At 71.1% G+C, this 54,981-nt stretch carries 59 protein-coding genes and 4 tRNA genes (3 of these 63 running past the window's edge); 43 read left to right on the top strand and 20 right to left on the bottom strand.

All coding sequences use genetic code 11. The annotated features are described in order from the left end of the window. Position 1, bottom strand: a 1-nt sliver of a protein-coding gene (locus DEJ14_RS13140) for a carbohydrate ABC transporter permease (protein ID WP_111084305.1). Its footprint begins 1,034 nt before the window's first position; just 1 of its 1,035 coding nucleotides falls inside the window; the start codon is cut by the window's left edge — 1 of its three bases falls inside, at position 1; its stop codon lies off the left edge, out of view. Next, on the bottom strand, positions 1-1,308 hold the 5' portion of the coding sequence (locus DEJ14_RS13135) for an ABC transporter substrate-binding protein (RefSeq protein ID WP_258373186.1). 3 nt of this gene lie to the left of the window's left edge; the window shows 1,308 of its 1,311 coding nt (coding positions 1-1,308); its start codon is at positions 1,306-1,308; the stop codon falls past the left edge of the window. The genes DEJ14_RS13140 and DEJ14_RS13135 overlap by 4 nt, the downstream gene beginning before the upstream one ends. Positions 1,309-1,510: 202 nt before the next feature. On the opposite strand from DEJ14_RS13135, the gene DEJ14_RS13130 reads away from it, so the two are divergent. From DEJ14_RS13130 to DEJ14_RS13110, 5 genes are all read left to right on the top strand, one after another. Next, positions 1,511-3,547, top strand: coding sequence for an aldo/keto reductase (locus tag DEJ14_RS13130; RefSeq protein WP_111084304.1), 2,037 nt, complete (start codon positions 1,511-1,513; stop codon positions 3,545-3,547). Next, positions 3,526-4,557, top strand: coding sequence for a LacI family DNA-binding transcriptional regulator (locus tag DEJ14_RS13125; RefSeq protein ID WP_111084303.1), 1,032 nt, complete (start codon positions 3,526-3,528; stop codon positions 4,555-4,557). The genes DEJ14_RS13130 and DEJ14_RS13125 overlap by 22 nt, the downstream gene beginning before the upstream one ends. A gap of 226 nt (positions 4,558-4,783) precedes the next feature. Beyond that, the gene (locus DEJ14_RS13120) at positions 4,784-6,307 is read left to right on the top strand and encodes an MFS transporter (protein ID WP_111084302.1); all 1,524 of its coding nucleotides are present in this window, start codon (positions 4,784-4,786) and stop codon (positions 6,305-6,307) included. 144 nt (positions 6,308-6,451) lie between these two features. Then, the gene (locus DEJ14_RS13115; protein WP_111084301.1) at positions 6,452-6,961 is read left to right on the top strand and encodes a flavin reductase family protein; all 510 of its coding nucleotides are present in this window, start codon (positions 6,452-6,454) and stop codon (positions 6,959-6,961) included. Positions 6,962-7,005: 44 nt separating this feature from the next. Then, entirely contained in the window at positions 7,006-7,620 is a 615-nt protein-coding gene (locus DEJ14_RS13110) for a superoxide dismutase (protein WP_111084300.1), read from the top strand. A gap of 84 nt (positions 7,621-7,704) precedes the next feature. Here the strand turns inward: DEJ14_RS13110 and DEJ14_RS13105 are convergent, their stop codons facing one another. Next, positions 7,705-8,280, bottom strand: coding sequence for a hypothetical protein (locus DEJ14_RS13105; protein ID WP_111084299.1), 576 nt, complete (start codon positions 8,278-8,280; stop codon positions 7,705-7,707). 154 nt (positions 8,281-8,434) lie between these two features. On the opposite strand from DEJ14_RS13105, the gene DEJ14_RS13100 reads away from it, so the two are divergent. Then, positions 8,435-9,406: a carbohydrate kinase family protein gene (locus DEJ14_RS13100; RefSeq protein WP_181437422.1), complete on the top strand. Its 972-nt coding sequence runs from the start codon at positions 8,435-8,437 to the stop codon at positions 9,404-9,406. Between the two features lie 49 nt (positions 9,407-9,455). Here the strand turns inward: DEJ14_RS13100 and DEJ14_RS13095 are convergent, their stop codons facing one another. The 5 genes from DEJ14_RS13095 to upp form a co-directional block, all read right to left on the bottom strand. Then, complete coding sequence (locus DEJ14_RS13095) at positions 9,456-10,913, bottom strand: serine hydrolase domain-containing protein (RefSeq protein WP_111084297.1); 1,458 nt, start codon at positions 10,911-10,913, stop codon at positions 9,456-9,458. Further along, positions 10,910-12,259 carry a cryptochrome/photolyase family protein gene (locus DEJ14_RS13090; protein WP_111084296.1) on the bottom strand — a complete coding sequence of 450 codons (1,350 nt, stop codon included), beginning with the start codon at positions 12,257-12,259 and terminating at the stop codon, positions 10,910-10,912. Before DEJ14_RS13090 ends, DEJ14_RS13095 begins: the two co-directional genes overlap by 4 nt. Next, positions 12,256-12,768, bottom strand: coding sequence for a MarR family winged helix-turn-helix transcriptional regulator (locus DEJ14_RS13085; RefSeq protein WP_111084295.1), 513 nt, complete (start codon positions 12,766-12,768; stop codon positions 12,256-12,258). Before DEJ14_RS13085 ends, DEJ14_RS13090 begins: the two co-directional genes overlap by 4 nt. Before the next feature lie 278 nt (positions 12,769-13,046). Next, positions 13,047-13,817: a winged helix-turn-helix domain-containing protein gene (locus tag DEJ14_RS13080; protein WP_111084294.1), complete on the bottom strand. Its 771-nt coding sequence runs from the start codon at positions 13,815-13,817 to the stop codon at positions 13,047-13,049. A 497-nt stretch (positions 13,818-14,314) separates the two neighbouring features. Then, the gene (upp, locus tag DEJ14_RS13075) at positions 14,315-14,950 is read right to left on the bottom strand and encodes a uracil phosphoribosyltransferase (RefSeq protein WP_111084293.1); all 636 of its coding nucleotides are present in this window, start codon (positions 14,948-14,950) and stop codon (positions 14,315-14,317) included. 76 nt (positions 14,951-15,026) lie between these two features. Between upp and DEJ14_RS13070 the strand changes: the two genes are divergently transcribed. After that, positions 15,027-15,458 (top strand): nucleoside deaminase, encoded by a 432-nt coding sequence (locus DEJ14_RS13070; RefSeq protein WP_111084477.1) that lies wholly within the window; start codon positions 15,027-15,029, stop codon positions 15,456-15,458. A 12-nt stretch (positions 15,459-15,470) separates the two neighbouring features. On the opposite strand, the gene DEJ14_RS13065 is transcribed toward DEJ14_RS13070, so the two are convergent. Then, complete coding sequence (locus DEJ14_RS13065) at positions 15,471-16,427, bottom strand: cation diffusion facilitator family transporter (protein WP_111084292.1); 957 nt, start codon at positions 16,425-16,427, stop codon at positions 15,471-15,473. A 64-nt stretch (positions 16,428-16,491) separates the two neighbouring features. On the opposite strand from DEJ14_RS13065, the gene proC reads away from it, so the two are divergent. Further along, the gene (gene proC / locus DEJ14_RS13060; protein ID WP_111084291.1) at positions 16,492-17,322 is read left to right on the top strand and encodes a pyrroline-5-carboxylate reductase; all 831 of its coding nucleotides are present in this window, start codon (positions 16,492-16,494) and stop codon (positions 17,320-17,322) included. A gap of 12 nt (positions 17,323-17,334) precedes the next feature. Here the strand turns inward: proC and DEJ14_RS13055 are convergent, their stop codons facing one another. Further along, positions 17,335-18,000 carry a potassium channel family protein gene (locus DEJ14_RS13055; RefSeq protein WP_111084290.1) on the bottom strand — a complete coding sequence of 222 codons (666 nt, stop codon included), beginning with the start codon at positions 17,998-18,000 and terminating at the stop codon, positions 17,335-17,337. A gap of 22 nt (positions 18,001-18,022) precedes the next feature. Beyond that, positions 18,023-19,456, bottom strand: a complete 1,434-nt coding sequence (locus tag DEJ14_RS13050) for a TrkH family potassium uptake protein (protein WP_111084289.1) — start codon at positions 19,454-19,456, stop codon at positions 18,023-18,025. A gap of 74 nt (positions 19,457-19,530) precedes the next feature. Here DEJ14_RS13050 and DEJ14_RS13045 point away from each other — a divergent pair, with 74 nt between their 5' ends. From DEJ14_RS13045 to DEJ14_RS13025, 5 genes are all read left to right on the top strand, one after another. Then, positions 19,531-20,046, top strand: a complete 516-nt coding sequence (locus DEJ14_RS13045) for an ArsR/SmtB family transcription factor (RefSeq protein ID WP_111084288.1) — start codon at positions 19,531-19,533, stop codon at positions 20,044-20,046. Between the two features lie 100 nt (positions 20,047-20,146). Further along, positions 20,147-20,341: a helix-turn-helix domain-containing protein gene (locus DEJ14_RS13040; protein ID WP_022902482.1), complete on the top strand. Its 195-nt coding sequence runs from the start codon at positions 20,147-20,149 to the stop codon at positions 20,339-20,341. A 128-nt stretch (positions 20,342-20,469) separates the two neighbouring features. After that, positions 20,470-20,568 carry a 30S ribosomal protein bS22 gene (locus DEJ14_RS13035; RefSeq protein ID WP_003792170.1) on the top strand — a complete coding sequence of 33 codons (99 nt, stop codon included), beginning with the start codon at positions 20,470-20,472 and terminating at the stop codon, positions 20,566-20,568. Positions 20,569-20,637: 69 nt separating this feature from the next. Beyond that, complete coding sequence (locus DEJ14_RS13030; protein ID WP_111084287.1) at positions 20,638-20,892, top strand: glutaredoxin family protein; 255 nt, start codon at positions 20,638-20,640, stop codon at positions 20,890-20,892. Then, positions 20,889-21,182 carry a Dabb family protein gene (locus tag DEJ14_RS13025; RefSeq protein WP_111084286.1) on the top strand — a complete coding sequence of 98 codons (294 nt, stop codon included), beginning with the start codon at positions 20,889-20,891 and terminating at the stop codon, positions 21,180-21,182. Before DEJ14_RS13030 ends, DEJ14_RS13025 begins: the two co-directional genes overlap by 4 nt. A 101-nt stretch (positions 21,183-21,283) precedes the next feature. Here the strand turns inward: DEJ14_RS13025 and aspS are convergent, their stop codons facing one another. Together aspS and DEJ14_RS13015 are read right to left on the bottom strand one after the other, a co-directional pair. Beyond that, positions 21,284-22,624 (bottom strand): aspartate--tRNA(Asn) ligase, encoded by a 1,341-nt coding sequence (gene aspS, locus DEJ14_RS13020; protein ID WP_111084476.1) that lies wholly within the window; start codon positions 22,622-22,624, stop codon positions 21,284-21,286. 294 nt (positions 22,625-22,918) lie between these two features. Beyond that, positions 22,919-23,293, bottom strand: a complete 375-nt coding sequence (locus DEJ14_RS13015) for a MerR family transcriptional regulator (RefSeq protein ID WP_111084475.1) — start codon at positions 23,291-23,293, stop codon at positions 22,919-22,921. Positions 23,294-23,362: 69 nt separating this feature from the next. Between DEJ14_RS13015 and DEJ14_RS13010 the strand changes: the two genes are divergently transcribed. The 6 genes from DEJ14_RS13010 (at position 23,363) to ccsB (ending at position 29,666) form a co-directional block, all read left to right on the top strand. Beyond that, positions 23,363-24,853, top strand: a complete 1,491-nt coding sequence (locus tag DEJ14_RS13010) for a SulP family inorganic anion transporter (RefSeq protein WP_111084285.1) — start codon at positions 23,363-23,365, stop codon at positions 24,851-24,853. Positions 24,854-24,921: 68 nt separating this feature from the next. Further along, the gene (locus DEJ14_RS13005) at positions 24,922-25,578 is read left to right on the top strand and encodes a histidine phosphatase family protein (protein WP_111084284.1); all 657 of its coding nucleotides are present in this window, start codon (positions 24,922-24,924) and stop codon (positions 25,576-25,578) included. Next, positions 25,575-26,195, top strand: coding sequence for a TlpA family protein disulfide reductase (locus DEJ14_RS13000; protein WP_111084283.1), 621 nt, complete (start codon positions 25,575-25,577; stop codon positions 26,193-26,195). The genes DEJ14_RS13005 and DEJ14_RS13000 overlap by 4 nt, the downstream gene beginning before the upstream one ends. A gap of 45 nt (positions 26,196-26,240) precedes the next feature. After that, positions 26,241-26,939: a cytochrome c biogenesis CcdA family protein gene (locus DEJ14_RS12995; RefSeq protein ID WP_111084474.1), complete on the top strand. Its 699-nt coding sequence runs from the start codon at positions 26,241-26,243 to the stop codon at positions 26,937-26,939. Then, a complete protein-coding gene (resB, locus tag DEJ14_RS12990) occupies positions 26,923-28,632 on the top strand; it encodes a cytochrome c biogenesis protein ResB (protein WP_258373185.1) in 1,710 nt (569 codons plus the stop codon). The genes DEJ14_RS12995 and resB overlap by 17 nt, the downstream gene beginning before the upstream one ends. 5 nt (positions 28,633-28,637) lie before the next feature. Then, positions 28,638-29,666 (top strand): c-type cytochrome biogenesis protein CcsB, encoded by a 1,029-nt coding sequence (ccsB, locus tag DEJ14_RS12985; RefSeq protein WP_111084472.1) that lies wholly within the window; start codon positions 28,638-28,640, stop codon positions 29,664-29,666. A 119-nt stretch (positions 29,667-29,785) separates the two neighbouring features. On the opposite strand, the gene DEJ14_RS12980 is transcribed toward ccsB, so the two are convergent. Then, positions 29,786-30,775 (bottom strand): o-succinylbenzoate synthase, encoded by a 990-nt coding sequence (locus DEJ14_RS12980; protein WP_111084282.1) that lies wholly within the window; start codon positions 30,773-30,775, stop codon positions 29,786-29,788. Positions 30,776-30,908: 133 nt separating this feature from the next. On the opposite strand from DEJ14_RS12980, the gene DEJ14_RS12975 reads away from it, so the two are divergent. The 4 genes from DEJ14_RS12975 to DEJ14_RS12960 are packed head-to-tail and all read left to right on the top strand — an operon-like array spanning position 30,909 to position 34,470. After that, on the top strand, positions 30,909-31,319 hold the full coding sequence (locus DEJ14_RS12975) for a hypothetical protein (RefSeq protein WP_111084281.1): 411 nt from the start codon (positions 30,909-30,911) through the stop codon (positions 31,317-31,319). Between the two features lie 22 nt (positions 31,320-31,341). Beyond that, entirely contained in the window at positions 31,342-32,271 is a 930-nt protein-coding gene (locus tag DEJ14_RS12970) for a 1,4-dihydroxy-2-naphthoyl-CoA synthase (protein ID WP_111084280.1), read from the top strand. Positions 32,272-32,287: 16 nt separating this feature from the next. Further along, a complete protein-coding gene (locus DEJ14_RS12965; RefSeq protein ID WP_111084279.1) occupies positions 32,288-33,418 on the top strand; it encodes an AMP-binding protein in 1,131 nt (376 codons plus the stop codon). Positions 33,419-33,468: 50 nt separating this feature from the next. After that, the gene (locus DEJ14_RS12960; RefSeq protein WP_111084278.1) at positions 33,469-34,470 is read left to right on the top strand and encodes a 1,4-dihydroxy-2-naphthoate polyprenyltransferase; all 1,002 of its coding nucleotides are present in this window, start codon (positions 33,469-33,471) and stop codon (positions 34,468-34,470) included. A gap of 12 nt (positions 34,471-34,482) precedes the next feature. Here the strand turns inward: DEJ14_RS12960 and DEJ14_RS12955 are convergent, their stop codons facing one another. Beyond that, positions 34,483-34,818 carry a DUF4229 domain-containing protein gene (locus DEJ14_RS12955; protein WP_111084277.1) on the bottom strand — a complete coding sequence of 112 codons (336 nt, stop codon included), beginning with the start codon at positions 34,816-34,818 and terminating at the stop codon, positions 34,483-34,485. A gap of 64 nt (positions 34,819-34,882) precedes the next feature. Here DEJ14_RS12955 and DEJ14_RS12950 point away from each other — a divergent pair, with 64 nt between their 5' ends. Beyond that, positions 34,883-35,239, top strand: a complete 357-nt coding sequence (locus DEJ14_RS12950) for a PLD nuclease N-terminal domain-containing protein (protein ID WP_131921755.1) — start codon at positions 34,883-34,885, stop codon at positions 35,237-35,239. After that, positions 35,232-37,037, top strand: coding sequence for a 2-succinyl-5-enolpyruvyl-6-hydroxy-3-cyclohexene-1-carboxylic-acid synthase (gene menD, locus DEJ14_RS12945; protein WP_111084471.1), 1,806 nt, complete (start codon positions 35,232-35,234; stop codon positions 37,035-37,037). Before DEJ14_RS12950 ends, menD begins: the two co-directional genes overlap by 8 nt. A 72-nt stretch (positions 37,038-37,109) precedes the next feature. On the opposite strand, the gene DEJ14_RS12940 is transcribed toward menD, so the two are convergent. After that, the gene (locus DEJ14_RS12940; protein ID WP_111084275.1) at positions 37,110-38,369 is read right to left on the bottom strand and encodes an isochorismate synthase; all 1,260 of its coding nucleotides are present in this window, start codon (positions 38,367-38,369) and stop codon (positions 37,110-37,112) included. Between the two features lie 108 nt (positions 38,370-38,477). Between DEJ14_RS12940 and DEJ14_RS12935 the strand changes: the two genes are divergently transcribed. The 4 genes from DEJ14_RS12935 (at position 38,478) to DEJ14_RS12920 (ending at position 43,019) form a co-directional block, all read left to right on the top strand. Then, a complete protein-coding gene (locus DEJ14_RS12935) occupies positions 38,478-39,269 on the top strand; it encodes a demethylmenaquinone methyltransferase (protein ID WP_111084274.1) in 792 nt (263 codons plus the stop codon). A gap of 32 nt (positions 39,270-39,301) precedes the next feature. Then, complete coding sequence (locus DEJ14_RS12930; RefSeq protein WP_111084273.1) at positions 39,302-40,378, top strand: polyprenyl synthetase family protein; 1,077 nt, start codon at positions 39,302-39,304, stop codon at positions 40,376-40,378. Between the two features lie 86 nt (positions 40,379-40,464). Beyond that, positions 40,465-41,838, top strand: a complete 1,374-nt coding sequence (locus tag DEJ14_RS12925) for an FAD-dependent oxidoreductase (protein ID WP_111084272.1) — start codon at positions 40,465-40,467, stop codon at positions 41,836-41,838. A gap of 5 nt (positions 41,839-41,843) precedes the next feature. Beyond that, positions 41,844-43,019, top strand: coding sequence for a heparan-alpha-glucosaminide N-acetyltransferase domain-containing protein (locus tag DEJ14_RS12920; RefSeq protein ID WP_111084271.1), 1,176 nt, complete (start codon positions 41,844-41,846; stop codon positions 43,017-43,019). A 69-nt stretch (positions 43,020-43,088) separates the two neighbouring features. On the opposite strand, the gene cls is transcribed toward DEJ14_RS12920, so the two are convergent. Both cls and DEJ14_RS12910 read right to left on the bottom strand, forming a co-directional pair. After that, positions 43,089-44,549, bottom strand: coding sequence for a cardiolipin synthase (cls, locus tag DEJ14_RS12915; RefSeq protein ID WP_111084270.1), 1,461 nt, complete (start codon positions 44,547-44,549; stop codon positions 43,089-43,091). 5 nt (positions 44,550-44,554) lie between these two features. Next, the gene (locus tag DEJ14_RS12910) at positions 44,555-45,043 is read right to left on the bottom strand and encodes a YajQ family cyclic di-GMP-binding protein (protein WP_111084269.1); all 489 of its coding nucleotides are present in this window, start codon (positions 45,041-45,043) and stop codon (positions 44,555-44,557) included. Between the two features lie 136 nt (positions 45,044-45,179). Between DEJ14_RS12910 and DEJ14_RS12905 the strand changes: the two genes are divergently transcribed. The 5 genes from DEJ14_RS12905 (at position 45,180) to DEJ14_RS12885 (ending at position 47,792) form a co-directional block, all read left to right on the top strand. Beyond that, positions 45,180-45,264: transfer RNA gene (locus tag DEJ14_RS12905), tRNA-Tyr, on the top strand. Between the two features lie 57 nt (positions 45,265-45,321). Then, positions 45,322-46,143, top strand: coding sequence for an inositol monophosphatase family protein (locus DEJ14_RS12900; protein ID WP_111084268.1), 822 nt, complete (start codon positions 45,322-45,324; stop codon positions 46,141-46,143). Positions 46,144-46,291: 148 nt separating this feature from the next. Further along, complete coding sequence (locus DEJ14_RS12895) at positions 46,292-47,521, top strand: peptidoglycan DD-metalloendopeptidase family protein (RefSeq protein ID WP_111084267.1); 1,230 nt, start codon at positions 46,292-46,294, stop codon at positions 47,519-47,521. A gap of 93 nt (positions 47,522-47,614) precedes the next feature. Beyond that, positions 47,615-47,686: transfer RNA gene (locus tag DEJ14_RS12890), tRNA-Thr, on the top strand. 32 nt (positions 47,687-47,718) lie between these two features. Continuing rightward, positions 47,719-47,792: transfer RNA gene (locus DEJ14_RS12885), tRNA-Met, on the top strand. 117 nt (positions 47,793-47,909) lie between these two features. On the opposite strand, the gene DEJ14_RS12880 is transcribed toward DEJ14_RS12885, so the two are convergent. Further along, entirely contained in the window at positions 47,910-48,308 is a 399-nt protein-coding gene (locus DEJ14_RS12880; RefSeq protein WP_146249686.1) for a hypothetical protein, read from the bottom strand. A gap of 129 nt (positions 48,309-48,437) precedes the next feature. On the opposite strand from DEJ14_RS12880, the gene DEJ14_RS12875 reads away from it, so the two are divergent. Genes DEJ14_RS12875 through DEJ14_RS12865 form a run of 3 tightly spaced genes read left to right on the top strand, consistent with a single transcriptional unit; the run spans position 48,438 to position 50,340 of the window. Further along, positions 48,438-48,887, top strand: a complete 450-nt coding sequence (locus DEJ14_RS12875) for an FAS1-like dehydratase domain-containing protein (RefSeq protein ID WP_111084265.1) — start codon at positions 48,438-48,440, stop codon at positions 48,885-48,887. Further along, the gene (locus DEJ14_RS12870) at positions 48,884-49,309 is read left to right on the top strand and encodes a MaoC/PaaZ C-terminal domain-containing protein (protein ID WP_111084264.1); all 426 of its coding nucleotides are present in this window, start codon (positions 48,884-48,886) and stop codon (positions 49,307-49,309) included. The genes DEJ14_RS12875 and DEJ14_RS12870 overlap by 4 nt, the downstream gene beginning before the upstream one ends. A 2-nt stretch (positions 49,310-49,311) precedes the next feature. Next, positions 49,312-50,340 (top strand): UDP-N-acetylmuramate dehydrogenase, encoded by a 1,029-nt coding sequence (locus DEJ14_RS12865; protein WP_111084263.1) that lies wholly within the window; start codon positions 49,312-49,314, stop codon positions 50,338-50,340. Between the two features lie 85 nt (positions 50,341-50,425). On the opposite strand, the gene DEJ14_RS12860 is transcribed toward DEJ14_RS12865, so the two are convergent. Continuing rightward, positions 50,426-51,607, bottom strand: a complete 1,182-nt coding sequence (locus tag DEJ14_RS12860; protein ID WP_111084470.1) for a pyridoxal phosphate-dependent aminotransferase — start codon at positions 51,605-51,607, stop codon at positions 50,426-50,428. A gap of 180 nt (positions 51,608-51,787) precedes the next feature. On the opposite strand from DEJ14_RS12860, the gene DEJ14_RS12855 reads away from it, so the two are divergent. From DEJ14_RS12855 to DEJ14_RS12830, 6 genes are all read left to right on the top strand, one after another. After that, positions 51,788-51,860, top strand: a tRNA-Trp gene (locus DEJ14_RS12855). A gap of 35 nt (positions 51,861-51,895) precedes the next feature. Further along, positions 51,896-52,159 carry a preprotein translocase subunit SecE gene (gene secE, locus DEJ14_RS12850; RefSeq protein ID WP_228504884.1) on the top strand — a complete coding sequence of 88 codons (264 nt, stop codon included), beginning with the start codon at positions 51,896-51,898 and terminating at the stop codon, positions 52,157-52,159. A gap of 119 nt (positions 52,160-52,278) precedes the next feature. Beyond that, positions 52,279-53,292 carry a transcription termination/antitermination protein NusG gene (nusG, locus tag DEJ14_RS12845; protein ID WP_111084261.1) on the top strand — a complete coding sequence of 338 codons (1,014 nt, stop codon included), beginning with the start codon at positions 52,279-52,281 and terminating at the stop codon, positions 53,290-53,292. Between the two features lie 144 nt (positions 53,293-53,436). Continuing rightward, positions 53,437-53,868, top strand: coding sequence for a 50S ribosomal protein L11 (gene rplK, locus DEJ14_RS12840; protein ID WP_022906459.1), 432 nt, complete (start codon positions 53,437-53,439; stop codon positions 53,866-53,868). A 90-nt stretch (positions 53,869-53,958) separates the two neighbouring features. After that, complete coding sequence (gene rplA, locus DEJ14_RS12835; RefSeq protein WP_111084260.1) at positions 53,959-54,648, top strand: 50S ribosomal protein L1; 690 nt, start codon at positions 53,959-53,961, stop codon at positions 54,646-54,648. Positions 54,649-54,748: 100 nt separating this feature from the next. Beyond that, positions 54,749-54,981, top strand: the start of a protein-coding gene (locus DEJ14_RS12830) for a Pr6Pr family membrane protein (RefSeq protein ID WP_111084259.1). The gene runs 376 nt beyond the window's last position; only the first 233 of its 609 coding nucleotides appear in the window; the start codon lies at positions 54,749-54,751; its stop codon lies off the right edge, out of view.

Raw genomic sequence — 54,981 nt, 5'->3', positions numbered from 1 at the left:
TGCGCGGACTCCCCGCTTGTCGAGGACCCGGTTGGTCTGGTCGACGGCGTCCTGCCAGGCGCGGTCCGGGTCCTTGCCCCCGGCCTCGACGTTCGTGATCTCGGTCGCGAACGCACCGATGAACCGTTCGGAGTTCGAGATGTACGTCACCGGGACGTCCATCGCCGAGGCGTTGAAGAACGCCAGCGGGTCCTGGTCGCCGAAGTAGTCGCCGGGCTTCCGCATGATCCCGTTGTCGAACGACGCCGGGGTGGAGGGGAACAGCTGGATGTCGTTGTACGTGTGCGACTGCACCTCGGGCGAGGTGATCCACTGCGCGAACGCGGCGGCCGCGGCCGGGTCCTTCGAGGTCTTCGGGACGGCGAGGAACGACCCGCCGCTGTTGCCCGGCCGATCCGGTTGCCGGGCGACCCGCCACTTGCCGGCGGCGTCGGGAGCGGTGTCGTGGATGACCTGCGTCCACCACGCGCCCTCGATCTGTCCCGCGACCCGGCCGGACACCCACCCGGCGTTCTGGTCGGTGCCGGACTGCAGGTTGCCGGTCAGGCCGGAACGGACGCAGGCGACGGCGTTCTCCCACGCCTGCCGCACCGAGCTGTCGTCCTGCTCGAAGACCGGCTGGTCGTCGCGGTCGAAGTACCGCGTGGGGCTGGCGTAGATGTACTGGTTGAAGAGCTGGTTGGCGGTGATGACCGTCGCGGCGTCCGCACCCTTCCGGATCTTCGCGCCGAAGGAGCGGAACCCGTCCCACGTCGCGATCGCGTCGGAGACCTCGTCCGGGTCGGTCGGCAGCCCAGCCTTCGCCAGGACGTCCTGCCGGTAGAAGAAGCCGGTCGGTCCCGTGTCGACGGGCCAGAAGCACTGCCGGCCGCTCGGCGTCCGGCCGAGCGCGCTCTTCCAGTCGTAGTACTCGTCCCGCTTCGCGGCGCCGCCGTGGTCGTCGAAGTCGGTGAACAGGTCTTCGTCGGGGAAGTAGAGCCAGCAGTTCGAGTTCACCATCAGCACGTCGGGGATGAACGCGTTCCCGGCGAGTGCCGTCCGGAACTTGGTGTCGTACGAGGCACCGCCGATCAGGTCGGGGCGGAGCCGCTTGGACCCCTGCCCGGCGATGCCCCCGGCGGCCTGCCGCAGGAACTTCGGGTCGAGCGACCGGTTCCAGTACCAGAGGACGAGTTCGTCAGGGTCCTTGGAGATGGCGGTGCTCGTGGAGCACCCGGCCAACAAGGCGGTGGTGGCGAGGGCTCCGAGGGCACCTGCGCCGGCGAGGAACCCCCGCCTGCTGAGACTGATCGATGGAGATGACGTCACGAAACTACCTGCTCTCGTCGTTGAGATCGGGTTGGACACAGCGATACCGGGTCCCCGGAGCGTTCGACCGTGAACGCTCACGAAGTGGTCCAGAGCATCCTCTGTGAGACACGCCGTGTCAAGCACTTCCGCATTGATCCGCCGGGCGTGTGGCACTAGCGTCGTCGTGACCGTGAAGGTTCACGAGACGACAAGGATCCGCATGTCAGCGCAGACCGCGAACACCGCCAGCACCCCGACTTCGACGGTCGCCGACCGCCCCGGCTGGGCCGTCCTCGGCCCCGGGGGCATCGCCCGCCGCTTCCTCTCCCAGCTGCCCGCGAGCGGTGGTGCCCTGGTGGCCGCCGGCAGCTCGTCCACCGAGCGGGCGCAGACCTTCGCCGACGAAGCCGCGCAGCTCGGGTTCGCCGACGTCTCCGCTGCGACGTACGACGAGGTCCTCGCCGACCCGCGCGTCGACGCCGTGTACGTCTCGACCGTGCACACCGGTCACGCGCGGCTCGTCCTCGCCGCGCTCGAGGCCGGCAAGGCCGTCCTGTGCGAGAAGCCCCTCGCCCCGAACCACGGCACCGCCATGGCGCTCGCCGATGCCGCACGACAGGCCGGCCTGCCACTGGTCGAGGCGTTCACGTACCGCTTCCACCCGCAGACCGCCGCACTGCTCGACCTCGTGCGGGACGGCGTGATCGGCGAGGTCACCCACATCGACGCCTCGTTCGCGTTCCGTACCGGTGAGCGGACCGGCCGACTGTTCGACGTCGACACGGCCGGCGGCGGGATCCTCGACGTCGGCGGGTACCCGGTGACGATGGCCGCCGCGATCGTGCAGGCCGCGACCGGTGTCGCCGTCGCCGAGCCGACCGAGCTCACCGCCACCGGCACCCTCGGGCCGACCGGGGTGGACGAGTGGACCGTCGCACAGTTGACCTACCGCGGCGGCATCACGGCGTCCGTCCGCACCGGCGTCTTCGTGCAGGACGACAACGCGGTCGCGGTGTACGGCACGCGCGGTCGCCTCCTGCTCGCCGACCCGTGGACCCTCGGCGCCGACCCGACGATCGAGGTGCACACCGTCGACGAGGACCCGCGCACGCTGTCCTTCGCCGGCGAGCACCCCTACGCCCGTGAGGCCGACGCCACCACCGACGCCCTGCGTGCCGGTGCGGTCGAGGCAGCACAGATGACGATCGACGAGTCGCTCGCGACCGCCCGCACCCTCGACAAGTGGCGCGCCGCGATCGGCCTGCGCTACCCGTTCGAGGCCGAGTCCGCCGACATCCCCACCGTGAGCGGTCGGCCGCTCCGCGTGCAGGACGGAAACCCCATGCAGTACGGCGAGATCCCGGGTGTCGGCAAGCGGCTGTCGCGCCTGGTGATGGGCGTCGACAACCAGCCCGACCTGGCGCACGCCAGCGCGATCTTCGACCTGTTCGTCGAGCAGGGCGGCAACGTGTTCGACACCGGCTACATCTACGGCGGCGGCGTGCTCGAGGGCCGGCTCGGCAAGTGGATCCAGAACCGCGGCATCCGCGAGGACGTGGTCGTCATCACGAAGGGTGCGCACACGCCGTTCTGCGACCCGGAGTCCCTGACGAAGCAGCTGCTCGAGAGCCTCGAGCGCCAGGGCACCGACTACGCGGACATCTACATGATGCACCGCGACAACCCGGACATCCCGGTGGGGGAGTTCGTCGACGTCCTCGACGAGCACCGCCGCGCCGGCCGCATCCGCGTGTACGGCGGGTCGAACTGGACGCCGGCGCGCTTCGACGAGGCGAACGCGTACGCGCGGGCGAACGGCAAGCACGAGTTCGAGGTCCTCAGCAACCACTTCGGCCTGGCCGAGGCGTACGACGTGCCGTGGGACGGCTGCGAGCACGCGACCGACGCCGCGTCGAAGGCGTGGCTCGAGGAGCGTCAGGTCCCGTTGCTGCCGTGGTCATCGCAGGCCCGTGGCTTCTTCACCGGCCGTGCGACGCCGGAGGACACCAGCGACGCCGAGCTCGTCCGCTGCTACTACAGCGACGAGAACTTCGAGCGGCTCCGTCGCGCGCGGGAGCTCGGCGACCGGTTCGGCGTCCCCGCCACGGCGATCGCCCTGGCCTACGTGCTGAACCAGCCGTTCCCGACGTTCCCGCTCTTCGGACCGCGTACGATCGCGGAAGCCCGATCGTCCATGACGGGCCTCTCCGTCGACCTCACCCCGGAACAGGTGGCATGGCTGGACCTCCGCGACTGACCCAGTCGCCACCGGACGGCCCGCACTCCGGCGGCCGCGCGACGATCATCGACGTCGCCGCGGCCGCCGGGGTGTCCCGGCAGACCGTCACCCGCGCGATGAACGGCATGTCCGGCATCAGCGCGACCACGAAGGAACGAGTGCTCGCCGTCGCGGCGTCGCTCGACTACCGGCCGTCCCGGTTCGGCCGCGGGCTGGTCACCGGCGGCGACCACCAGCTCGGGCTCGTCGTGAACGACCTGCGGAACCCGTACACGCCCCAGCTCGCGTCCGCCGTGTTCCGGCTCGCTGCCGAGCAGGGGTGGAACGTCATGCTCGCCGACGTCGACCTGGCGAGTGACGCCGACCGGATGGTCCAGGCGCTCGGCGCGCAGACCGACGTGGTCATCGGCTACCTCGGCTCGCGCCGGCACCGGTGGAGCGAGCTCCTCGGCAACGTGCCGATGGTCGAGCTGGACCCGTCATCCGACCCGCCCACGGCAGCGGTGTGGATCGACCCCACCGACGCGATCGAAGCCCTCGCCGACCACCTGGTGGCGACCGGGGTGCGGCACCCGGTCGTGCTCGACAACTCGTCGCCGGACCACACGAGCGCGCGCGGCCTGCTCATGCTGGACGCGCTGCGCCGCCGCGGCTACCTGCCGGAGCTCGTGCACGCGCCGCACGGCACCGCCGAGTGCGGTGCCGACGAGACGGTGCGGATCCTGGCTCGGAAGCGCCGGCTCGACGCGATCCTGGCCTTCAACGACGTGATGGCGCTCGGTGTGCTGCAGGCCTGCCGCCGCGCGGGCGTCGACGTCCCCGGTCAGGTCCGGGTCGTCGGCGTCGACGGCCTGCCGCTCGGCGCTCTGGTGTCGCCGATGCTGACGACCCTGGCGGTCGACCTCGACGCCGTCGCGCGCGAGGCCCTCACGCTCGCGCTCGGCATGCTCGCCGGTGAGCTGCCGCGGCACGGCGCCGCGGTGCAGCGCACCGTGCGCCACAGCCTGCTGGTCCGCGACTCGGCCTGACGACGGCCTCCCCGCCCTGGGCGGTACCAGCCGTCGGACTGGAGGCGCGTGGCGGGCCCGCCACGGGCCTCCCGTCAGCCGGTTGGTTGCATTTGCAACCATAACCGTCCAGACGGTACACTGGCGGAGTCCTGACGGGGCGCGTGTCCATCCCGCGTCCCGTCTCGTCTGCCCCACGCACCGCCCGCCGTCGACCAGGTCCGGCTCGAAGTCCCAGGAGTCCGCCGTGTCCGCACTGCTCACCAGTCCCATCGCCACCCGCGTCACCGGCAGCCGCGCCCGACGGTTCCTCGCGCTCGCCGTGCTGATGCTGCCGGTCCTGCTCATCTCGGTGGACAACACCGTGCTGAGCTTCGCGCTGCCGTCGATCAGTCGTGCGCTCAACCCGGACGCGACCACGCAGCTCTGGATCGTCGACGCGTACCCGCTCGTCCTGGCCGGGCTGCTCGTCGTGATGGGCAGCATCGGTGACCGCATCGGCCGCCGTCGGATCCTGGTGATCGGGGCCACCGGCTTCGCGCTGTTCTCCGTCGCCGCGGCCTTCGCGACCGACGCCTGGATGCTCGTCGCCGCCCGGATCGCGATGGGGGTGTTCGGGGCGATGCTCATGCCCGCGACGCTCTCGATCATCCGCAACGTCTTCGTCGACGCGGGGGAGCGGCGCATGGCGCTGGCCGTCTGGTCGACCATGTTCGCGGCCGGCAACGCCCTCGGTCCGCTCGTCGGCGGCACACTGCTCGCACACTTCCACTGGGGCAGCGTCTTCCTGGTCGCGGTGCCGATCCTCGTGCTCATGCTCGTCGGCGTCCCGTTCTGCGTGCCGGAGTCGCGCGATCCGATGCCCGGGCCGGTCGACGTGCCGAGCATGTTCCTGTCCCTCGGTGCGCTGGCCCCGATCGCCTGGGCGATCAAGTCGTTCGTGCACCCGGAGGAGCGCGGGTTCGCCGTCGCGATGCTCGCCGTCGGCGTCGTGTGCGGCATCGCGTTCGTCCGCCGGCAGCTGCGGTCCCGCACGCCGATGCTCGACCTGCGCCTGTTCCGCAGCACGGCGTTCACCGGCAGCGTGCTCATGAACCTGATGGCGATGTTCTCGCTCACCGGCTTCCTGTTCTTCATCGCGCAGCACCTGCAGCTCGTGGCGGGGCTCGACCCGTTCGCCTCGGGCGTCGTGCTCATCCCCGGATCGGTGCTCACGATCGTCGCCGGCCTCGCGGTGGTGCCGGTCGTCGCCCGCGTCGCGCCGCGCTGGGTCGTGTCGGTGTCCCTGCTGTTCTCCGCCGCGGCGTACGCCCTCGTGGCGGTCCTCGGGCACCACGCGTCGATCGCGGCGCTGGCGTTCGCGTTCGTGCTGCTCGGCATCGGGATCGGCGCGTCCGAGACCGTCACGAACGACCTCATCATCTCGACCGCTCCGGCGGACAAGGCCGGTGCCGCGTCGGCGATGTCCGAGACGGCGTACGAGATCGGCGCGGTGCTCGGCACGGCCGTCCTCGGCACGATCCTCGCGAGCACCTACCGGGCGCACGTCGTGGTGCCGGGCGGGCTGAGCTCGACCGCGCACACCGCTGCCCAGGAGACGCTCGGCGGGGCGGTGTCCGCCGCGGCGTCCCTCGGCGGCGGCGCCGGCCAGGCGCTCCTGGAGTCGGCGCGGGCGGCGTTCGACTCCGGCGTGACGATCACGGCCGGCGTCGCCGCGGTGCTCATGGTGATCGCTGCCGCAGGTGCCGTCGTCATGCTCAAGCGCCGCTGAGCGACGCGTCACGCGGCGTCATCCGGCGCGCCCGGGAGCGGTCGAACCTGTGAATCGTTGACCTCAACCATGGTTCAGGTCATACGTTGGGACATGGCCGCCCAGTGACGGCTCACCCCGCGCGAAGGAACGACGACGAACACCATGCCCGACGAAGCCCCGGCGAACATCGCCGAAGCGTACAAGTCCGCGTTCCGCGGGCACCCGGCCGGCGTCGCCGTCATCACCGCCGAGGGGCCAGACGGTCCGACCGGACTCACCGCCTCGAGCGTCGCGAGCGTGGCGGTCGACCCGCCGGTGCTCGTGTTCTCGCTCTCCACGAACTCCGGGTCCGCCGGGGTCGTGCTCGGCGCGCCGGTCTTCGTCGTCCACCTGGTCGACTCGCTGAGCGTCGCCCTCGCGCGACGCTTCGCCTCGACCGGAAGCCCCACGGCCGACGACCCGATCTGGGGCACGCTGCCCTCGGGCGACCGCTACCTGCCCAGCGCCGCCAGCGCGCTCCGGTGCCGCCCGCTCTCCACGACCCCGATCGGCAGCTCGACCGTCGTCGTCGCCGAGGTCCTCGACATCGTCGTCGGCCTCGAGCACGGCGAGCCGCTGGTCTACCACAACCGGGAATTCCACTCCCTCACCGATCGTTCCCGGCTCTCGTGAGCCGCGGAATCCCATCCGCAACCCACTGATCGAAAGGACCTCACATGGCTGAGTACACCCTGCCGGAGCTGCCGTACGACTACGCCGCACTCGAGCCGCACATCAGCGGCAAGATCATGCAGCTGCACCACGACAAGCACCACCAGGCCTACGTCACCGGAGCGAACACCGCGCTGCAGCAGCTCGGTGAAGCGCGCGAGTCGGGCAACTTCGGTGCGATCAACAAGCTCGAGAAGGACCTGGCGTTCCACCTCGGTGGCCACGTCAACCACTCGATCTTCTGGACCAACCTCGGCCCGGACACCAAGGTCCCCGAGGGCGAGCTCGCCGCCGCGATCGACGAGTTCTTCGGCTCGTTCGACACCTTCAAGGCGCAGTTCGCCGCCGTCGCGAACGGCATCCAGGGCTCCGGCTGGGCCGTCCTGGCCTGGGACACCGTCGGCCAGAAGCTGACCACGTTCCAGCTGTTCGACCAGCAGGCCAACGTGCCGTTCGGTCTCGTGCCGATCTTCCTGCTCGACATGTGGGAGCACGCCTTCTACCTCGACTACCTCAACGTCAAGGCGGACTACGTCAAGGCCGTCTGGAACATCGTCGACTGGGAGAACGTCGCGGCGCGCTTCGCCAACGCGAAGTCGCAGTCGTTCGTGACGCTCTGATCCACCGACCGCGGGTCGCGTGACGCGGCCGACGGACGAACGGGAGGCACGGTGCCAGCTGGCACCGTGCCTCCCGTTCGTGGATCAGGCCGCGGGAACGGCCGCGCCCGCGGCGAGCCGGTCGGCGATCGCGCGGAGTACGGCGTCGGCGTCGGTGCGCTCCCGGTCGACGATCGTGCTCCACTGCGCACCGCGCGCGGCCATGACGGCGTCGTGCGCGGCGCGGTCGGCTGCCGCGGCGTCGTAGCCGTGCGCGAGGCACCACGCGGCGACCGCGGCGACGCGGTCTCGGTGCAGACCGCGTTGTCGGGTGCGGCCGTCCAACGCCTCGACCGAACCGAGTTCGAACGTGAGCCGCGCGGCGAGGGCTCGGTGCGGATCGCCGAGCCCGCCGAAGGTGGTCACGAGGTAGTCACCGAGCGCGGCGCGGTCCGCGCCGGGATCGAGTGCGGCGTGGCAGACCGTGTCGGCCAGGTGCTCGACGACCGAGTCGATGAGCGCGTCGCGTGAGCCGAAGTGGTAGACGATCGGGTAGGCGCTCGTGCCCAGGACGCGACCGAGGCTGCGCACCGAGACGTCCTCGAGCTTGGTGTCGAGCAGGTGCAGGGTGACCTTCTCGAGGATCGCCGGCTTGAGTGTCGGGTCGGGCTTCCGGGGCATGGCTTCTCCGTCGGATCGGCGGCGGCGGTCATGCGATCGACCGCCCGGTGTCATGGAGTATGTTACCGGTCGCTCCGTCGGAGAGTCACGTGCTGCAACCACCTGTGCTGGCCCGAAAACGGAGCAATACTCGGTTCCCCGTACACTGGGGCAGATGTCCATGCCGCAAGAGGCCTCCGTGCCCGTGTCGCAGCCCGAGGGGACCCGTGCCGGACGGGTGGTCGCGGGGCGCCGCCGGGGGGCCGGAAAACGCTTCCTGGTCGTCGGCGACGTCCTGGACGGCGTGCTCGTGCAGACGACCGCGCACACCATCGGGGTCCACGATCCCGCCGCCGTCATCCGCCACCGACCGACCGGTGCCGCCGGCAACACCGCCGCCTGGCTCGGCTGGCTCGGCGCCGAGGTCGACCTGGTGGCGCGGGTGGGCGTCGACGACGTCTACCGGCACGAGCGGTCGCTGGAGGACGCCGGTGTCCGCCCGCACCTGCGGTACGACGCGATGACCTCGACCGGGGTCGTGGTGTCGGTGCGCAACGACAGCGGCCGCACGGCGATGTCCGACCCTGCCGCGAGCGGGAAACTCACGGCCGCGGACGTCCCCGAGCCCGTGGCCCGACGCGCGGACATCGTGCACCTGACCGGGCACGCGATGCTCGGAGGCGGCGCCGACCGTATCGCGTCCCTGGTCGCCCGCGCTCGGACCGGGTCGGCCCGGGTGTCGCTCGACCCGTCCTCGGCGGCGATCGTCCGGTCGGTCGGTGCCCCCGCGTTCCTCGAGGCCCTCGTCGGCGTCGATGTCCTCTTCCCCGGCCGTCGGGAGGCTCTCGAACTGACAGGGACGACCGACCTCGACGACGCGGTGCGGCGACTGACCGAGCACGTACCGCTCGTGGTGGTCACGGTGGGTGCCGACGGCGTGCTGGTGGGGCGACGCGGACGGAGCGTGCACCGCGTCCCCGCGACGCCGGCCACGGTCGTCGACACCGTCGGCGCCGGTGACGCGTTCGCCGCGGGCTTCGTGCGGGCCTGGGCGACCGATCCCGTGCGCGTCGGAGCGGCTGCACGTGAGGGCACCCGCGTCGCGGCCCGAGCACTCGGGTTCGTGGGTGGTCGCCCACCGGTGTGACGAGGAAGGAGCGTGGCGCGGACCTGGCCGGCCGCCGCGCTCCACCACGTCAGTGCTCGGTGGGTTCCGCCACGACGGTGAGGGTCTGGACGCGTCCGGCCGCGGCAGGGGCGAGCCGGATCTCGACGCGCAAGCGCCCGCAGGTGCCCGGCAGCCACCACCGGAGGTGCGACGGCGTCGACGACTGCTCGGCGACGGGAGCGGCGGTGAGGTCAGCACCCACCTCGGCCACCGCCGCGGCGATCGCCCGACGGCGACGGTCGTACGGGACGTCCATCGCCACGTTCGGCGTGCAGACCGCGTCCGCCACGGCGTCCTGCCAGTCGGCCAGGAGGCCCGCCACGGCAGCCTGCGCCGCTCGCGTCGCGCGGATGGTCGGCTCGGCGCCGGGGCGGCGCTGCGGCGCGGTCCTCGTGCCGGTGTGCCCGTCGGACGTCGCCGGGCCCGCTGTGTCCAGGAGCAGGTCGTGTGCCTGCTGGGCAGCGGCGGAGACCTTCGCCTGCGTGGCGTTCTCGAACGCGACGACCCCGAGCCCGGTCTGGGCGGACCAGCGCATGTGTGCGGAGAACCCCGGGTAGCCGCCGGAGTGCGAGACGAGTTCGCCGAACCGGTCGTCCTGTTCGACGAACAGCCCGAAGCCGTACGCCGTGGCGCGTGACGAGCCGGGGACGACGGACGACGGCACGACCCGCATCGCCTGCTGCATGAGGCGGCGGTCCGCGGGGGAGACCGGGCCGGGTTCCGGGGCGTCGGAGGACGCCGACCCGAGGTGCGTCGCCCACCGTGCGAGGTCGCGGACGGTGGAGAACAGTCCGCCGATCGACGAGAACGCCCCCGGGCCGGTCATCGGCAGGGGCTCCCAGTCGCCGTCGTACGGGCGGAACCCGGTGACGACCGGTCCCTGCGCCCCGGCCGCACTGAACACCGTGCGGTCGAGACCGAGCGGTCGGAGCACGGCGTCGCGTGCCACCTCGGTGAACGGACGGCCGGTGACGACGGCGACGACCCGCCCGAGCAGGGCGTAGCCCAGGTTCGAGTAGGCGAACCGGGTGCCGGGCACCGAGTCGAACAGCAGCCCACCGCGCAGGACGTCGTCGAGCTCGGCGTCGCTGATCGACTCCTGCCGGTCCGCCCAGGGGTCGTCGGTGGGGAAGCCGGCCGACATGGTCAGCAGCATCCGCACGGTCGGCACGGGGGAGTCGGGCGTGGGCAGGGGCACGGCGCCGAACGCCGGGACGAACGTGGTGATCGGCGCGTCGAGGTCCAGTCGACCGTCGGACACCAGCGTCAGCAGGGTCGCCGCGGTGACGCTCTTCGTGCACGACGCGATCCGGTAGACGGTGTCGGCGTCCGGCCGCTGCCCGTCGCCGCGGTCGCCGTGGCCCCCGGAGGCGACGAGCCCGGTCCGGTCGAAGACGCCCCACGCACTGCTCGGTGCGACGCCCCGGTCGACACGGTCACGGAAGAGCCCGTCGACCTGCGCGAGGGCGGAGTCCCACGGGCTCATGACCGACGCATCTCGGCGTACGCGTCGAGCGCGCGCTGCCGGGTCGCCTTGAGGTCGACCATCGGCTCGGGCCGGAGTTCCTCCGACGGCACCCACCGGTGCACGTACTCCCGGTGCGGGTCGAAGCGCTCGAGCTGTCGGTCGGGGTTGAACACCCGGAAGTACGGCGCCGCGTCGAAGCCCGACCCGGCGACCCACTGCCAGTTCGCGGCGTTGTTGGCGGAGTCGGCGTCGACGAGGGTGTCCCAGAACCACTGCTCGCCCACGCGCCAGTCGACGAGCAGGTTCTTGACGAGGAAGCTCGCGGTCGCCAGCCGGACGCGGTTGTGCATGGCGCCGGAGTGCCACAGCTCGCGCATGCCGGCGTCGACGAGGTCGAACCCGGTCGTGCCGGTGCGCCACCGGTCGACCTCGGCAGCCGGGGCGTCCCGCCACGGGAAGGCGTCGAACTCGCGACGCACGTTCACCGTCGTGATGTCCTCGCAGTGGAAGTACTCGTTCCAGTTGAACTCGCGCCACGCCAGCTGTCGCAGGAAGGCGGAGGCGTTCTGGCGCTGCTCGGGCTCGAGTGCTCCGTGCAACCGGTGCCACACCTGGTACGGGCTGACCTCGCCCCAGCGCAGGTGCGGGGACAGGTCGCTCGTGGCGGCCATGGCGGGTTCGTCGCGCTGGTCGTAGTCCTCGAGCGCGTGGGTGACGAAGTGCTCGAGCCGCTGGTGTGCGCCGTGCTCGCCGGGCTCCCAGGCGTCGCGGAGTCCGCCGGCCCAGTCGGGACGGGTCGGCAGCAGGTCCCACTGGCTCAGGTCGTCGCTCGCGACCCGGGCCGGGGCGGGCAGGTCGCGGGGCTTCGGGAGCGGGTGCCGTGGTTCCGGCATCGCCTGGGCAGCGCGCCAGAACGGGGTGAACACCTTGTACGGCTCGCCTTGTCCGGTGCGGACGGTCCACGGTTCCCAGAGCAGGCTCGCCGCGAAGCTGTGCGCCTCGATGCCGCGGTCGTGCAGGGCGCTCTTGATGCCGGCGTCGACCTCGCGCTCGGCCGGACCGTACCGACGGTTCCAGAACACGGCCTCGGCACCGGTGTCGGCGACGAGGGCGTCGATCACCGCGGCGGCCGCACCCCGACGCAGCACCAGGCGCGAGTCACGATCACGCAGTTCGCCGTCCAGCGCGGTGAGTGAGTGGTGGAGCCACCAGCGGCTGGCGGCGCCGGCGGGACGGATGCCGGGGGATTCGTCGTCGAGGACGTAGACCACCGTGACGTCGCCGCCGTGGTCGATCGCAGCACGCAGTGCGGGGTTGTCGGCCAGTCGCAGGTCGTCGCGGAGCCAGACCAGTGCGCCGGTCACACCGGTGCCGGGTCCGACTCGGAGACCGACCGCGTGACGGCCCGTCGGCTCGGGGCGGTGCCGACCGCGAGGCGCAGCTTCGTGCAGAGCTCGGTGAGGGTGCGGAGTTCGGCGTCGGACAGTCCGGCGCCGACCTGCTGCGCGATGCTCGCCGCGTGCTGCACGGCCACCTGGCGGTAGACGTCGAACCCGTGCGGGGTGAGCGCCACGATGACGCCGCGGGCATCGGACGGATCCGGTTGCTTCTCGACGATCCCGCGGGCGAGCAGACGATCGACCAGACGGCTCACACTCGGCTGGGTGAGGAGCAGGTGGCCGGTGAGGTCACGCATGCGGCAGCGTCGACCGGGCTGCGTCGACAGGTTGAAGCAGACGTCGTACTCGTTGAAGGAGATCTCGCCACCGGGGAAGTCCGCGTTGAGGCTCCGCATCACGGTGACCTGGGCGCGGAACAGTGATTCCCAGGCAGCGACGGCGGTCGCCTTCTCGCTGCGGCGTGACTCGCTCACGATCGCGCTCCCCTCTGGTCGGACGGTCCGTCCACACTACCGACGGCCCCCGACAGGCGAGGGTTCGACATGCATGCGCTCGGACATGCACGAGGGCCGGCCGCTCTTCCGAGCGACCGGCCCTCTCCCTTGCACCAAGAGTTTCCTGCAATCACATTCCGCAGGCGGTGCCACAGCAAACACCGTCTGCACGACCGACTGTATAACGAAGCGGTAACGGCACGCTAGCCTCCCCGTGCGTCGTTCGCTGCGAGTTCACCAAGAGCGACCGATCAGGATCAGAAGAGGTCGGGCGACGGTGTCGAGGCGTAGCGCACGGCCACGTCGGCGTGGCGGTCGAACCGGTACCCGACGCCGCGGACGGTGCGGACGATCTCCTCGAACGCGCCGAGCTTGGAGCGGAGACGACGCACGTGCACGTCGATGGTGCGCTCGTTCGGGGTCTCGTCCTCGCCGTCCGACCACAGGCCGTCGATGATGGCCGAGCGGTCCACCGTCTGGCCCTCGCGCAGCACCAGGAACTGCAGGAGTTCGAACTCCTTGTAGGTCAGGGGAGCTGCGTCGCCGTCGAGCGTCACGCGCTTGCGGGAGATGTCGATGACGACCCCGGTCTCCTCCGGCTCGGGCTTCTCGGCCTGCTTGCGGGCGGCGACCGCGGACCGGTCCTGCAGGGCCAGTCGGACGACGTCGACGTCACGGCCGCCGGACTGCTCCGCGGCGACGGCGACGGCCGCGTAGGTCTCCGAGTTCGGCACCAGCTGCGCGGTCAGTGCCTTCAGCTGCTCGACGACGGCCGCGAGCGTCGTGCCGGCCGCTGCCGCCTTCGCCTCGTCGATCCCGACGTAGAGCGCGAAGCCACGGGCCTCGGTGCCCTCGGGCAGGGAGCGGTTGCGCTGCGATGCGACGACCGGGCTGGTCGGCACGCTCGTCTGCCCGGTCGTGGCCGGTGTCGCGGGACGCGGACGGATCGGGGTGACCGTCCCGAGGTCGGTCGGCGCCGGAGCGGCGGTGCGGAGCGCGGTGCGGGGCTGGGCGATGGTGAGCGACATGGTGGTTCTCCGGGCGATGTGGCCGGTGCGCGTGTGGCGCTGGCGGCGGTGTCGAATGCGTCGACCCGGGTACGGCGGGATGCCGATGTGCCCTGCGGTCCTGCTGCGGACCGGGGCGGACCCGGGGGAACGGGAGACAGACCTCGTGACGTGGTGCGCGTCGCCGACGGTGTCCGTCACCCGGGGATCACACGCTCGCGACCGGGGTGGTGTCGCGGGGGATCCGGCTGGAACGGGTGCCGATCAGGCACACATTCGACAACGCATGACGGCGGCCGGCATCATCATGCCGGCAGTCCCCTGGACCTCGGAGAGGACGCGGGTGGACACGGTTGCAGTCATGGGACGAGTATCGGCGGTATACCAAGGCGGTGTCAACCGTCCGTGCAGACGGTGCGTTCCGCGCACCGGTGGCGGTGGACCGGGCTGACGGACGACGGGAGGCCCGTGGCGGTGTCGCCACGGGCCTCCCGTCGATCGTCGGTGACGTCGACTGCCTACTCGGCCAGACCGTAGAGGCGGTCGCCGGCGTCGCCGAGGCCGGGCACGATGTAGCCGTTCTCGTCGAGCTTCTCGTCGAGGGCACCGAGGACGATCGAGACGTTGCGGTCGCCGACGGCCTCTTCGACCATCGCGAGTCCCTCCGGCGCACCGAGGATGCACACGCAGGTGATCTCTTCCGCGCCGCGGGCGAACAGGAAGTCGATGGCGGCGGCGAGGGTGCCGCCGGTGGCCAGCATCGGGTCGAGCACGAAGCACTGGCGGCCGGACAGGTCGTCGGGCAGGCGCTCGGCGTAGGTCTGCGGCTCGAGCGTCTCCTCGTTGCGGGCCATGCCGAGGAACCCGACCTCGGCCGTCGGCACGAGCTTGACCATGCCCTCGAGCATGCCGAGGCCGGCACGGAGGATCGGGACGACGAGCGGACGCGGCTTGGCGATCGAGACGCCCATGGTGTGCGCCACGGGGGTGTCGATGGGCGTCGCGGTGACCCGGACGTTCCGCGTGGCCTCGTACGCGAGGAGCGTGACGAGCTCTTCGGTCAGGGCGCGGAACGTGGGGGAGGGTGTGGTCCGGTCGCGGAGCACCGAGAGCTTGTGGGTGATGAGCGGGTGGTCGGCGACGTGGACTCGCATAGGGTCGAGCCTACCGTGCTGCCGACCACCTGGAGGTCCCGTGGAAGCGCCCGCCGCCCGTCCGTTCGTCCCGGCGATGGAGCGCGCGCTCGACGAGGCCCGGGCCTGCCTGGCGACCGGCGACGTGCCCGTGGGCGCGGTGGTGCTCGACCGCGACGGCGTCGTCGTCGCCGTCGGCCGGAACGAGCGCGAGGCGCTGCAGGACCCGACCGCCCACGCCGAGGTGCTCGCGCTCCGCGCGGCCGCCGCGGTCACGGGGGACTGGCACCTCGACGAGCACACGCTCGTCGTGACGCTCGAGCCGTGCCCGATGTGCGCCGGCGCGATCCTGGCCGCGCGCGTGCCGCGGGTCGTGTTCGGCGCCTGGGACCCGAAGGCGGGCGCGACCGGCAGCGTCTACGACATCGCCAGGGACCGGCGGCTGCCGCACCGCTCCGAGGTCGTCGGCGGCGTGCTCGAACGCGAGTGCGCCGCGCTGCTCGACGCGTTCTTCGCCGGGCGGCGCTGAGCCGGGCGCCGCTCAGTCAGCGGCGAGGATGACGATCGCTTCGGTCGGCGGGCGAGGACCGGTGCGGAGCACGTCGGGCTCGACGTAGATGACCCGGGCGATCGGCACCGCGGAGCGCACCCGGTGCTCGACCGTGTCGATGCCCGCGGCGACGTCCCCCAGGCGGCGGTCGCCGTCGACGGCGACCTTCACGCCGACCATCAGCTCGTCCGGGCCGAGGTACAGGGTCTTGATGTGGATGATCGAGTCGACCTCCGGGCCGTCGAGCACCGCGTGCTTGATCCGCTCGACGTCGGCGGCGGTCGCGCCCTCGCCGACGAGCAGGCTCTTCGTCTCGATGCCCAGGACGACCGCGACGGCGATGAGCAGGGCGGCGATGAAGATCGTGCCGATCGCGTCGAACACCCCGTTGCCGGTGATCGCGGTCAGCCCGACGCCGAAGAGTGCGAACACCAGGCCGAGCAGTGCCGCGGTGTCCTCGAGCATGACGACGGGCAGCTCCGGGGCCTTGGCGCGGCGGACGAACTGGACCCAGCTGAGCGTGCCCTTCTGCGGCCGGGCCTCCTTCAGTGCGGTGCGGAGCGAGAAGCCCTCGAGCCCGATCGCGATGACGAGCACGACGAGCGGCAGCCACCAGTTCTCGAGCGGGTGCGGGTGGGTGAGCTTCTCGATGCCCTCGTAGAGCGAGAACACGCCACCGACGGAGAACAGGATGATCGAGACGACGAAGGCGTACACGTAGCGCTCGCGGCCGTAGCCGAACGGGTGCTCCTCGTCGGCAGCCCGGCGCGCCCGGCGACCGCCGAGCAGCAGGAGGAGCTGGTTCGCGGAGTCGGCCAGGGAGTGCACGCCCTCAGCCAGCATCGACGCGGACCCGCTGATCGCCGCCGCGACGAACTTCACGATCGCGATGCCCACGTTCGCACCGAGTGCGGCGAGGATCGCCTTCGTGCCTCCTGAAGCGCTCACAGCTGTCCCCTTCTCCCGATCTGGAAGACGATCCTAGGCGAGGCCGGTCGGTAGGGTCGGGAGCATGACGATCGACCTGCCCCGTACCGCCCTGCTCGGCGTCGGCTCCATGTCCGGCTCGGTCCTCGACGGCCTGCTCGCCGCCGGCCTCGACCCGGCGACCGTGACCCTCACGACGAAGTCCGAGGCGTCGGCGGCCGCCCACCGGGAGCGCGGGCTCGACGCCACCGCGAGCGACACCGACGCCGATGCGAACCGCGCGGCCGTCCGTGGTGCGGCACTCGTCGTCGTGGGCGTGAAGCCGTACATGATCGCGGACCTGCTCGACGAGGTCGCCGCCGACCTGGAGCCCGGTGCGGTGCTGGTCAGCGTGGCCGTCGGCACCACCACCGCGAGCATGGAGTCGCGGGTGCCGGACGGGGTCCGCGTCGTCCGTGCGCTGCCGAACACGCCGATCGGCGTCGGCCACGGCGTCACCGGGATCAGCGCCGGGGCCTCGGCGGACGCCGAGGCCGTCGCGCTCGCATCGTCGGTGTTCACGGCGTCGGGACGGGTGATCGAGGTGCCCGAGGCGCAGCTCGACGCCCTGTCGGCGGTGTCCGGCTCGGGACCGGCCTACGTCTTCCTGCTCGTCGAGGAGTGGCAGCGCGCCGCCGAGGCGCTCGGCTTCACCCCGGACCAGGCGGCCACGATGGTGCAGGGCACGCTCCGCGGCGCCGTCGAGCTGCTCGACCGGTCGGATCGCGGACCCGCGGACCTGCGGCGCGCTGTCACGAGCCCGAAGGGCACCACCGAGCGGGCCGTCGCGGTGCTGCAGGACGCCGACCTGGCCGACACGTTCCTGCGCGCGTCGCGCGCGGCGATCGCGCGCGCGGAGGAGATCGCGGCGTCGTAGCCGCGTCCGGGACTACTCGTAGGCGGCGAAGCGCTCCAGGTCCGTCTCGGACCCCGAGACGATGATCACGTCGTTCTCGCCGATGATGCTCTCCGGGGTCGCCGGCACGAAGGGGCTGCCCGGCGGCTTGATGCCGAGCACCGTCAGGCCGAACCGCGTGCGGATCACCGTGGTCGCGAGGTCCTTGCCGCGCACCGCCCGCGGCGGGAACATCTTCACCACCGCGAAGTCGTCGTCGAACTCGATGAAGTCGAGCATGCGCCCGGACACCAGGTGGGCCGTGCGCTCGCCGGCCTCGCGCTCCGGGTAGACGACGTGGTTCGCGCCGATGCGGGACAGGATCGTGCCGTGCGACCGGCTGATGGCCTTCGCCCAGATCTGCGGGATGCCGAGGTCCACCAGGTTCGCGGTGATCAGCACGCTCGACTCCAGGTCGCTGCCCGTGCCGACGACCGCGATCGCGAAGTCCTGCGCACCGATCTGGCGCAGGGCGTCGATGTCGGTCGCATCGGCCTGCACGGCGTGCGTGACCCGGTCGGACCACTTCTGCACCAGGCCCGGGTCGGTGTCGACGACCAGCACCTCGCGGTCCTGCCGTTCGAGCTGACCGGCGGTGGCGGCGCCGAACCGGCCGAGGCCGATGACGAGCACGGGTGCGTCGTGACTGATCGCACCCATCGGGTGCGGGGGACGGGTTCGGTCAGCCAACGATCGGCCTCTCCTCGGGACGGCGGAACAGTTGCCGGCTCTGACTCGCGGCCAGGGCTGCGGCGATGGTCACTGTACCGACCCGGCCGAGGAACATGGTGGCGGCCAGGACGTACTTGCCGGACTCGGGCAGGTCCGCGGACACACCGGAGGACAGCCCACTGGTGGAGAACGCCGAGATCACCTCGAACAGGACACGGTCGAGCGAATCGTCCGTGATCTGCAGGAGCACCACGGTCGCGACGGCCACGATCGTCGCCCCCCAGAGCACGATGGCGACCGCGACCCGCAGCACGTCGCTCGGGATGCGGCGCCCGAACGCCTCCATGCTCTGCCGGCCCCGGGCCTCGGCGACCGCGGCGAGGAACAGCACGGCGAGCGTCGTGACCTTGATGCCGCCGGCGGTCGAGGCCGACCCGCCGCCGATGAACATGAGCATGTCGGTGACGAGCAGGCTCGACCCGTTCAGCTGGTCGAAGTCGACGAGCGAGAAGCCACCGGACCGGGTCATCGTCGACAGGAAGAGGGCCTGGAACGCGGTCCGGCCCGCCCCCTCCTCGCCGAAGGTCGTCGGGTTCGACGCCTCGAGTGCGGTGTAGACGATGGCACCGCCGACGAGCAGGACGGCGCTCGTGGCCAGCGTGAGCTTGACGTGGATGGGCCAGCGGCGCGGCGTGCGGAGCTGCTTCGTCAGGGTTCGGATGACCGGGAAGCCGATCGACCCCGCGACGACACCGATCATCAGGAGCGTCAGGAACCAGTAGTCGTGGGCGAACGGGTCGAGGCCGTCCGCGTTCGGCGAGAAGCCGGTGTTCGTGAACGCCATGGCGGCGTAGTAGAAGGAGTCACCGACCGCGGTCCAGAACGGGATGCCGGCGATCAGCACGGACGGCAGCAGCAGCAGGCCGAGGACGATCTCGATCGACAGGGTGCTCACGGCGACCGTGGCGAGGAGGGTGCCGACCTCGCCGAGGCGGACGGCCTGCCCCTCGGGGACGGCCCCGTGGTGGGTGCGGAGCGGGTTCGAGTCGCCGGCGGCCATCAGCTTCGCGCGGAGCCCGAGCTTGCGGGTCACGAAGAGCCCGAGGATCGACGCGAAGGTCAGGACGCCCACGGCACCGATCTGCGTGCCGATCACCACGAGGACCTTGCCGAACACCGACCAGTGCGTGGCCATGTCGACGGTCGCGAGGCCCGTGACGCAGACCACCGACGCCGCCGTGAACAGCGCGTCGGAGAAGTGCGTGCCGGTACCGTCGGCCGCCGCCCACGGGGTCATGAACAGCGCCGTGAACACGAAGATGAGGGCGACGAACACCAGGATCGCCAGACGTGACGGCGACGAGCGCAGGACCGTCGCGATCCGTCCGCCGCGTCGTCGGGTGACGGTCACGTGCCGCGGGAGCGGCTCGGTACGGTCGAGCATCGTATGCCTCCGAGGACATGGGCCGGGACGGTTCGTCATGGTACATCCGTGGTGCCCCGGCTAGCCTTGCCCGCATGGCCGACATCTTCTCCGTCGTGGCGGACCCCACGAGGCGCGAGCTGCTCGGGACCCTCCTCGCCGCGTACGGGTCGGACGTCACCGGCGGGGAACTCAGCGTCGGGCAGCTGGTGGAACGACTGGGCGTGAGCCAGCCGACGGTGTCGAAGCACCTCCGGGTCCTGCGCGACATCGGACTCGTCACCAGCCGCGAAGAAGGGCAGCACCGCTTCTACCGGCTCGACCCGGAACCCCTCGTGTCGCTGGAGGACTGGGTCCTGCCGTTCACCGGGGCGGTCGACGCCGACGGCATGCCCGCGACCACGGCCTGGACCCCCGACGGTCAGCCCGTGTCCGTCCGCCGGAGCGGTGCGGCCGGCAAGACCACCGTCGAGGTCGGGACCGAACTCGGGCGTGTCATGGCCGAGGCGTCCTACCGGGCCACCGCGGCGATCTCCGGTGCGCAGCAGGGCTGGGAGCGTGTCGTCGACCGCAGCCGCAAGCGCTTCACCCGCCGCGGCGACGAAGACTGAACCTGGACACTGGGTCGCACGCGCCTCTACAGTTGCCAGTGACCACACAGGTCACACCAAACCCGTGCGCGGATCGCGTGCGAGCCACCGAAGGCGGATCATGACCGGCAGTTTCGACGACGTGCGCTTCCTCACCGTCGCTGAGGTCGCCGAGATGATGCGTGTCTCGAAGATGACCGTGTACCGCATGGTCCACGCCGGTGAGCTCCCCGCCATCCGTTTCGGCCGGTCCTTCCGTGTCCCCGAGTCAGCCGTCGCCGACGTGCTGCGCGGCGGCATCGCAGACGTCGGCTGAGCGCACACCCGTCCGTTCCGGGCGCGTTCGACATCGCGTCAGCCCTCCGGTAGACTCGGCCGGGTTGATTTTCCGCGGTCTCGACGGCCCGGTGTCCGATACATCAGCACAGTCCGAGCGAGGTCCACATGGGTTCTGTCATCAAGAAGCGTCGCAAGCGCATGGCGAAGAAGAAGCACCGCAAGCTCCTTCGCAAGACGCGTCACCAGCGTCGCAACAAGAAGTAGATCGAGAGAGGTCTGCACGTGAAGCCCCGGTTCGCCGGGGCTTTTGCGTTCCCGGGCTACGCTGGAGCCATGCCCGCAGTGACGTTCCTGACGAAGCCCGGATGCCACCTCTGCGACGACGCACGGCCCGTGGTCGAACGCGTCGTCGCCGAACACCCCGGCGTCACCCTGCAGGAACGCTCGATCCTCGACGACGACGCCCTCCGCCAGGAGTACGCGGAGGACATCCCCGTCGTGCTGGTCGACGGGCGCGTCCACAGCAACTGGCACGTCGACGCCGACCGGCTCGCACGTGCCCTCGAGAAGGCCGGTGCCTCCGCATGATCTCCCACGTCGTCGCCTGGACCCTGCGCGAAGACCTCGACCGCGCCGCGTCCATCGCCCGGATCCGCGAACTCCTGACCGGCCTGACCGGCTCCATCGGGTCGATCCGCTCGCTCGAGGTCGTCGAGAACGTCGCCTACCCGGAGAAGAACAGCGACGTCGCCGTCGTCGCGTCGTTCGACGACCTCGCGGGGCTCGACGAGTACCAGGTGCACCCGGACCACCAGGCCGCCGCAGCCGAGATCCGTGGACTGGTCACGGGGCGGGCCGCCATCGACTGGCAGAGCTGAGCCGGGCCTCCCGTCCCGCCCCCGGCGCTGCGTGCGTCCAGTGAACAGAAAAGGTCGCCTCCGAACTCCGGAGGCGACCTTTTCTGCTCACTCGCTGGTGACTACGGGGTCAGGCGCGTCGGTCCACGGAAGAGGTACGTGACCTCGCGGATGGAGGGCTCACCCAACATGAGCATGAGCACGCGCGCGAGGCCCATGCCGAACCCACCGTGCGGCGGCACGCCGTAGCGGAAGAAGTCGAGGTACCAGCCGAGCTCCTCGGGGTCGAGGCCCTTCTCGACGGCCTGCGCCTCGAGCACGTCGACGCGGTGCTCGCGCTGCGCGCCCGTGGAGATCTCCGCACCGTTGAAGATGAGGTCGTAGCTGTTCGTGAGCGACGGGTCGCCGGGCTTCCGCATGTGGTAGTACGGCCGGATCGAGGCGTCGTACTCGGTGACGAACACGAACTCGGAACCGTGGTGCTCCTTCGCCCAGGCGGCGACGCGGCGCTCGCCCTCGGGGTCCAGGTCGCCGTCGGCGCGGACGACGTCGTGTCCGCTGTCGGCCACGATCTTCCGGGCCTCGGCAAGGGTCACGCGGGGGAACGGGGTCGCGGGGACCTGCAGCTCGAAGCCGAAGACCTCCTCGATGTCCTTGCCGTACTTCTCCTTGACGGCGGTGATGCCGGCGACCAGGACCTCCTCGTGCATCGCCATGACGTCTTCGTGGGACTCGATCCACGAGAACTCGGCGTCGACGCTCGTGAACTCGGTCGCGTGGCGGCTCGTGAAGGAGGGGTCGGCGCGGAACGCGTCGGCGATCTCGAACACGGCACCGAAGCCGGCCGGCTGCGCCATCTGCTTGAAGTTCTGCGGCGACTGCGCCAGGTAGGCGGTCGTCTCGAAGTACTCGAGCTGGAAGAGTTCGGCGCGCGACTCCGATGCCGACGCCATCAGCTTCGGGGTGTGGATCTCGATGTAGTCGCGGTCCACCCAGTACGTGCGGAACGCGTGCTCCAGGGTCGTCTGGATGCGGAAGATGAGGTTCTGCTTGCGGTTGCGCAGGTCGAGGAAGCGCCAGTCGAGCCGCTTGTCGAGCGACGAGTCGTCGGCGATCGGGGTCTCCGGGATCGCGGCGCTCACCACCTCGAGCCTGCCGACCTTGACCTCGAGGCCGCCGAGCTTGACGCGCTCGTCGTGCTTCAGGGTGCCGGTGGCGTGGATGAAGGTGCCGTGGGCGAGGGCCGAGATCTCGATGGTGGTCGCGAGCGCGGCCTGGGCGGCGTCGTCACCGTCCTCGGCCTCGCGCGTGGCGGGGTTCACGAGCTGGACGGCGCCGGATTCGTCGCGGAGGACGACGAACTGCACCTTCTTCTGGTCTCGGACGGTCTCGACCCATCCGGCCACGGAGACGGGGCCGTCGGGGAGGGCAGCGAGGTCGGCGATGCGGGTGCGTTCGATCACGGTGGTCGAGTCTAACCGTCTGCGTCCGGCGGCGTCGGTCCGCAGGGTCTTCCCCTCCACAGGGCGGCCTGCGATCGGCGTCGTCCACAGGTCTGACCGGGAGGCCCGTGGGGCGTCGGGTGGGTCCGTAGCGTTCTCGACGTGGCCGGGTCGCGAGACGAGAGGGGGACCGGGTGGGGACGGGGACGGGGGAGCTCGCGACCTGGCCGCCTGCGGCGGTCGCGGTCGTGGCAGCAGCGCTGTGCACGGCGGCGTTCACGCTGCTCGCGGCGTTCGTCGGTGGGCTGTGGGCGGTCAGGGGAGCGAAGCGCGGAGTGACCCCAGGGTGCCGATGAACTCCTCGGCCATGCCCGCGCGCTCGACGAGTTTGGCGTGCCGGGCCCGGGCGTCGTCGAGGTACTCGTCGAGGCGTGCAGCCAGCGCGGGCTCGTCGTCGGGGTCCTTCGCCGCCAGCGCATCGACGACCCGCAGCAGGTCCGCCATCTCGTCGAGCGTGAACCCGAGCGGCTTCATGCGGCGGATCACGAGCAGCCGGTCCAGGTCCTGCGCGGTGTAGACCCGGAACCCGCCCGTGGTGCGGCCGCTCGGCACGAGCAGCCCGACCTCGTCGTAGTGGCGGATCGTCCGCAGGGACATGCCGGCACGGTCCGCCAGCTCGCCGATGTGCATCGTGTCCGGGGTGTCGGTGGTGCTCACGGTGCACAACTCTACCCTCACGTGAGGGTAGAGTTCCGATCGATGTCCGTGATCACACACGCGCCGGCGGCCCCGAGCGTCCTCACCGCCCTCCGCTCACCCCGCATGCTCACCCGCGAGGTCCTCGCCGGTGTCGTCACCGCGCTCGCGCTCATCCCCGAGGCGATCTCGTTCTCCGTCGTCGCCGGGGTCGACCCCGCGGTGGGCCTGTTCTCGAGCGTCATCATCGCCGTCGTCATCTCGATCGTCGGCGGCCGTCCGGCGATGGTGTCGGCCGCGGCCGGTTCGGTGGCCCTGGTCATCGCGCCGCTCGTCCGCGAACACGGCATCGAGTACCTCGTGCCCGCGATCGTGCTCGGTGGCGTGTTCCAACTCGTGCTCGGGTTCCTCGGGGTCGCGCGCCTGATGCGCTTCATCCCGCGCAGCGTCAACGTGGCGTTCGTCAACGCGCTGGCCATCCTGATCTTCACCGCGCAGCTGCCCAACCTGCTCGGCGACGACGTCCCGTTCGTCGTCTGGCCGCTCACCGCCCTCGGCATCGCGATCATCGTCGGCTTCCCGTTCCTGACCAAGGCGGTGCCGGCGCCGCTCATCGCGGTCGTCGTGATCACCGGCATCACCATGCTCTTCAGCGTCGTCGTCCCCACGGTCGGTGACGAGGGCGAACTGCCCACCGCGCTGCCCGGGTTCAACGGCATCGTCACCCCGGTCTCCTTCGAGACGCTGCAGATCATCGCGCCGTACGCGTTCGGCGTCGCGATCGTCGGTCTCATCGAGACCCTGTTGACCGCGCAGCTCGTCGACTCCATCACGGAGACCGGCTCGAGCAAGTGGCGGGAGTCCTGGGGGCAGGGCGTCGCGAACATCGCGTCGGCGTTCTTCGGCGGCACGGGTGGCTGCGCGATGATCGGCCAGACGGTCATCAACGTGAAGACCGCGGGCGCACGGACCCGGATCTCGACCTTCGTCGCCGGTGCGTCGGTGCTCGTCCTGACGATCGTGCTGCACGACCTCGTGGCCGAGATCCCGATGGCCGCGCTGACCGCCGTGATGCTCATGGTGTGCGTGGCGACCTTCGACTGGCACAGCATCCGCCCGCGCACCCTGCGGCGGATGCCGCTCGGGGAGACCGCGGTCATGCTGATCACCGTCGTGGTGGTCGTCGTGACCGAGAACCTCGCGACCGGGGTGCTCGTCGGGGTCGTCGTCGCGGCGCTGGTCTTCGCTCGCCGGGCGGCGCACGTCGTCACCGTCGTCCGCGAGCCGGTCGACGAGCACACCGTGCGGTACCGGGTGCGCGGCGCCCTGTTCTTCGCGTCGTCGAACGACCTCGTCACACGGTTCTCCTACGCCGAGGACCCGGAGCACGTGGTCATCGACCTGTCCGACGCGCACGTCTTCGACGCCTCGACGGTCGCGGCGCTGGACGGCGTCGAGCAGCGGTTCGCCAAGCACGGGTCCACGGTCGAGGTCGTGGGCCTCAACACCGGGTCGGTGGCCATCCACGGGCGGTTGTCGGGCGAGCTCGGCTGAGCGCTTCCGCATCCGGTGAATCGGCTGTGGGGCCGGTGAGCACCGACGGGCGACCTACACTGGAACCCATGCCCGCCACCCGACTCCACCTCGTCCGGCACGGTGAGGTGCACAACCCCGACCGCGTCCTGTACGGGCGGCTCCCGGGCTTCGGACTGAGCGACCTCGGCAAGCAGATGGCCCTCGCCTCGGCGACCGCGTGGAAGGACGCCGGTGTCGACGTGCGCCGGATCGTCGCCTCGCCGCTGCAGCGCACGCAGGAGTCCGCGGCACCGTGGTCGGCCGCGTACGGGCTCGACGTCACGCTGGACGAGCGACTCATCGAGCCGACGAACCGGTACGAGGGGCAGCCCCCGGGCTTCACGAAGCGTTCGCTCGGCCGTCCGGCGGAGTGGCCCTGGATCGCGAACCCGTTCCGACCGAGCTGGGGCGAGGCGTACGAGTCGATCGCGAACCGCATGCTCGCCGCGATGACCACGGCGTGGGAGAGCGTGGACGGCGGCGACGTCGTCCTGGTCAGCCACCAGCTGCCGATCTGGACGGTCCACCGCAAGCTCGCGGGGGAGTCGCTCTGGCACGACCCACGCAAGCGCCGCTGCGACCTGTCGAGCATCACGACCGTCGAACGGGTACCCGCCACGTCGACCGGTCGGTTCACCGAGGTCGGGTACACGGATCTCGCGCAGGAGCTGCGCGCGACTGCCATCGACGAAGGAGCAGTGTGAGCGTCAACAGCAAGCGGTTCGCGGTCCTCGCAGCGACGGCGGTCGCCGCGGCGCTCGTCCTGTCCGGGTGCTCGTCGGACAACGGTGGCCTCGCGAAGCAGTACGGCAACGGCACCACCCAGAACTACATCTCCGGCGACGGCGCGGTGACCGAGGTCACCGCCGACAAGCGGTCCGACGCGGTCGACTTCGAGGCGAAGGACTCCGACGGCGACACCGTCTCGTCGAAGGACCTCAAGGGCAAGGTCGTCGTCCTGAACTTCTGGTACGCGAGCTGCCCGCCGTGCCGCGCCGAGGCGAAGTACCTCAACGAGGTGCACGAGTCCTACGCCGGTGCCGACGACGTCGCGTTCATCGGCGTCAACGTCCGCGACGAGGCAGCGACCGCAGCCGCCTTCGAGCGCACCTTCGGCGTCGACTACCCGACCGTCCTCGACCAGAAGACCGGCACGATGCAGCTCGCCCTGTCCGGTCAGATCGCCCCCAACGCCGTGCCGGCCACGATCGTCCTCGACACCGAGGGCCGTGTGGCTGCCCGGGTGCTCGGCGCCGTCGACGGCACGAGCATCCTGAAGACCCTGATCAGCGACGAAGTCGACGCCGGCAAGGCCTCCTGACCCGTGGCCTCCAACCCCTTCGCCGAGGCGATCCTGAGCGGCCAGATGGCCGTCGCGCTGCCCGTGGCGGCGCTCGCGGGGCTCGTCTCGTTCCTGTCGCCCTGCGTGCTCCCGCTCGTGCCCGGCTACCTCGGGTACGTCGGTGGGATCGCCGAGGGCGGGCAGCGCCGCGGACGGGTCGTGCTCGGCGTGCTCCTGTTCATCCTCGGCTTCACGGCGGTCTTCGTCGCGTACACGACGGTGTTCGGCGCGCTCGGATTCTGGCTCGTGCGGTGGCGCGACGTCATCACGCAGATCCTGGGCGTCGTCGTCATCGCGATGGGGCTGGTGTTCGTCGGCCGGTTCACGTTCATGCAGCGCACCATCAAGCCGAGCTGGACACCCGCGACCGGACTCGTCGGCGCCCCGCTGCTCGGCATCGTGTTCGGCCTCGGCTGGACCCCGTGCCTCGGCCCGACCCTCGCCGCCATCAACCTGCTCAGCGTGCAGTCGGGCAGTGCCTGGCAGGGCATGTGGCTCGGCGTCGCGTACTGCCTGGGCCTCGGCATCCCGTTCGTCCTCGTCGCCCTCGGGGCCGGCTGGGCGACCGGTGCGATCCGCGCCGTGAAGCGGCACATGCGCACCGTCAACATCATCGGAGGAGCGATCCTGATCGTCATCGGTCTGCTCATGGTCACCGGAATCTGGTCGGCCGTCATGTCGAGCGTCGGGGCGGTGATCCAGAGCTTTGTCCCCGCGGTCTGATCCCGAAACCGAAGCGACGGGGGCCGACACCGCGTCGGATCCGCAGCGACCGTCCGACCACGTCGACGGCTCCGGACCCGGCGACGCCGGCATCAACCAGCCGAAGCTCGGCTTCGTCGGCACCCTCCGGTTCTTCTGGCGACAGCTCACGAGCATGCGCACCGCGCTGTTCCTGCTCATGCTGCTCGCCCTCGCGGCGATCCCGGGCTCGCTCGTGCCGCAGCGCACCGCCGACCCGAACGGTGTCGTCCAGTACAAGGCCGACCACGCGACGCTCTACCCGATCCTCGACAAGCTGCAGGTCTTCGACACCTACACCTCGGTGTGGTTCTCGGCGATCTACCTGCTGCTGTTCGTCTCCCTGATCGGCTGCATCGTGCCGCGCACGAAGCACCACTGGCAGGCGCTCCGCACCCGTCCGCCCCGGACACCCGTCCGCCTGACGCGACTGGCGGGCTTCCGCACCGTGGCGGTGCAGCCCGACGCGATGATCGACGGCACCACCGGGATCGACGCGGCCACGGGCCTCCCGTCCAGCGAGCACGCGGTGACGCGCGCGATGGCGATCCTGAAGCGCTCCGGGTACCGCGTCGAGCGCTTCGGTGACTCGGTGAGCGCGGAACGCGGCTACCTGCGGGAGACCGGCAACCTGGTGTTCCACGCGGCGCTCGTCGGTGTCCTGCTGGCCGTCGGTGTCGGCGGCGGGTTCGGGTTCACCGGCCAGCGGCTGCTGGTCGAGGGGCAGACGTTCTCGAACGTCCTCGGCTCCTACGACTCGTTCAACCCGGGCCGCTGGTTCCAGCAGACCGACCTCAAGGGCTACAACCTGACGCTCGACAAGTTCGTCACGAAGTACGAGGAGCGCAACCTCGACGCCCTCGGCCAGGCGCTCGACTACTCGGCGACCGTGACGAGCAAGGAGAAGGGCGGCGAATCGACGACCAGCCGTCTGGGCGTGAACGACCCGCTGCACGTGGGCGGCACCAACGTCTACCTGCTCGGCAACGGCTACGCGATGAACGTCACGGTGCGCGACGGCGAGGGCAACGTGGCGTTCCAGGACGTCGTGCCGTTCCTGCCCGAGGACGCCAACTACACGTCCACCGGCGTCATCAAGGTGCCGGACGCGCTGCCGGACCAGCTCGGCATGGTCGGGTTCTTCTACCCGACGGCGTCGAAGCTCGCCTCCGGTGCGTACACGAGCGCCTACCCGGACACGCAGAACCCGCTGCTGACGCTGCAGGTCTACACCGGCGACCTCGGGCTCGACAGCGGCGTGCCGCAGAGCGTCTACACGCTCGACACCAAGGGCCTCACGCAGATCGCCGGCCGTCAGTCCGACACGGCGAGCATCGCGCTCGAGCCCGGGCAGACCAAGAAGCTGCCGAACGGTGCCGGGTCGATCACCTTCGACGGCGTCAAGCGCTACGTGTCGCTCGACGTGCACCACGACCCGTCGCAGGCGTGGGTCGCCGGCTTCGCGCTGCTCTCCACGCTCGGGCTGCTCACGTCGCTCTTCGTCCCGCGCCGACGCGTGTGGGTGAAGGTCGTCCCCCGGAAGGGCGCAGCGAACGGCGAGTACGACCTGGAGTACGCGGGTCTCGCCCGTGGCGAGGACCCCAACCTCGAGCGGGCCGTCGGGGACATCGCACAACGCCACACGTCGGACCTCGGAGTTAGGATGCCCCAGTGAACGACATGACCACGAACCTCGCGACCTACTCGGTCGTGCTGACGTACTCCGCGATGGCGGTCTACGTCATCGCGTTCATCTCGTTCGCGCTGGACATGGCGAAACGCTCCGGCGAGGTGACGGCAGCGGCGAAGAACACGGGTGCGGACTCGGACGACGCAGCGGCGACGGCCTCGGTGGGCGCGGCCCGCTCGGCGAAGACCGTCGCCACCGTCCGGGGCGGCACCGTCGTGCTCGAACCGGTCGCGGCACCCCCGGCGAACGCCGGCGGCTCGGCCGCGCGCGGTACGAAGTTCGAGCGCGTCGGCATGGCCATGACGGTCCTCGCCCTGGTGCTGCACGTCGGCTCCGTTGTCCTGCGCGGCATCGCGGCCGACCGTGTGCCGTGGGGCAACATGTTCGAGTTCTCGCTCACCGGCACGGCGCTCATCACGCTCATCTTCCTGCTCGTGCAGTTCTGGCAGAACCTGAAGTTCCTCGGCGTCTTCATCACCGGGCTGACGATCATCCTGCTCGGCATCGCGACGGTGAACTACTGGGTCCCCGTCGTCCCGCTGCAGCCGGCGCTGCAGTCGTACTGGCTCGTCATCCACGTCTTCGTGGCGATCGCCGGCACCGGGTTCTTCGCGCTCGGTGCGGGACTCGCGGTGGCGCAGCTCGTGCAGACGTACCGCCAGGGTCGCACCGCGTCGGGCAAGCTCCGCTTCATGGCGACCCTGCCGGACGCCGACCGCCTCGAGGTCCTGACCTACCGCGTCCTGCTCGTCGGCTTCGTCCTCTGGACCTTCACCCTGATCGCCGGTGCGGTCTGGGCGGAGCGTGCCTGGGGCCGGTACTGGGGTTGGGACACCAAGGAGGTCTGGACCTTCATCATCTGGGTCGTCTACGCCGGGTACATCCACGCCCGTGCGACCCGCGGCTGGCGCGGTGCGCGGTCGTCGTGGCTGGCGCTCATCGGCTTCGCCGCCGTGATGTTCAACTTCTCGGTCGTGAACGTCTTCTTCAAGGGCCTGCACAGCTACTCGGGTCTGTGAGCGACGCGCGTCGCTGACGCGGCTCTGGTCGCGACCAGGACCGGACGGGAGGCACAGTGCCAGTTGGCACCGTGCCTCCCGTCCGTCGTCCGGTCGCGTGCAGGGCCAGGAAGACGGGTCTACGCGGCGGACAGTACGGCGTGCACCCGCGCGACCCGCGCGAGCCACCACGCCGTGCGCTCCGGCGACGCGGCGTTCCGGTCGAGCAGGTCCGCCGACACCGCGACCCGTCGCACCGGCACGCGGCCCCCGACCGGCAGGAGCGGGTCCGCGGTGACGTCGGACGCGAACATGGCTGCGGTCCCGAGCCCGGCGGCGTACCCCGGGGACATCGCGGCCGCGGCGAGGAACGCCCCCATACCGAGTCCCACCGAGGTGTCGAGCGCGCTGGAGACCACGCACGGCAACCCGGCCTCGGCGATGACGGCCCGCGCCGCGGTGACACCGCCGAGGGGTTGTGCCTTGACGACGAGGACGTCGGCGGCGCCGGCACGCGCGACGGCGAGCGGGTCCGCGGCCTTGCGGACGCTCTCGTCCGCGGCGATCCGGAGGCCGAGTCCGTCGATCCGTGACCGCAGCGCGGCGAGCTCCGGCACGGTCCGGCAGGGCTGCTCGGCGTACTGCAGGTCGAAGGGGGCGAGGCGTTCGAGTGCCTCGGTGGCCTGATCGACGCTCCAGAGCCCGTTGGCGTCCACCCGGACGGCGGCCGCGGGGCCCATCACCCGTCGGACCTCGGCGACCCGGGCGACGTCGTCGTCGATGGTCGTGCCGGGTTCGGCGACCTTGACCTTGGCGGTGGTGCACCCGGGGTAGCGCGCGAGCAGTGCGGCGACCTGGTCCGGGGCGATCGCCGGCACGGTGGCGTTCACGGGCACCGAGTCGGCGGCGGCCTCGTGCGTGGTCCAGCCGAAGTCGATGGCGCCCCGGAGCCACGCGGCGGCCTCGGCGTCGTCGTACTCGACGAAGGGCGAGAACTCGGTCCACCCGGAGGGACCGCGGAGGACGAGCGCCTCGCGCGTGGTGATGCCGCGGAACCGCACCCGCATGGGCAGGGCGACCACGTGCGCGTCGGCGGTGAGTTCGGCGAGGTCGGGGAGCACGTCGGCCATCCTCCCACCGCACCCAGGGCACCTGCCGGTTCCTCGGAGGGGACCGCCAGGGCAGGGCATTAGCATGCATCGGTCGGCCTCGGTCGGCACTGGTCACGACCCGGATCGAACCGTCCGGAACGAGGGAGGCGCGGTGGCGCGGGAACCGCAGCAGCGTGCGCAGCGCCCCGGTCGCGACACCGACGAGTTCGCGCGGCTCATGCAGCAGAGCACTGTCGACGTCCGCCAGACGGCGGTTCGTCAGCGCCGCAGCCCGATCGTCGGCAAGATCGCCCTCGGCCTCGCGGTGGTGTCCGCCGCGGTGGACGCCAGCGCCTTCGCGGTCTTCATGGGCGGTGACACCGAGTTCGCGTTCGGGATCTGCTTCGTCGTGGTCTTCCTGACCCTCATCGCGGCGGTGCTCGGCTTCGTCGCGGCCGTCGGTGGCCTCGGCCGGTGGTACGGGGCGATCGGTGTCGTGGTGGCCTTCTTCGCCAACCCGGTGATCCTCATCGTGATCCTGGTGTTCGTCGCACCCGAGGTCCTGACCGGCATGGGCGCCTGACCGGCGGCGGTACGTTGGGGGCATGGCTGCTCCCGTCTCCGACCTGTTCGACCCCGACGTCTGGACCGCGGCTCCGATCGCGGAGCAGTTCACGGACATCACGTACCACAAGCACGTCTCGAAGGGGATCGTCCGGGTCGCGTTCGACCGGCCCGAGGTGCGGAACGCCTTCCGTCCGCGCACCGTCGACGAGCTCTACCGTGCGCTCGACGACGCCCGTCAGGACCCCCGCGTGGGCGTCGTCCTGCTGACCGGCAACGGCCCGAGTCCGAAGGACGGCGGCTGGGCGTTCTGCTCCGGCGGCGACCAGCGCATCCGGGGGCGCAGCGGCTACCAGTACGTCGGTGACGAGGGTGCACCGCCCGAGGGCGTCGACCCGGCGGCCGCGCAGGCCTCGATGGGACGACTGCACATCCTCGAGGTGCAGCGCCTGATCCGCATGATGCCCAAGGTCGTCATCGCCGTGGTCCCCGGTTGGGCAGCCGGCGGCGGGCACTCGCTGCACGCGATCTGCGACCTGACCATCGCCAGCGCCGAGCACGGCAGGTTCAAGCAGACCGACGCCGACGTCGGGTCGTTCGACGGTGGGTACGGCAGCGCCTACTACGCCAAGCAGATCGGCCAGAAGTTCGCGCGCGAGGTCTTCTTCCTCGCGCAGGAGTACTCGGCGCAGCGGGCGTACGAGATGGGAGCGGTGAACGCGGTCGTCCCGCACGAGGACCTCGAGCGCGAGGCGATCCGCTGGGGTGAGATCGTCCTCGGCAAGTCCCCGACGGCGATCCGGATGCTCAAGTACGCGTTCAACGCCGTCGACGACGGGATGGTCGGCCAGCAGGTCTTCGCGGGCGAGGCGACGCGGCTCGCCTACGGCACCGACGAGGCCGTCGAGGGCCGCGACTCGTTCCTCGAGAAGCGCGCCCCCGAGTGGACGTCGTTCCCGTGGCACTACTGAGCCCGGCGGTGCCGGCATGACCCGTCCGCTGGTCGCGCTGGGCACGTCGGATCCGCTCGTGGTGCTGCGCGGTCTGGAGGCAGCGCTCGCCGGCGGTCCCGCGCTGCTCCCCGTCGCCGAGGGGGCACCGGCGCTGCCGACCCCGCCGCCGGCCGACGTCCGGCAGGGGGTCGCCCTGGTGGTCGAGACGAGCGGGTCCACCGGTACCGGCAAGCGCGTGGCCCTCTCGTCCGAGGCGCTCCTCGCCGGTGCCGCAGCGGCGGACGCAGCGCTCGTCGGACCGGGTAGCTGGGTGCTCGCGCTGCCCACGCACTACATCGCGGGCCTCAACGTTCTGACCCGGTCGATCGCCGCGGGGACGACACCGGCCGTCGTGGCACCGGGGCACTTCGACGCCACGGCCTTCGCGGACGCCGCGGACCAGCTCGTCACCGGTCCGGCGGCTCCGCGTCGCTACACGTCGCTCGTACCCGTGCAGCTCGCCCGCGTGCTCGACGACGACCGCGGGGCGGCCGCACTGGGCGGGTTCGACGCGGTCCTCGTCGGCGGCCAGGCGACCCCGGCGGCGCTCCGCGAGCGGGCGGTCGCCGCGGGCGTGCACATCGTGACGACCTACGGCGCCAGCGAGACGAGCGGCGGATGCGTGTACGACGGCGTGCCGTTCGGGACCGTCCGCACCGCGGTGGTGGACGACGAGCTCCAGTTGTCGGGTCCGATGCTCGCCGAGGGGTACCTCGGCGACGACGACCGCACGGCCGCGACGTTCGTCGAGCGCGACGGCCTGCGCTGGTACCGCACGGGTGACGCCGCCACGGTGTCGGACGGGGTGGTCCGGGTGCTCGGACGCCTCGACGACGTGGTGATCTCCGGCGGCGAGAAGGTCCGGCTCGGCGCGGTGGAGCGGCTCGTGCGCGACCTGCCCGATCAGCACGGTGCAGTCGTCACCCGCCGGGCCTCGGGGGAGTGGGGCGAGGTGCCGGTCGTCGTCACCGAGCAGCCGCTCGACCTCGACACCGTCCGGTCCCACGTGGGCGACGCCCTCGGCCGAGCCGCACGTCCGGCCGCGGTGGTGGTGGTCGACCGGCTGCCGATGCTCGCGTCCGGCAAACCCGACCGGCGGGCGATCCAGGACCTCGCGGCACGGTAGGTGCGCTCGACGGCACCGCGGTGCAGTGCGACGCGGCGCGGATAGGATCGGTGGTCGTGGCACGAACGAAGAACACGACGCACAAGCAGGGCCGCTCGGGCAACCCGGCCAAGGCTGCGGCCCCGGTCCGCTCGAAGCGCCGGGCGACCGCGCGGGACTGGATCGGCGGGGCACGACTCCGCACCCTGACACTCGGCGTCGTCCCGGTGGTGCTCGGCACCACCGTGGGCTTCGTCGACAGCGGCACCACGGGCGACTTCGGTGCGTTCCTGGCGCAGGACGGACACCTCGCCATCGCGCTGCTCGCCCTCGCGGTGGCACTGTTCCTGCAGATCGGCGTGAACTACAGCAACGACTACTCCGACGGTGTCCGCGGCACCGACGAGTACCGCGTCGGCCCGGCTCGCCTGACGGGCGCCGGCCTCGCGAAGCCCCGGACGGTGCTGACCGTCGCACTGACGTTCTTCGGGCTGGCTGCGGTCGCCGGGATCGTCATCGTGGTGCTCACCCAGCTGTGGTGGCTGCTGCTCGTCGGCGCCGCCGCCATCGTCGCCGCGTGGTTCTACACCGGCGGCAAGAATCCCTACGGCTACAACGCGCTCGGCGAGGTCTTCGTCTTCGTGTTCTTCGGCCTCGTCGCCGTGCTCGGCACCCAGTACGTGCTCATCGGCCAGGCCACCACGAGCGGGTGGGCCGCCGCGGTCGCCGCCGGGTTCTTCGCCTGCGCTGTCCTGATGGTGAACAACATCCGCGACATCGACGAGGACCGTCTCGCCGGCAAGCGCACCCTCGCGGTCGTCGTCGGCCGACCGGTGGCACGGGTGCTGTACGGCCTGTTCCTGCTGCTGCCGTACGTCGTGCTGCTCTGGTTCGTCCTGCTCTACTTCCGCACGGGCTTCACGTACTTCTCGCTGCTGCTGGCCCTGCCGGCGCTCGCGATCGGGGTGTCGTCGCGCAAGCCCCGTGAACTCATCACGGCACTGCAGCTGTCGTCGTTCGCGTCGCTGGTGTTCGGCGTGGTGCTCGGCATCACGCTCGCCGTCCAGCCGTAGGACGCCGCCGGTCTACTCCGCGTCGGCGTCCCGGCGTGCGGCATGCCGGTCGGCGTCCGACACCGGGCGCACGGTCGGGGTGTCCGCGGCATCGGTGTCCGCCGCGTCGACGAAGTCGTCCTCGAAGTCGGTGTCCGCATCGCGCTCCGGTCCACCGCGGCGGTTCGCCAGGCTCAGGGCGACCTTGGTGCGGAGCTTCGCGAGCGCGATGTAGGAGATCAACAGCCCGACGAGGGCCGCGATGATCGTCGCCCACCACCACTCCAGCGGCGTCAGGAGCAGGAGGAGTACGAGCGCCGCCGCGAAGATGCCGAGCCGGGCCAGGGTGTACAGGAGCCACGCTTTCACCCTGCGAGTCTACGGACGGTCGACCGGCAGGGTCGTCACAGGCTCGCGACCTAGACTCCCGAGCATGGTCCGCTTGTGGTTGATCGTCGTCGTCGCCGCTGTCGCCTTCACGGTGTACGCAGCCATCGACTGCGCGACGATGCCCCGCGAACGTGTCCGATCCCTCAGGCGCGGTGTCTGGATCCTCCTCGTGATCGTCCTCCCCGTCCTCGGTGGGGTGCTCTGGTTCCTGCTCGGCCGCTCGCCGGCGTCCCCGGGCACGACCGCCCGGTACCGTGGACCCGAAGACGACCCGGACTTCCTCGGCACCACGCCCGTTCCGGGGGACACCCTCACGGACAAGGACCAGGACGACGCGACCCTCCGAGACCTCGAAGACCAGTTCCACGACCGCGACGACGACGGCCGCACCGATCGCTGACGGTCCCGTCGGGTCGGGCAGTCCGGCGACGGACGCCGCCCTGACGCTGCTGCAGGAACTCGTGCGCGCCGGCGTCACCGACGTCGTCGTCAGCCCGGGCTCACGGTCCCAGGCCCTGGCGCTCGCGGCCGTCGCCCTCGAGCGTGCCGGCGGCCTGACCGTCCACGTCCGGCTCGACGAGCGCACCGCCGGGTTCTTCGCCCTCGGTCTCGCGGTGGAGTCCGGTCGACCGGCCGCGGTCGTGACGACCTCGGGCACCGCCGTCGCCAACCTGCACCCCGCAGTCCTCGAAGCGCACCACTCCGGAGTCCCGATGCTCGTGCTGAGCGCCGACCGGCCGGACGAACTCCGCGGCATCGGCAGCAACCAGACCACCGTCCAGCCGGGGATGTTCGGCGACGCGGTCGCCTTCGTCCGCGACGTCGAGGCACCGTCCGCGCACGGAGCCGACGCATCGGTGCGTGCAGCGCTCCGCGACCTCGCCCGCCAGGCCGTCGCCGCGGCCGCCGGACACACCGGACAGCCGGGGCCCGCGCAGCTCAACGTCGCGTTCCGTGAACCCCTGTCCGCCGGCCTCGACGCCGAGCACGTGCAGGGCGTCCCCGACGACGAGGTCGACACCGCGTTCGCCACCCGTCGGGCACACGGCGGACTCCCGGTGGCCGAGCTGTCGCCGGACGACGAGCCGGGCACGGTCGTCATCGCCGGTCACGACGCCGGCGAGGACGCCGAGCGCATCGCGTGGGAGCTCGGGGCGCCCCTGCTCGCCGAGGTCTCCAGCGGTGCACGGTTCGGCCGGAACCTCGTGGTCACCTACCGCGAACTCCTGCGCGACCCGGACTTCGGCGGGGCGGTCCGTCGTGCCGTCGTGCTCGGCCACCCCACCCTCAGCCGCGAGGTCCCGGCGCTCCTGCAGCGGCAGGGGGTCGAGACGATCGTGGTCCGCGGACACACGGCCGACCCCTTCGACCCGGCCCGCGCCTCTCCCCACCGGCACGGCCCGAACGCCGCTGGCGCGTCGTCCGGGAACCGGCGGCGTGGGCCCAGCGAATCGTTGACCACGTTCGTGTCCGACGTCCGCGTGACGGGCCGGACCCGGCCGGAGCACCGTGCGTGGGTCGGCCGCTGGGTCGGCGCGAGCCGTCAACTGCTCGGCGACGGTGACGCGGGCCCCGACCTCGGCGCCAAGCGGTCTCCGGACCGCGCCGAACGCAACAAGTTCCTGCGCGACGAGGTCGCCCTCCGCCGCCGACCCGTCGACCGCGCGATGCTCGCCGACGCCGTGTGGGGCGTGACGTGGCCGCACGACCGGCTCGTGTTCGGTGCCTCGCAGATCATCCGCGTCGCCGACGGGCGGGTGCTCGGCAAGAAGATCCGGGTGCACGCGAACCGCGGGCTCGCCGGCATCGACGGCACCGTGTCGACGGCCCTCGGGATCGCCGCAGCGCTCGAGCAGTCGTCGGCGTCGGTCGGCACCACGCGCGTGCTGCTGGGCGACCTGACCCTGCTGCACGACCTCGGGGCGTTCGTCACCGGCACCGAGGAACGCACGCACCGGGTGCAGGTCGTCGTCGGCAACGACCACGGCGGCGCGATCTTCCGTGGGCTCGAGGTGGCACGCACCACCCCACGGGAGGACATGCGGCGGATGATGTCGACGCCGCAGCACGTCGACGTCGAACGGGTCGTCACCGGCCTCGGCTGGGAGTACCGCCGCGCGGAGACGTGGGGAGACCTCGAGCGGGTGCTCACCGATCCGGCCGAGCGCGTCGTGATCGAGGTCCCGCTCGCCGACTGACGCGGGGAGGGGCGTCGCGGCGCGACCACGCGGCCGGCGCAGCGCGACCGCGTGGTCGCCGCGCCGCGCCGCTCAGGCCAGCGCGTCCGTGACCGGTCGGAACTTCAGGGCGGTCTCGGCGACCTCGCGCGCCGGTTCCGACCCCGCGACGACGCCCGCACCCGCCCAGGCCCGCACGGTGCCGTCGTCGTCGATGCGGGCGCTGCGGAGCGCCAACATCCACTCGCCGTCGCCGGTGGCGCTCATCCAGCCCACCGGGCCGGCGTAGCGGCCGCGGTCGACGCCCTCGAGCTCGGCGACGAGCCGGACGGCCACGTCGGTGGGGGTGCCCGCGACCGCGGCCGTGGGGTGCAGGGCGTCGGCGACGTCGAGCGAGGTGGTGTCCGGCGGCAGCGTCGCCTGCACGTCGGTCGCCAGGTGCCACAGGTTCGGCAGCTGCAGTCGGAACGGCTCGGGGTCGGCACGCAGCTCGGTGACGAGCGGGCGGAGCGAGGCGAGCAGACTGTCGATCGCGAACGCGTGCTCCTCGACGTCCTTCGCGCTGGCGGCGAGGGCTTCGGCAGCGGCACGGTCCGACACCTCGTCGGCACCGCGTGCAGCGCTGCCGGCCAGCACCCGCGCCGTCAACCGGGTGCCGTCGGTGCGGGCGAGCGTCTCGGGGGTCGCGCCGACCAGGCCGTCGACCGCGAACGTGACGCACTGCGGGTAGGCGGCGGCGAGGTCGAGCAGCACGGCACGTCGATCGGCTCCCGGCGGCAGCGTGCCGACGAGGTCGCGGGCGAGGACGACCTTCTGCGCGCCCCCGGCGACGATGCGCCGCACGGCCTCGGCGACGTTCGCGGCGTAGGCGGCCTCGTCGATCCGGCCCGGGCGCAGCCTGACGGAGACGTGCGGTCCGACGTGGGGGACCGGCACCGAGGTCCGTGTGAAGGCGAGCGGCTCGGCACCGACGGTCGTGTCGATCGCCGTGAGCCAGGCCTTGCCGCGACGACGACCGATGACGACGCGCGGGACGATCAGGACGCTCTCGTCGGCGGAGTCGTCGGCGAAGGCGAAGGAGCCGAACGCGACCAGGCCCGAGCCGCGCAGCTGCACCGGGTCGTCGACGACGGCCGACTCCACGACGGTGCGCCACACCGCAGCGGCGTCGCGCATCCGGTCGGGGCCGGTGAACGTGAACCGCAGCGCCTCCCCGATCCCGATGATGCCGTCGCCGTTCCGGACGAAGGCCAGGGGACGGTCGCGCAGGGTGTGGCGGAGGACGGTGCCCGGGTCGTCGAGGATCCGGGTGGAGACCGTCAGCGGGGGCGCCGCCGTGGTGGTTCGGGTCACGGCTCCGATGCTACGCGCGGTCGGTGGACCACCCGGTCGGGCGCTCGTCGCGCGGGCCGTTGCTGCGAGTCCGGTGAACGTACGGTCGGGACCTCTAGGATTGGTCGGGTGAGCAGAGCGGACCTGAACAAGCGGCCGGACGAGGTGGCGGCGATGTTCGACGACGTCGCGGCCAAGTACGACCTCACGAACGACATCCTGTCGGCGGGCAACGCACCGTTGTGGCGTGTCGCCACGGTGCGGGCCGTCGATCCCCAGCCCGGCGAGAAGGTCCTCGACATCGCCGCGGGCACCGGGACGAGTGCCGCGGCCTTCGCGAAGAAGGGGGCCGAGGTCAGCGCGCTCGACCTCTCCGCCGGCATGATCGCGGTCGGTCGCGAGCGGCACCCCGAGATCACCTTCGTCGAGGGCGACGCCGAGCACCTGCCCTTCGACGACGACACGTTCGACGCCGTCACGATCTCGTTCGGGCTGCGCAACGTGAACGACCCGAAGCAGGCGCTCGCCGAGATGCTGCGGGTCCTCAAGCCCGGCGGCCGAGTGGTCATCTGCGAGTTCTCGACCCCGCCGCGTGCGCTGCTGCGCCTCGGCTACGGCACCTACCTGAAGCGCGTGCTCCCGGGCATCGCGAAGCTCTCGAGCAGCAACCCCGCCGCCTACCGCTACCTCGCCGAGTCGATCGACGCGTGGCCGGACCAGCAGGTCCTCACCCAGTGGCTGCGCGGCGTCGGGTTCTCCGTGGTCGCCTACCGCAACCTCACGGCCGGTATCGTCGCACTGCACCGTGGCCGCAAGCCCGTCGCCGACACGGTGCGCGAGTCCGCGGCCCGTCGTGCGAAGGCACGCCGCGACCACCAGACCACCGGCGAGCAGCCGCGCGTCGACCCGGCCGACGACTGACCGGTCACCATCCCCCGAAGACGGAGCAGCACTTGAATCCGAGCGTCCCGGTCGCACGTCGCGCGCCGAGCCTCCGCGCCTCGCTGGGCATCGGCGAGCGGTTGTTCGCCACGCCCGCCGACCGCCGCTTCATCGCCGCCGTCGACGACGGTCTCGAGCTCGTCGAGCAGGGGCTCGAGGACGCCATGCGGTCCACGGACACCCTCGCCGACACCACGAGCCGCTACCTGCTGTCCGCGGGCGGCAAGCGGATCCGTCCGACGCTGACGCTGCTCATCGCGCAGCTCGGCGACGGGGTGACCGACGCCGTGGTCAAGGCGGCTGTGAGCATCGAGACGACCCACCTGGCGTCGCTCTACCACGACGACGTCATGGACGAAGCGCCCGTCCGCCGCGGGGTCCCCGCAGCGCAGATCACGTACGGCAACAACGTCGCGATCCTGACCGGCGACCTCCTCTTCGCCCGCGCCAGCCTCATCACCGCCGACCTCGGTACCGAGGGCATCCGGATGCAGGCCGAGACCTTCCAGCGCCTCTGCATGGGGCAGCTGCACGAGACCACCGGCCCGCAGCCCGACGACGACCCGGTCGAGCACTACATCCAGGTGCTCAGCGACAAGACCGGCTCGCTCATCGCGACCGCCGCCCGCGCCGGTGTCATGTTCTCCGGCGCCGACCGTGCCTACCTCGACGCCGTCGGGACCTTCGGCGAGAAGGTGGGCGTCGCCTTCCAGCTCGTCGACGACGTCATCGATCTGGCACCGGCGACGGACAAGACCGGCAAGATCGCCGGCAACGACCTCCGTGCCGGCGTCGACACGCTGCCGATGCTGCACCTGCGTCGGCACGCGGCGACCGACCCGGCGGCGCAGGACCTCGTCCTGCGCATCGAGCGCGACGTGAACGGCGCCCCGGACGACGCGGTCGGCTCCGTGCCGTACCAGTCGGCCGTCGCCGCACTGCGCGACCACGAGGCGACCGCGTCGACGCGCACGGTCGCGGTCCGCTGGGCCCGCGAAGCCGTGGACGCCCTCGCCCCGCTGCCCGACGGCACCGTGAAGCGGGCACTCACCCGCTTCGCCGACTCCGTCGTCGACCGCAGCCGCTGAACACCACCCGCGACCGGGCGACCCCACGGTCGCCGCGCGGGACGCACCACCGGGAGCACCCCACCCGAACGAACTGGAGACGATCAGTGCCCACCCTCCGAATCGCCATCGTCGGCGCCGGACCCGCCGGCATCTACGCCGCGGACATCCTGCTGCGCGAGGCCCACGGACACGACGTGTCGATCGACCTGTTCGAGCAGCTCCCCGCGCCGTACGGACTCGTCCGGTACGGCGTCGCCCCCGACCACCCGCGGATCAAGGGCATCGTCAACGCCCTGCGCGACGTGCTCGACCGCGGCGTCGTCCGGCTGTTCGGCAACGTCCGCTTCGGCGAGGACATCACCCTCGAGGACCTGAAGAAGCACTACAACGCGGTCGTCTTCTCGACGGGCGCGATCAAGGACGCCGACCTCGACATCCCCGGCGTCGACCTCCGGGGCTCCTACGGTGCCGCCGACTTCGTCAGCTGGTTCGACGGCCACCCCGACGTCCCGCGCACCTGGCCGCTGACCGCGGAGAGCGTCGCGGTGATCGGGGTCGGCAACGTCGCGCTCGACGTCTCACGCATCCTGGCGAAGCACGCCGATGACCTGCTGCCGACCGAGATCCCGGCGAACGTGTACGAGGGCCTCAAGGCGTCGCCCGTCACGGACGTCCACGTCTTCGGCCGCCGTGGTCCCGCCCAGGTCAAGTTCACGCCGCTCGAGCTCCGCGAGCTCGGCGAGGTCCGTGACGTCGACATGGTCGTCTACGACGAGGACTTCGACCACGACGAGGCGTCGAAGACCGCGATCGCCACGAACAAGCAGGTCATGGTCATCAACCGGGTGCTCGAGCAGTGGCGCACCCGCGAGACCGGCCAGGCGAGCCGGCGGCTGCACCTGCACTTCTACGCGAAGCCGACCGAGTTCGTCGGCGACGAGCAGGGCAACCTCACCGCGATCCGGTACGAGCGCACCCGGCCGAACGGCGAGGGCGGTGTCGAGGGCACGGGCGAGATCCGCGAGATCCCGATCCAGGCGGCCTACCGTGCCGTCGGCTACTTCGGTTCCCCGCTGCCCGGGCTGCCGTTCGACGAGCGCCACGGCGTCATCCCGAACCACGAGGGCCAGGTCCTCGACGACGACAACCAGCAGATCCCGGGCGTCTACGCCACCGGCTGGATCAAGCGCGGTCCGGTCGGTCTCATCGGCCACACGAAGTCCGATGCCATGGAGACCGTGCAGCACATCGTCAACGACCAGGCGAGCTGGTGGACGCCGGAGGACCCCTCCGAGGGTGCGATCCCGGCGCTCCTGCGCGAGCGTGGCGTCGAGTACACCGACCTCGAGGGCTGGCACCACCTGGACACCCACGAGCTCGCGCTCGGTGCTGCCGAGGGCCGCGAGCGCATCAAGGTCGTGCCCCGCGACGAGATGATCAACGTGTCGCTCGGCCGCGTCGACGCGCCCACGAACTGACGGCGATGACCGACACGCGCCCCGTCCCGCCCACGGCGGTGCGGGGCGCGTCCGTCTCCGGCGTGCGACTGCAGGGCGTCGACGTCGCGCGTGCGGTCGCGTTGCTCGGCATGATGGCTGCGCACATCGGCGGCATCGCGGACCAGCTCGACTGGTCGGATCCCTCGACGTGGTCCGCCGTGGCGCACGGGCGCCCGTCCACGCTGTTCGCCGTCCTCGCCGGGGTGTCGATCGGCCTGACGAGCGGTCGGACGACTCCGCCGGGCCCCGCCGTGATCGGACGGGTCCGGGCGCGCCTGGCGGTCCGCGCCGCGGCCGTCGTCGCCATCGGCTTCGTGCTCATCGCGTTGGACACCCCGGTCTACGTCATCCTGCCGACCTACGGAGTGCTGTTCCTGCTGGTGATCCCGGTGCTCCGGGTCCGCCCTGCGTGGCTCCTCGCCATCGCGGGCGCCTGCGCTGTGCTGTCGCCGATCGTCGCCGTCTCGACCGCACCGGCCTACGCCGACGCCGGCATGGTCGGCGTGCAGCTCGGTCTGGTCTACCCCGTGGTCACCTTCCTGGCGTACGTCCTGGTCGGTCTCGCCGTCGCCAGGTCCGGTCTGGGCCCACGCCGCCGGTTCCCGGACGACGCGCCAGCGGCGTCCGGGCCGTGCCGGTGGGGAGAGGCCCGGGGCACGCAGGTCGTGCTCCTCGCGTCCGGCGCACTGGTCGCCGCCACCGCGTACGTCGTCGGCACGGTCCTCGCGCCGCTGCCACCCGGGGCCGCGTTCGCGTTCCCGGGCGTCCCGTACGCGGCCGACGGCAGCACGCCGGCCGAGGCCGTCGCCCAGCTCTTCCTGTCACCGCGCGACCACTCGTCGACGACGGTGGACGTGGTCGGTACCGCGGGGGTGGCGGTGGCGGTCATCGCGCTCTGCACCCTCGTGTTCGACGGGCGAGGCCGGGTCGCCGAGCGGATCGCGTTCCCGCTCGCCGCGGTCGGGTCGATGCCGCTCACGGTCTACTCGGGACACCTCGTGGTGATCGCGATGCTGCCGACCTACCCCGAGTCGGCCGAGGCGTGGGGTTGGTTCGCGCTCGTCTCGATCCTGTTCGCGATGGTCTGGCGCCGGTTCCTCGGCCGGGGCCCGCTCGAGCGGGCCGTCGCGGCCCTGGCATCCCTCGTCCCGATGCGCTGAGCGCTCTGCCGGGGCCGACCCGCGCCTCCCGTCCGACAACGCGACAGAGCGACAGCGCGACAGTGCGCGCTACTGCAGCGCTGCCGTGAGCCGCGCGACGTTGTCGAGCACCTTGGAGCGGCGCGGACGGTCGACCCACTCGTCGAGCGTGAGCTCGAAGCTGTGCTCCTTGTAGGCGTCCTGCACCTCGCGCAGGGCGTCGACGAAGCGGTGGCCACGGACCATGACCGAGACCTCGAGGTTCAGGCTGAACGAACGCATGTCCATGTTGCTCGACCCGATCACCGACACCTCGTCGTCGATGGTGAAGTGCTTGGCGTGCAGGATCGTCGGCGCGCGGTACAGCCAGATCCGCACACCGGCGCGGAGCAGTCCCTCGTAGTACGAGCGCTGCGCGTGCCACGTCATGGCGTGGTCGCCCATCTCGCCGACGAAGAGCTCGACCTCGACGCCGCGCTGGGCGGTCGTCGTGATGGCGTAGAGCATCGAGTCGTCCGGCACGAAGTACGGCGAGGTGATCGACACCTTCTTCTGCGCTGAGTAGAGCAGCGCGTTGAACAGGCGCAGGTTGTTCTCGCCGTCGAACCCGGGCCCGGACGGCACCACCTGGCAGTCGAGGGCATCGCCGCGGTCCGCCCGCTGGACGGGGTCGCTCTCGCGGAGCAGCAGTTCGTCGGTCTCGCTGTACCAGTCGGTGACGAACAGGGCGTTCAACCCCGCGACGACCGGCCCCTCGAACCGGGCGAACAGGTCCTTGTAGACCATGCCCTTCTCGATGTGCGACTTGATGTCGTACGAGGCGTCGATCAGGTTCTGCGAGCCGGTGAACGCGACCGAGCCGTCGATGACCATGATCTTCCGGTGGTTGCGGAGGTCGGGGCGCTGGAACTTCCCCTGCAGCGGCAGCAGCGGGAGCATGAGGTGCCACTCGATGCCGGCGCGGTCCATGAACGCCAGCGTGTCCTTGTACCCGGGGTAACCACGGCTCGCCCAGTGGTCGAGCAGGAACCGGACGGTGACGCCGCGGGCCTGTGCGCGGGCGAGCGCGTCGAAGAACGGTCGCGTGGTGTCGTCGAGCGTCGCGATGTAGAACTCGACGTGCACGAACCGACGCGACTGCTCGATCGCCCGGGTCATCTCCGCGATCGACTCCTCGGAGTCGGGGTAGAGCTCCGCCGAGTTGCCGCCGACCAGCGGCATGGCGCCGAGTTCGCGGTTCAGCGTGGTGATGCTCTCGAGCCACAGCGGCCACGGGTGGTCACGGCGCACGCGTTCGATGCCCTCGGTCTGCTCGAGGATGTACGCGTTGATCTCGGTCTGCTTCTCACGCCGGGCGCGCGGCAACTTCGTCGACCCGATGACCAGGAAGACGATGAAGCCGATGTAGGGGATGAGGAAGATCGCCAGCAACCAGGCCGTCGCCGTCTGCGGCTTCCGGTTGATCGGGACGTAGATGATCGAGAAGGCGCGGATCGCCAGGTCCAGCAGGACGGCCAGGACGGTGATCGCGACGGTGAGCCAGTGCTCCACGGACGTCAGCGGAAGTTGATGTACTGCAACGGGACGTCGAACTCTTCACCCTTGAGGAGCTGGATCGTGTTCTGCAGGTCGTCGCGGCTCTTCGAGGAGACCCGTAGCTCGTCGCCCTGGATCTGGCTCTTCACGGTCTTCGGGGCGTTGGCGCGCAGGAACGCGCCGATCTTCTTCGCGACGTCCTGCTCGATGCCGTTCTTGAACTTCACCTCGATGCGGTACTCCTTCCCCGAGGGGTAGGGGTCGCCGGCGTCGAGGCTCTTCAGGCTGATGTTGCGCTTGATCGCCTTGCTCTGCAGGACGTCGAGGACGGCCTTCGCGCGCTCTTCCGAGTTCGCCTTGATGAGGACGTCCTCGCCGCTGAAGGCGACCGACGCGTCCGCGCCCTTGAAGTCGTACCGCTGCTCGATCTCCTTGGCCGCTTGGTTGAGGGCGTTCTCCGCCTCCATCTTGTCGACCTTGCTGACCACGTCGAAGGAACTGTCTGCCATGCCGGACAGCCTAACGGCGGACGGGAGGCCCGGTTCGGCTCCGGCGGTCGGCCGGCGGTGGTCACGACCACCGTTCCGGATCCGCTATGCTTTTGTGCGCGCCTTCGGTTGGTGATCACACCGGCTGGGTGCGCATGGCAAGTTACCCAAGCGGCCAAAGGGATCTGACTGTAAATCAGCCGGCGTAGCCTTCGGGGGTTCGAATCCCTCACTTGCCACCATCGAGAAGCCCCGTCCTCTCCGGACGGGGCTTTCGTCGTCCCTGGCAGGATCGGTACATGGCATCCGACCGCACACCGTCCCAGTTCGCCGACCTCGCCGAGACGATCGCGCGCGAAGCGGCCACGCTCGCCGCACGACGACGTGCCGAGGGGGTCGAGGTCGCCGACCGGAAGTCGAGCATCGTCGACGTGGTCACGGCGGCGGACCGCGAGGTCGAGGCGCTCATCCGCGCCCGGATCGCCGAGGCCCGGCCGGACGACGCGTTCCACGGCGAGGAGTCCGGCTCGGCGTCGGGGGAGTCGGGCATCACCTGGGTCGTCGACCCGATCGACGGCACGGTGAACTACCTGTACGGCAGCGCCGAGTACGGCGTGAGCATCGGCGTCGTGCGGGGTTCCGCCGACCCGACGACGTGGGAGCCGATCGCCGGCGTCGTGGTCGCTCCCGCGACCAGGGTGGTGTTCCGTGCCGCCGCCGGACAGGGCGCCACCCGTGACGGCGTGCCCCTGTCCGTCAGTGCTCCGGCCTCGCTCGCCGAGACACTCGTGGCGACGGGCTTCGGGTACACGGCTGACCGGCGCCGCGAGCAGGTGTCCGTGCTCGCCGGGCTGATCGGCGAGGTGCGGGACATCCGGCGCGGAGGAGCGGCGTCGCTCGACTGCTGCGCGGTCGGGACCGGGGTCGTCGACGCCTACTACGAGCGCGGGATCAACCCGTGGGACATGGCCGGCGGCTCCGTCGTCGCGCGCGAGGCCGGAGCGTCGGTCCGCATCTGGGAGGCCGGCGGGACCCGTTCCTTCCTGTTCGCGAGCCCCGCGGTGGCCGACGACCTCGAGGTGCTGCTGCGCGGGCTGGAAGCCGAGGCGCTCGGCGTCTGAGGTCCGCCGGTCCCTCGCTCTGGGGGTGCACGGTGGACATGACCACGACTGGCGACGTGCGACGACGTTTGCTACCGTGCTCAGGTCCCGTTATCTGCTCGTTACCAACGAGCGCGCCCCCTCCCCGATCAGGATCGCCACCGCACGCATGCCCCACTCCCCACTGACGTCCGTCCCCACCGGTCCCGTCGACGCCGCCACCCCGGTCGTCCACCTGACCCGACGAGCACGGATCGAGGCGGAGCGAGCTGCTGCGAAGGGTGCTCCCGTCACGCAGGACCACGCGCAGGACGTCGCACCCGACCGTGCCGCGGGCCCGTCGTTCGACGAGGTCGTCGGGCTGACCACGCCCTCGTCGGCCGCCGCTCCCGTGTCGCCGATCGACCTCGCACCGGTCTCGCCCGCCCTGCCGGAGTCGGCGGTCCGACCGGCCTCCCGCATCACGACCCCGCCGGCTCCCACGTCGCCGGACGTCCGCGCCACGGCGCCGCGCACCGCGCCGGCCGCCGCTGCAGCGGAGGCCGTCGCACCCCAGCCCCGCCGTGTCATCGGCCAGGTCCCGGCGTCCCGTCGGCGGACCGGCCGTGCTGCACCGGCCGTGCAGGTCGACCGCGCCACCCGGCACATCGCGGCCAGCCGCACCGCTGCCGTGCCAGCCCCGGCTCCCGCCGCCCGGAAGCAGGGCGCCTCGTTCCGCCGTGCGGCCTCGCGCGTCACGGCCGTCGGTGCGCTCCTCTTCGTCGCCGGTCTCGTCGTCTCGACGTCGCTGCCCGCCCAGGCGCTCTACGTGCCCGAGACCGGGTCGACCGCGGCCCGGTCGACGGCGAGCGGTGCGACCCAGTCGATGAGCGTCAGCGCCGCAGCCGACGGGTCGACGACCCGCGACCAGTACACGGTGTCGGACGCCACGCAGTACAAGAACGTCGACGCCTCGAGCTTCACCAACGACCCGACCGGCACGATCCAGTGGCCGTTCCTCACCGGCGTCCCGATCACCTCCGGCTTCGGCGGTCGTCAGGTCGCGGGTTGTTCGTTCTGCTCGACGAACCACATGGGCGTCGACTTCGCTCCCGGCGAGGGCACCCCGATCCGGGTCATCGCCGCCGGCACCGTCATCAAGGTCCAGGCGAACGACGGCGGCTTCGGCAACGACGTCTGGGTGGAGCACGACGTCGACGGCAAGCAGTTCGTCAGCGTGTACGGCCACATGGAGGACAACTCCTTCAAGGTGGTCACCGGTCAGCAGATCGAGGTCGGCGACGAGCTCGGGCTCGTGGGCAGCACGGGCAACTCCACGGGCCCGCACCTGCACCTCGAAGTGCACGTCGACGGGGTCCCCGTGGACCCGCTGGCGTGGCTCCAGACCAACGCGAACTAGCGGTCGCCGACGCGGCACGCCCGGGCGTCTCGCCCGGTTCCGGAGCAGCGTCGGAGGTCTGCTATCCTCGTGTGGTGCCGTTCGCGGCACATCGCCCCGATAGCTCAGTGGTAGAGCACCTCCATGGTAAGGAGGGGGTCGTCAGTTCAATCCTGACTCGGGGCTCCGACCCGGTGCGCGTGTCGCTCCGGATCTCTGGCGGGGTAGCTCAGTTGGTTAGAGCACACGACTCATAATCGTGGGGTCGCGGGTTCAAGTCCCGCCCTCGCTACAGCAAGCCCGGCGATCTGTTCGCCGGGCTTTCGTCGTTCCCGCACTGGACCAGGTGCGTGCCAGGAGGCGCGTGGCGGACGCACCCCCGGGCCTCCCGTCCGCCCTGGGGTCGGCCCTACAGCGCGGAGTGCGACCCCGTGTCGGTGCGCGTCTGCAGCACGCCGGCCGCGCGCAGGGCGCGCTCGATCGCGGCGTTCACCTCGTGCCACGCGGCTCGTCGCCGGCTCGCGCCGATGCTGCCGCCGGAGACGGCCGTGCCGTGTCCGCTGTGCCGCAGCGTGATCGTGGTGGACGCCCCGGTGACGGTCGTCGACAGCTCGTAGCGGCGGAACTCGCGGGACGGGTGCACGAGCGCGCCGAGCAGGATCGTCAGGAGCAGGTTGCCGGTCGTCGCGGTGAGGGTCCCACCGGTCGACTCGACGCGGTGTCCCGCCGTGCGGAGTGCCGCGCCGGCGACCTCCATCGCGGTGCAGCGGTCGCCCGTGTGCACGGCGAACTCTGTCCTGGTGTCCATCGTTGCTCCCCCGTCCCCTGATCCGGTGTCGCGACCGGAACGCCGATTCCCCCGAACCGGCGCGGCCAGCCTAGCCGATGCATCCTCAGCATCGACAGGCCCCAGGACGGGCGTCGGTAGACTGCCGACGTGTCAGTGAACCCCGAGCTCGTCGGCAGGACGTTCCCGCCGGCCCAGCCCTACCTGGTCGGTCGCGAGAAGGTGCGCGAGTTCTCGCGCGCGGTGTTCGCGACCAACCCCGTCCACCACGAACCCGACGCCGCCCGCGCCGCCGGGTACGCCGACGTCGTCGCCCCGCCGACCTTCGCGGTCGTCGTGCAGGAAGCCACGCTCGCGCAGCTCCTGGCCGAGCCGGACGCCGGCATCGACTTCTCCCGTGTCGTCCACGGTGAGCAGTCCTTCACCTACGACCGGCCCATCGTGGCCGGCGACGAACTCACCGCGACCCTGACCGTGACGAGCGTCAAGACGCTCGGCGGCAACGCGATGGTCACGGCCCAGAGCACCATGAACGACGCCGCGGGGGAGCACGTCGTCACGGCGACGTCGACCCTCGTGGTCCGAGGAGACGACGCATGACCGCCGCACCCGCCACCGCGATCGAGGTCGGCACGGTCGTCGCCGAGCGCGAGGTGCACGTCACCCGCGACTCGCTCGTCCGCTACGCCGGCGCTTCCGGTGACTTCAACCCGATCCACTACCGCGACGACGTCGCCGCCTCGGTCGGCCTGCCCGGCGTCCTCGCGCACGGCATGCTCACGATGGGCCTCGCCGTGCAGCCGGTCTCCGAGTGGCTCGGCGACAGCGGCTGGGTCGCGGGCTACGGCGTCCGCTTCACCCGCCCCGTCGTCGTTGACCCGGAGCAGGGCGCGACCATCGGCATCGTCGCCAAGGTCGGCACCGTCGACGACGACGGCCGACCGAAGCGCATCGACCTCACCGTGACCGCCGGCGGGCAGACCGTGCTCGGCAAGGCGCAGGTCACGGTGACGTTCCGCTGACCGTGCACGAGCCGGTGCTCGCCGACCTCACGACGCTCGGCGTCGGCGGGCCGGCCACGCGGCTGCTCACGGCCACGACGACCGACGAGCTCGTCGCCCACACGCAGACCGCGTGGGACGACCACGAGTGGCTGGTCCTCGGCGGCGGCAGCAACGTGCTGGTCGCCGACTCCGGCTTCGACGGCACCGTCGTCCTGGTCCGCACCACGGGCGTGGACGCCGACACGGACGCCGACGGCGTCACCGTCCGCGTCGCGGCCGGCGAACCCTGGGACGCGTTCGTCGCCACCACCGTCGCGAACGGCTGGACCGGCCTGGAGGCCCTCAGCGGCATCCCGGGCACCGTCGGCGCCGCCCCCGTGCAGAACATCGGCGCCTACGGGGTCGAGCTCTCCGACGTGCTCACCCGGGTCGAGTTCCTCGATGCGGCCACGGGGGAGCGCACGTGGGTGCCCGCGGCCGAGCTGGCGCTCGGCTACCGCACGTCGACCCTCAAGCACGGACGCCGCGGTGTGGTGCTGACGGTCGAGTTCCGCCTCGGCACAGCGGGTGAACACGGCGTCCCGGTGCGGTACGCCCAGCTCGCCGGTTCGCTCGGGGTCGACCTCGGTGCCCTCGTGGAACCCGCGACGGTCCGCGACGAGGTCCTGCGCCTCCGCGCCTCGAAGGGCATGGTGCTCGACGCCGACGACCGGGACACCTGGAGCGCCGGGTCGTTCTTCACGAACCCGATCGTCTCCGCGGCCTTCGCCGAGACCCTCCCCACCGACGCGCCACGCTGGCCGGCCGGCGACGACGTCAAGCTCAGCGCCGCCTGGCTCATCGAGCACGCCGGGGTGCACCGTGGCTACGCCGTGCCGGGGTCGCGCGCGGCGATCTCGTCGAAGCACACCCTGGCCCTGACGAACCGTGGCGGCGCGACGGCGGCCCAGGTGGCCGAGCTCGCACGGTACGTGCAGGTCACGGTCCTGAACCGCTTCGGCGTGTCACTCGTGCCGGAGCCCGTCGTGGTCGGGGACCTGCTCGACTGAACGCACGGGCACGACCCGGCCACGGGCCTCCCGGAACGCAGAACGGGCCACCTCGACGAGGCGGCCCGTTCTGCGTGGGGGGGTGCTACGCGAAGAACTCCGCCAGGCGGGCCACACCCTCGGCGATGTCGTCGTCGCCGAGGGCGTACGACAGGCGCAGGTACCCGGAGGGACCGAAGGCCTCGCCCGGGACGACCGCGACCTCGGCGTGCTCGAGGATCAGGTCGGCCAGCTCGAGGGTCGTCGTCGGGGTCGACCCCGCCCACGCACGACCGAGCAGTGCGGTGACGTCGGGGTAGACGTAGAAGGCGCCCTGCGGGGTCGGCGTGACGAAGCCCGGGATCGCGTTGAGCCCGGCGACGATGGCCTGCCGACGGCGGTCGAAGGCCTCGCGCATGGCCGCCACCGGCTCCTGCGGCCCGGTCAGGGCGGCGATCGCGGCGCGCTGGGACACGTTCGACACGTTCGACGACAGGTGCGACTGCAGGTTCGACGCGGCCTTGACCGCGTCGGCCGGGCCGATGAACCAGCCGACGCGCCAGCCGGTCATCGCGTAGGTCTTCGCGACGCCGTTGACCAGGATGGTGGTGTCGGCGAGGGCCGGCACGGCGTCGAGGATGCCGGTGAAGCGCAGTCCGTCGTACACGAGGTCCTGGTAGATCTCGTCGCTGATCACCCAGATGCCGTGCTCGAGTGCCCACTCGCCGATGGCCTTGGTCTGCTCGGCGGTGTACACGGCGCCGGTCGGGTTCGACGGCGAGCAGAACAGCAGCGCCTTCGTCTTCGGGGTGCGCGCGGCCTCGAGCTGCTCGACGGTGACGAGGTAGCCCTGGTCGCTGCCGGCGAAGACCTCGACCGGTTCGCCGCCGGCCAGGCGGATGGCCTCGGGGTAGGTGGTCCAGTACGGGGCGGGGAGCAGGACCTCGTCGCCGGCGTCGACGATCGTTTGGAACGCCTGGTAGACGGCCTGCTTGCCGCCGTTGGTGACGATCACCCGCGACGGCTCGACGGTGATGCCGGACTCGCGTGCGGTCTTCTCGGCGATGGCCTGCTTCAGCTCCGGAAGCCCGGTCGCCGGCGTGTACCGGTGGTTCTTCGGGTCCTGTGCGGCCTCGACCGCGGCGGCGACCACGTGGTCGGGCGTGGCGAAGTCGGGCTCGCCGGCGGCGAAGGAGATGACGGGTCGGCCCGCGGCCTTCAGGGCCTTGGCCTTCGCGTCGACCTTGAGCGTCGCGGACTCGGCGATCGCTGCGATGCGGGACGCGATGCGCGGCCGATCGGTCGGCGCGGCGGCGGGGGTTGCGGTGGACTCGGGGCCGGGGGCTGCGGTGCTCACGGGTGCCAGCCTATCGGCGCGGCACGCCGTGGAGGGGGCCAAGTGGACACCGTGTGACGGACTCCCGTACACTCGACCACCGGAACACGATCGGTGACGGGCGTGCTCTGAAGGGCGGTGGCTCAATTGGTAGAGCAGCGGTCTCCAAAACCGCAGGTTGCAGGTTCGAGTCCTGTCCGCCCTGCAACTCTGGAAGGGTAGAAGTTGGCGAGCAAAGACATGGAGACGACGGCGGACGACGTCGTCGCCAAGGCGAAGCAGGACCGGGCCGAGCGCCGGGGTCCGATCGCTGCCATCGTGCTCTTCATCCGTCAGGTGATCGGCGAACTGCGCAAGGTCGTGACCCCGACCCGCAAGGAGCTCTTCAGCTACACGCTGGTCGTGCTCGTCTTCGTCGTCGTGATGATGATCCTGGTGTCGATCCTCGACTTCGTGTTCGGTCTCGGCGTCGGGTACGTCTTCGGCAACGGGCCCACGGCCTGACCCGGACGTCGACTGCCGAGTGCGGCAGTCCACTGGAGTACGGTCGCCCGAGACGGTGCCGATCGTGACCAGGACCGTCCGCCATCCCGACCCGCACCACCGAACGGAAAGAATCGACTGTGTCTGACTACTCCCGCGACGACATCGACCTCGCGACGGCTGCCGAGCAGTCCTCCGAGGTCGAGGAGAACCAGGAAGGCGACGTCGAGACCGGCGAGGAGCGCTCCGCCGAGTCCGCCGAGGAGCGCGCGATCTCCGTCGAGTCCGAGGACGACGAGTCCCTCGGCATCGACGAGGAGCTGACGGCACTGCAGGAGTCCAAGGACCCCGAGGCCGACGCCGTCGTCGAGGACGCCCTCGAGATCGACTCCGCTGACGAGGCCGAGGCCGCCGTCGAGGCGGTCGAGGACGAGGAAGAGATCGAACTCGAGTCCGAGACCGCCGAAGAGGCGAACGAAACCCTCGCCGCCGACGAAGCGATCGACGCCGAGGACGACGACGCCGAAGAGGCCGAGGTCGACCCGTACGAGGCCTTCAAGGTCGAGCTGCGGATGAAGCCGGGCAAGTGGTACGTCATCCACTCCTACGCGGGCTTCGAGCGCCGCGTGAAGTCGAACATCGAGAACCGCATGGTGTCGATGTCGATGGAGGAGTCGATCTACCAGGTCGAGGTCCCGATGGAGGACGTCGTCGAGATCAAGAACGGGCAGCGCAAGCTGGTCACCCGCGTCCGGATCCCCTCGTACGTGCTCGTCCGCATGGACCTCAACGAGGACTCGTGGTCCGTCGTCCGGCACACCCCCGGTGTCACCGGCTTCGTCGGCAACGCCCACAACCCGACGCCGCTCCGTTTCGACGAGGCGTTCGGCATGCTCAAGTCCCTCGTGCAGGTCGCCGAGGCCGCCCCGACCAAGGGTGGCTCGAAGTCCGGCGGTTCCCTGCAGGCGCAGCCCGCGGCCGAGGTCGACTTCGAGGTCGGCGAGACGATCACCATCAAGGAAGGCTCGTTCGCGGGCCTGCCGGGTTCGATCTCCGAGATCAAGCCGGAGAGCGGCAAGCTCACCGTCCTCGTCTCGCTGTTCGAGCGCGAGACCCCGGTCGAGCTCAGCTTCGACCAGGTCACGAAGCTCTAGTCCAGGTCTGCCCGTTCGGGTAGACTCATCGAGTTTGGGCCCGCACGCCTCGTGCGTGTGGGCCTTCACCGCGGTCCGGAACGGCCGGACCAGCGGGAGAGCGCACGGATCCCCGTGCGTTCGATTCCAGGAGGAAGACAAGTCATGGCACCGAAGAAGAAGGTCACGGGCCTGATCAAGCTGCAGATCAACGCGGGAGCCGCCAACCCGGCCCCGCCGATCGGTCCGGCACTCGGTCAGCACGGCGTCAACATCATGGAGTTCTGCAAGGCGTACAACGCGGCGACCGAGTCGCAGCGTGGCAACGTCGTGCCGGTCGAGATCACCGTCTACGAGGACCGTTCGTTCACGTTCGTCCTGAAGACCCCGCCGGCCGCTGAGCTCATCAAGAAGGCTGCTGGAGTGCAGAAGGGGTCTGCGACCCCGCACACGGTCAAGGTCGCGAAGATCTCGATGGACCAGGTCCGTCAGATCGCCGAGACCAAGCAGGCCGACCTGAACGCCAACGACATCGAGCAGGCCGCGAAGATCATCGCCGGCACCGCACGCTCGATGGGCATCACGGTCGAGGCCTAAGCACCGATCGGGCTCCGGCCCACACCCAGACACCTTTCCGTGGGAGAGCCGCGCCGGCTCGTCAACCACGTATCTCGCAAGGAGACCACCATGGCGAAGAAGTCCAAGGCCTACGAAGCCGCGGCCGCGAAGATCGAGGCCGACAAGTTCTACACCCCGACCGAGGCAGTCGCCCTGGCCAAGGAGACCGGTTCTGCGAAGACCGACTCCACGGTCGAGGTCGCACTGAAGCTCGGCGTCGACCCGCGCAAGGCGGACCAGATGGTCCGCGGCACGGTCATCCTGCCGCACGGCACGGGCAAGACCGCCCGCGTCATCGTGTTCGCGACGGGTGCAGCGGCCGAGGCCGCGATCGCAGCCGGCGCCGACGAGGTCGGTGGCGACGAGCTCATCGCGAAGGTCGCCGAGGGCTACACCGCCTTCGACTCCGCCGTCGCGACGCCCGAGCTCATGGGCAAGGTCGGTCGTCTCGGCAAGGTGCTCGGCCCGCGTGGCCTCATGCCGAACCCGAAGACCGGCACCGTGACCCCGAACGTGGCGCAGGCCGTCAACGACATAAAGGGCGGCAAGATCGAGTTCCGCGTCGACAAGCACGCCAACGTGCACTTCGTCGTCGGCAAGGCCTCGTTCACGCCGGAGCAGCTCGACGAGAACATCTCGACCGCGCTCGAGGAGATCAACCGCCTCAAGCCGAGCTCCTCGAAGGGCCGTTACGTCATGAAGGGCGCCGTCTCGACGACCTTCGGTCCCGGCATCCCGCTGGACGTCAACAGCATCTGAGTCCGCTGACTCCGAGTCACTGACTCACGGAAGGGCCCGCACCGGCAACGGTGCGGGCCCTTCTCGCGTGCGGGGGCGCGCGTCCCGGTAGCGTGGTCTCGTGCGCACCTTCGTCAACTCGCTCCGGTTGATCGCCGTCATCGCCGTCGTCGTCGCGATCGTCGCCCAGTGGCTCGTCAGCTCGAAGACGGGCGCCTACAGCCCCTGGAACTTCTTCGGCTACTTCACGATCCAGTCGAACGTCATCATCGCCGTGGCCCTGGCGGTCACCCTCGTCGCCTCGGCCCGCCGCAAGCGTGGGGATCTGCGGGTGAGCCTGCTCCGGGGCGCCGG

It is taken from the genome of Curtobacterium sp. MCJR17_020 (assembly GCF_003234365.2).
Lineage (GTDB): Bacteria > Actinomycetota > Actinomycetes > Actinomycetales > Microbacteriaceae > Curtobacterium.
Note: the sequence above shows the minus strand (reverse complement) of the source record. Positions and strands in the feature narration are given on the sequence as shown.

Coding starts and splice junctions, on each gene's coding strand:
- DEJ14_RS13130 (WP_111084304.1), top strand. CDS start 1,511: ATGTCAGCGCAGACCGCGAACACCGCCAGCACCCCGACTTCGACGGTC.
- DEJ14_RS13125 (WP_111084303.1), top strand. CDS start 3,526: ATGGCTGGACCTCCGCGACTGACCCAGTCGCCACCGGACGGCCCGCAC.
- DEJ14_RS13115 (WP_111084301.1), top strand. CDS start 6,452: ATGCCCGACGAAGCCCCGGCGAACATCGCCGAAGCGTACAAGTCCGCG.
- DEJ14_RS13110 (WP_111084300.1), top strand. CDS start 7,006: ATGGCTGAGTACACCCTGCCGGAGCTGCCGTACGACTACGCCGCACTC.
- DEJ14_RS13105 (WP_111084299.1), bottom strand. CDS start 8,280: ATGCCCCGGAAGCCCGACCCGACACTCAAGCCGGCGATCCTCGAGAAG.
- DEJ14_RS13100 (WP_181437422.1), top strand. CDS start 8,435: ATGTCCATGCCGCAAGAGGCCTCCGTGCCCGTGTCGCAGCCCGAGGGG.
- DEJ14_RS13095 (WP_111084297.1), bottom strand. CDS start 10,913: ATGAGCCCGTGGGACTCCGCCCTCGCGCAGGTCGACGGGCTCTTCCGT.
- DEJ14_RS13080 (WP_111084294.1), bottom strand. CDS start 13,817: ATGTCGCTCACCATCGCCCAGCCCCGCACCGCGCTCCGCACCGCCGCT.
- upp (WP_111084293.1), bottom strand. CDS start 14,950: ATGCGAGTCCACGTCGCCGACCACCCGCTCATCACCCACAAGCTCTCG.
- DEJ14_RS13070 (WP_111084477.1), top strand. CDS start 15,027: ATGGAGCGCGCGCTCGACGAGGCCCGGGCCTGCCTGGCGACCGGCGAC.
- proC (WP_111084291.1), top strand. CDS start 16,492: ATGACGATCGACCTGCCCCGTACCGCCCTGCTCGGCGTCGGCTCCATG.
- DEJ14_RS13055 (WP_111084290.1), bottom strand. CDS start 18,000: ATGGGTGCGATCAGTCACGACGCACCCGTGCTCGTCATCGGCCTCGGC.
- DEJ14_RS13050 (WP_111084289.1), bottom strand. CDS start 19,456: ATGCTCGACCGTACCGAGCCGCTCCCGCGGCACGTGACCGTCACCCGA.
- DEJ14_RS13045 (WP_111084288.1), top strand. CDS start 19,531: ATGGCCGACATCTTCTCCGTCGTGGCGGACCCCACGAGGCGCGAGCTG.
- DEJ14_RS13040 (WP_022902482.1), top strand. CDS start 20,147: ATGACCGGCAGTTTCGACGACGTGCGCTTCCTCACCGTCGCTGAGGTC.
- DEJ14_RS13035 (WP_003792170.1), top strand. CDS start 20,470: ATGGGTTCTGTCATCAAGAAGCGTCGCAAGCGCATGGCGAAGAAGAAG.
- DEJ14_RS13030 (WP_111084287.1), top strand. CDS start 20,638: ATGCCCGCAGTGACGTTCCTGACGAAGCCCGGATGCCACCTCTGCGAC.
- DEJ14_RS13025 (WP_111084286.1), top strand. CDS start 20,889: ATGATCTCCCACGTCGTCGCCTGGACCCTGCGCGAAGACCTCGACCGC.
- DEJ14_RS13015 (WP_111084475.1), bottom strand. CDS start 23,293: ATGCACATCGGCGAGCTGGCGGACCGTGCCGGCATGTCCCTGCGGACG.
- DEJ14_RS13010 (WP_111084285.1), top strand. CDS start 23,363: ATGTCCGTGATCACACACGCGCCGGCGGCCCCGAGCGTCCTCACCGCC.
- DEJ14_RS13005 (WP_111084284.1), top strand. CDS start 24,922: ATGCCCGCCACCCGACTCCACCTCGTCCGGCACGGTGAGGTGCACAAC.
- DEJ14_RS12995 (WP_111084474.1), top strand. CDS start 26,241: ATGGCCGTCGCGCTGCCCGTGGCGGCGCTCGCGGGGCTCGTCTCGTTC.
- ccsB (WP_111084472.1), top strand. CDS start 28,638: ATGACCACGAACCTCGCGACCTACTCGGTCGTGCTGACGTACTCCGCG.
- DEJ14_RS12980 (WP_111084282.1), bottom strand. CDS start 30,775: ATGGCCGACGTGCTCCCCGACCTCGCCGAACTCACCGCCGACGCGCAC.
- DEJ14_RS12970 (WP_111084280.1), top strand. CDS start 31,342: ATGGCTGCTCCCGTCTCCGACCTGTTCGACCCCGACGTCTGGACCGCG.
- DEJ14_RS12965 (WP_111084279.1), top strand. CDS start 32,288: ATGACCCGTCCGCTGGTCGCGCTGGGCACGTCGGATCCGCTCGTGGTG.
- DEJ14_RS12950 (WP_131921755.1), top strand. CDS start 34,883: ATGGTCCGCTTGTGGTTGATCGTCGTCGTCGCCGCTGTCGCCTTCACG.
- DEJ14_RS12920 (WP_111084271.1), top strand. CDS start 41,844: ATGACCGACACGCGCCCCGTCCCGCCCACGGCGGTGCGGGGCGCGTCC.
- DEJ14_RS12910 (WP_111084269.1), bottom strand. CDS start 45,043: ATGGCAGACAGTTCCTTCGACGTGGTCAGCAAGGTCGACAAGATGGAG.
- DEJ14_RS12900 (WP_111084268.1), top strand. CDS start 45,322: ATGGCATCCGACCGCACACCGTCCCAGTTCGCCGACCTCGCCGAGACG.
- DEJ14_RS12895 (WP_111084267.1), top strand. CDS start 46,292: ATGCCCCACTCCCCACTGACGTCCGTCCCCACCGGTCCCGTCGACGCC.
- DEJ14_RS12880 (WP_146249686.1), bottom strand. CDS start 48,308: ATGGACACCAGGACAGAGTTCGCCGTGCACACGGGCGACCGCTGCACC.
- DEJ14_RS12870 (WP_111084264.1), top strand. CDS start 48,884: ATGACCGCCGCACCCGCCACCGCGATCGAGGTCGGCACGGTCGTCGCC.
- secE (WP_228504884.1), top strand. CDS start 51,896: ATGGAGACGACGGCGGACGACGTCGTCGCCAAGGCGAAGCAGGACCGG.
- rplK (WP_022906459.1), top strand. CDS start 53,437: ATGGCACCGAAGAAGAAGGTCACGGGCCTGATCAAGCTGCAGATCAAC.
- rplA (WP_111084260.1), top strand. CDS start 53,959: ATGGCGAAGAAGTCCAAGGCCTACGAAGCCGCGGCCGCGAAGATCGAG.